This is a genomic window from Arthrobacter sp. MYb224 (genome assembly GCF_002975455.1).
Lineage (GTDB): Bacteria > Actinomycetota > Actinomycetes > Actinomycetales > Micrococcaceae > Glutamicibacter.
Genome location: NZ_PCPU01000011.1, coordinates 1 through 57,671, shown reverse-complemented (window position 1 = coordinate 57,671; position 57,671 = coordinate 1). Strand labels below are relative to the sequence as shown.

At 55.6% G+C, this 57,671-nt stretch carries 45 protein-coding genes and 2 tRNA genes (1 of these 47 running past the window's edge); 10 read left to right on the top strand and 37 right to left on the bottom strand.

What is annotated here, in order from left to right:
• The 4 genes in view from mutM to CQ017_RS16345 are tightly spaced (at most 9 nt apart) and all read right to left on the bottom strand, a layout consistent with a single transcriptional unit that may run on beyond the window.
• Positions 1-380, bottom strand: partial view of a bifunctional DNA-formamidopyrimidine glycosylase/DNA-(apurinic or apyrimidinic site) lyase gene (gene mutM, locus CQ017_RS16360; protein ID WP_105554592.1) — the 5' portion only. The gene continues 547 nt to the left of window position 1, outside the view; only the first 380 of its 927 coding nucleotides appear in the window; its start codon is at positions 378-380; its stop codon lies off the left edge, out of view.
• A gap of 9 nt (positions 381-389) precedes the next feature.
• Positions 390-1,088, bottom strand: a complete 699-nt coding sequence (gene rnc, locus CQ017_RS16355; protein ID WP_105554591.1) for a ribonuclease III — start codon at positions 1,086-1,088, stop codon at positions 390-392.
• A 3-nt stretch (positions 1,089-1,091) separates the two neighbouring features.
• The gene (rpmF, locus tag CQ017_RS16350; RefSeq protein WP_060701450.1) at positions 1,092-1,295 is read right to left on the bottom strand and encodes a 50S ribosomal protein L32; all 204 of its coding nucleotides are present in this window, start codon (positions 1,293-1,295) and stop codon (positions 1,092-1,094) included.
• A 2-nt stretch (positions 1,296-1,297) separates the two neighbouring features.
• Positions 1,298-1,861, bottom strand: a complete 564-nt coding sequence (locus tag CQ017_RS16345; RefSeq protein WP_374954785.1) for a DUF177 domain-containing protein — start codon at positions 1,859-1,861, stop codon at positions 1,298-1,300.
• A 350-nt stretch (positions 1,862-2,211) separates the two neighbouring features.
• Here CQ017_RS16345 and CQ017_RS16340 point away from each other — a divergent pair, with 350 nt between their 5' ends.
• Positions 2,212-3,408 carry a CDP-glycerol glycerophosphotransferase family protein gene (locus CQ017_RS16340; protein ID WP_105554590.1) on the top strand — a complete coding sequence of 399 codons (1,197 nt, stop codon included), beginning with the start codon at positions 2,212-2,214 and terminating at the stop codon, positions 3,406-3,408.
• Here CQ017_RS16340 and CQ017_RS16335 read toward each other — a convergent pair.
• The 12 genes from CQ017_RS16335 to coaD all read right to left on the bottom strand — a co-directional run bounded on the left by CQ017_RS16335 (position 3,405) and on the right by coaD (position 20,825).
• On the bottom strand, positions 3,405-7,238 hold the full coding sequence (locus CQ017_RS16335; protein ID WP_105554589.1) for a CDP-glycerol glycerophosphotransferase family protein: 3,834 nt from the start codon (positions 7,236-7,238) through the stop codon (positions 3,405-3,407). The two genes, CQ017_RS16340 and CQ017_RS16335, sit on opposite strands and share 4 nt — an antisense overlap.
• A 177-nt stretch (positions 7,239-7,415) precedes the next feature.
• Positions 7,416-10,925 (bottom strand): CDP-glycerol glycerophosphotransferase family protein, encoded by a 3,510-nt coding sequence (locus CQ017_RS16330; protein WP_105554588.1) that lies wholly within the window; start codon positions 10,923-10,925, stop codon positions 7,416-7,418.
• Between the two features lie 773 nt (positions 10,926-11,698).
• Positions 11,699-12,625, bottom strand: a complete 927-nt coding sequence (locus CQ017_RS16325) for a CDP-glycerol glycerophosphotransferase family protein (protein ID WP_181148277.1) — start codon at positions 12,623-12,625, stop codon at positions 11,699-11,701.
• Between the two features lie 390 nt (positions 12,626-13,015).
• On the bottom strand, positions 13,016-13,477 hold the full coding sequence (locus CQ017_RS16320) for an adenylyltransferase/cytidyltransferase family protein (protein ID WP_105554586.1): 462 nt from the start codon (positions 13,475-13,477) through the stop codon (positions 13,016-13,018).
• 66 nt (positions 13,478-13,543) lie between these two features.
• Positions 13,544-14,434 carry a glycosyltransferase family 2 protein gene (locus tag CQ017_RS16315; RefSeq protein WP_105554585.1) on the bottom strand — a complete coding sequence of 297 codons (891 nt, stop codon included), beginning with the start codon at positions 14,432-14,434 and terminating at the stop codon, positions 13,544-13,546.
• An 18-nt stretch (positions 14,435-14,452) separates the two neighbouring features.
• Positions 14,453-15,277, bottom strand: a complete 825-nt coding sequence (locus CQ017_RS16310) for a CDP-alcohol phosphatidyltransferase family protein (protein ID WP_105554584.1) — start codon at positions 15,275-15,277, stop codon at positions 14,453-14,455.
• On the bottom strand, positions 15,274-16,311 hold the full coding sequence (locus tag CQ017_RS16305; protein ID WP_105554583.1) for a glycosyltransferase family 2 protein: 1,038 nt from the start codon (positions 16,309-16,311) through the stop codon (positions 15,274-15,276). The genes CQ017_RS16310 and CQ017_RS16305 overlap by 4 nt, the downstream gene beginning before the upstream one ends.
• Before the next feature lie 8 nt (positions 16,312-16,319).
• Complete coding sequence (locus CQ017_RS16300; protein ID WP_105554637.1) at positions 16,320-17,048, bottom strand: ABC transporter ATP-binding protein; 729 nt, start codon at positions 17,046-17,048, stop codon at positions 16,320-16,322.
• 148 nt (positions 17,049-17,196) lie between these two features.
• Positions 17,197-18,045 carry an ABC transporter permease gene (locus CQ017_RS16295; protein WP_105554582.1) on the bottom strand — a complete coding sequence of 283 codons (849 nt, stop codon included), beginning with the start codon at positions 18,043-18,045 and terminating at the stop codon, positions 17,197-17,199.
• A gap of 144 nt (positions 18,046-18,189) precedes the next feature.
• Positions 18,190-19,251, bottom strand: a complete 1,062-nt coding sequence (locus tag CQ017_RS16290) for an LCP family protein (RefSeq protein ID WP_105554581.1) — start codon at positions 19,249-19,251, stop codon at positions 18,190-18,192.
• A gap of 120 nt (positions 19,252-19,371) precedes the next feature.
• The gene (gene galU / locus CQ017_RS16285; RefSeq protein WP_105554580.1) at positions 19,372-20,274 is read right to left on the bottom strand and encodes a UTP--glucose-1-phosphate uridylyltransferase GalU; all 903 of its coding nucleotides are present in this window, start codon (positions 20,272-20,274) and stop codon (positions 19,372-19,374) included.
• A 77-nt stretch (positions 20,275-20,351) separates the two neighbouring features.
• Positions 20,352-20,825 carry a pantetheine-phosphate adenylyltransferase gene (gene coaD, locus CQ017_RS16280; RefSeq protein WP_105554579.1) on the bottom strand — a complete coding sequence of 158 codons (474 nt, stop codon included), beginning with the start codon at positions 20,823-20,825 and terminating at the stop codon, positions 20,352-20,354.
• A 113-nt stretch (positions 20,826-20,938) separates the two neighbouring features.
• Here coaD and CQ017_RS16275 point away from each other — a divergent pair, with 113 nt between their 5' ends.
• Both CQ017_RS16275 and CQ017_RS16270 read left to right on the top strand, forming a co-directional pair.
• Positions 20,939-22,150: an aminotransferase class I/II-fold pyridoxal phosphate-dependent enzyme gene (locus CQ017_RS16275; protein ID WP_105554578.1), complete on the top strand. Its 1,212-nt coding sequence runs from the start codon at positions 20,939-20,941 to the stop codon at positions 22,148-22,150.
• Complete coding sequence (locus tag CQ017_RS16270; protein WP_105554577.1) at positions 22,147-22,929, top strand: spermidine synthase; 783 nt, start codon at positions 22,147-22,149, stop codon at positions 22,927-22,929. The genes CQ017_RS16275 and CQ017_RS16270 overlap by 4 nt, the downstream gene beginning before the upstream one ends.
• On the opposite strand, the gene rsmD is transcribed toward CQ017_RS16270, so the two are convergent.
• From rsmD to CQ017_RS16250, 4 genes are read right to left on the bottom strand one after another with little or no spacing between them, the layout of a single operon-like run.
• Positions 22,900-23,490 (bottom strand): 16S rRNA (guanine(966)-N(2))-methyltransferase RsmD, encoded by a 591-nt coding sequence (rsmD, locus tag CQ017_RS16265; RefSeq protein WP_105554576.1) that lies wholly within the window; start codon positions 23,488-23,490, stop codon positions 22,900-22,902. The genes CQ017_RS16270 and rsmD overlap by 30 nt on opposite strands.
• Positions 23,491-23,519: 29 nt before the next feature.
• Entirely contained in the window at positions 23,520-25,691 is a 2,172-nt protein-coding gene (recG, locus tag CQ017_RS16260; RefSeq protein WP_258133770.1) for an ATP-dependent DNA helicase RecG, read from the bottom strand.
• A 7-nt stretch (positions 25,692-25,698) separates the two neighbouring features.
• Positions 25,699-26,664: a DAK2 domain-containing protein gene (locus CQ017_RS16255; RefSeq protein WP_105554575.1), complete on the bottom strand. Its 966-nt coding sequence runs from the start codon at positions 26,662-26,664 to the stop codon at positions 25,699-25,701.
• Positions 26,665-26,686: 22 nt separating this feature from the next.
• Positions 26,687-27,733 (bottom strand): LCP family protein, encoded by a 1,047-nt coding sequence (locus tag CQ017_RS16250; protein WP_105554574.1) that lies wholly within the window; start codon positions 27,731-27,733, stop codon positions 26,687-26,689.
• Positions 27,734-27,880: 147 nt separating this feature from the next.
• On the opposite strand from CQ017_RS16250, the gene CQ017_RS16245 reads away from it, so the two are divergent.
• Positions 27,881-28,321 carry a DUF3515 family protein gene (locus CQ017_RS16245; protein WP_374954999.1) on the top strand — a complete coding sequence of 147 codons (441 nt, stop codon included), beginning with the start codon at positions 27,881-27,883 and terminating at the stop codon, positions 28,319-28,321.
• A 65-nt stretch (positions 28,322-28,386) separates the two neighbouring features.
• Here the strand turns inward: CQ017_RS16245 and CQ017_RS16240 are convergent, their stop codons facing one another.
• The 6 genes from CQ017_RS16240 to leuC all read right to left on the bottom strand — a co-directional run bounded on the left by CQ017_RS16240 (position 28,387) and on the right by leuC (position 34,975).
• On the bottom strand, positions 28,387-29,499 hold the full coding sequence (locus tag CQ017_RS16240) for a D-alanine--D-alanine ligase family protein (RefSeq protein ID WP_105554573.1): 1,113 nt from the start codon (positions 29,497-29,499) through the stop codon (positions 28,387-28,389).
• On the bottom strand, positions 29,499-30,533 hold the full coding sequence (locus tag CQ017_RS16235) for an NAD(P)H-dependent glycerol-3-phosphate dehydrogenase (RefSeq protein ID WP_258133769.1): 1,035 nt from the start codon (positions 30,531-30,533) through the stop codon (positions 29,499-29,501). The genes CQ017_RS16240 and CQ017_RS16235 overlap by 1 nt, the downstream gene beginning before the upstream one ends.
• Before the next feature lie 27 nt (positions 30,534-30,560).
• On the bottom strand, positions 30,561-31,334 hold the full coding sequence (locus CQ017_RS16230) for a 1-acyl-sn-glycerol-3-phosphate acyltransferase (protein ID WP_258133768.1): 774 nt from the start codon (positions 31,332-31,334) through the stop codon (positions 30,561-30,563).
• A 14-nt stretch (positions 31,335-31,348) separates the two neighbouring features.
• Positions 31,349-32,668: a UDP-N-acetylglucosamine 1-carboxyvinyltransferase gene (murA, locus tag CQ017_RS16225; protein ID WP_096287100.1), complete on the bottom strand. Its 1,320-nt coding sequence runs from the start codon at positions 32,666-32,668 to the stop codon at positions 31,349-31,351.
• 247 nt (positions 32,669-32,915) lie between these two features.
• Positions 32,916-33,521, bottom strand: a complete 606-nt coding sequence (gene leuD / locus CQ017_RS16220) for a 3-isopropylmalate dehydratase small subunit (RefSeq protein ID WP_105554571.1) — start codon at positions 33,519-33,521, stop codon at positions 32,916-32,918.
• Positions 33,522-33,535: 14 nt separating this feature from the next.
• Positions 33,536-34,975 (bottom strand): 3-isopropylmalate dehydratase large subunit, encoded by a 1,440-nt coding sequence (leuC, locus tag CQ017_RS16215; RefSeq protein WP_105554633.1) that lies wholly within the window; start codon positions 34,973-34,975, stop codon positions 33,536-33,538.
• 122 nt (positions 34,976-35,097) lie between these two features.
• Here leuC and CQ017_RS16210 point away from each other — a divergent pair, with 122 nt between their 5' ends.
• The gene (locus CQ017_RS16210; RefSeq protein WP_096287226.1) at positions 35,098-35,820 is read left to right on the top strand and encodes an IclR family transcriptional regulator; all 723 of its coding nucleotides are present in this window, start codon (positions 35,098-35,100) and stop codon (positions 35,818-35,820) included.
• 12 nt (positions 35,821-35,832) lie between these two features.
• Here CQ017_RS16210 and thiL read toward each other — a convergent pair whose 3' ends face one another.
• The 10 genes from thiL to CQ017_RS16165 form a co-directional block, all read right to left on the bottom strand.
• Positions 35,833-36,849: a thiamine-phosphate kinase gene (thiL, locus tag CQ017_RS16205; protein WP_105554570.1), complete on the bottom strand. Its 1,017-nt coding sequence runs from the start codon at positions 36,847-36,849 to the stop codon at positions 35,833-35,835.
• A 6-nt stretch (positions 36,850-36,855) separates the two neighbouring features.
• A complete protein-coding gene (locus tag CQ017_RS16200) occupies positions 36,856-38,499 on the bottom strand; it encodes a GTPase (RefSeq protein WP_105554569.1) in 1,644 nt (547 codons plus the stop codon).
• The gene (locus tag CQ017_RS16195) at positions 38,496-40,265 is read right to left on the bottom strand and encodes a dynamin family protein (protein ID WP_105554568.1); all 1,770 of its coding nucleotides are present in this window, start codon (positions 40,263-40,265) and stop codon (positions 38,496-38,498) included. Before CQ017_RS16195 ends, CQ017_RS16200 begins: the two co-directional genes overlap by 4 nt.
• 95 nt (positions 40,266-40,360) lie before the next feature.
• Positions 40,361-40,433, bottom strand: a tRNA-Glu gene (locus tag CQ017_RS16190).
• Between the two features lie 48 nt (positions 40,434-40,481).
• Positions 40,482-40,553, bottom strand: a tRNA-Gln gene (locus CQ017_RS16185).
• A 578-nt stretch (positions 40,554-41,131) separates the two neighbouring features.
• Complete coding sequence (locus CQ017_RS17950; RefSeq protein ID WP_146112517.1) at positions 41,132-41,359, bottom strand: hypothetical protein; 228 nt, start codon at positions 41,357-41,359, stop codon at positions 41,132-41,134.
• Positions 41,346-42,851, bottom strand: coding sequence for a glutamate--tRNA ligase (gltX, locus tag CQ017_RS16180; protein ID WP_105554567.1), 1,506 nt, complete (start codon positions 42,849-42,851; stop codon positions 41,346-41,348). The genes CQ017_RS17950 and gltX overlap by 14 nt, the downstream gene beginning before the upstream one ends.
• A 122-nt stretch (positions 42,852-42,973) precedes the next feature.
• Positions 42,974-43,738 (bottom strand): fumarylacetoacetate hydrolase family protein, encoded by a 765-nt coding sequence (locus CQ017_RS16175; protein WP_105554566.1) that lies wholly within the window; start codon positions 43,736-43,738, stop codon positions 42,974-42,976.
• Between the two features lie 648 nt (positions 43,739-44,386).
• Positions 44,387-45,481, bottom strand: a complete 1,095-nt coding sequence (locus tag CQ017_RS16170; RefSeq protein ID WP_105554565.1) for a branched-chain amino acid aminotransferase — start codon at positions 45,479-45,481, stop codon at positions 44,387-44,389.
• Between the two features lie 118 nt (positions 45,482-45,599).
• A complete protein-coding gene (locus CQ017_RS16165; protein WP_105554632.1) occupies positions 45,600-46,658 on the bottom strand; it encodes a 3-isopropylmalate dehydrogenase in 1,059 nt (352 codons plus the stop codon).
• A gap of 161 nt (positions 46,659-46,819) precedes the next feature.
• Between CQ017_RS16165 and CQ017_RS16160 the strand changes: the two genes are divergently transcribed.
• Positions 46,820-48,031: a sensor histidine kinase gene (locus CQ017_RS16160; RefSeq protein ID WP_258133767.1), complete on the top strand. Its 1,212-nt coding sequence runs from the start codon at positions 46,820-46,822 to the stop codon at positions 48,029-48,031.
• A 5-nt stretch (positions 48,032-48,036) separates the two neighbouring features.
• On the top strand, positions 48,037-48,726 hold the full coding sequence (locus CQ017_RS16155) for a response regulator transcription factor (protein ID WP_105554564.1): 690 nt from the start codon (positions 48,037-48,039) through the stop codon (positions 48,724-48,726).
• A gap of 69 nt (positions 48,727-48,795) precedes the next feature.
• Here the strand turns inward: CQ017_RS16155 and metG are convergent, their stop codons facing one another.
• Positions 48,796-50,346 carry a methionine--tRNA ligase gene (gene metG / locus CQ017_RS16150; RefSeq protein ID WP_181150576.1) on the bottom strand — a complete coding sequence of 517 codons (1,551 nt, stop codon included), beginning with the start codon at positions 50,344-50,346 and terminating at the stop codon, positions 48,796-48,798.
• 354 nt (positions 50,347-50,700) lie between these two features.
• Here metG and CQ017_RS16145 point away from each other — a divergent pair, with 354 nt between their 5' ends.
• The 3 genes from CQ017_RS16145 to CQ017_RS16135 all read left to right on the top strand — a co-directional run bounded on the left by CQ017_RS16145 (position 50,701) and on the right by CQ017_RS16135 (position 57,569).
• A complete protein-coding gene (locus CQ017_RS16145) occupies positions 50,701-52,725 on the top strand; it encodes a CDP-glycerol glycerophosphotransferase family protein (protein WP_105554562.1) in 2,025 nt (674 codons plus the stop codon).
• Positions 52,725-54,605: a hypothetical protein gene (locus CQ017_RS16140; protein WP_146112516.1), complete on the top strand. Its 1,881-nt coding sequence runs from the start codon at positions 52,725-52,727 to the stop codon at positions 54,603-54,605. Before CQ017_RS16145 ends, CQ017_RS16140 begins: the two co-directional genes overlap by 1 nt.
• Before the next feature lie 672 nt (positions 54,606-55,277).
• Positions 55,278-57,569: a putative transposase gene (locus CQ017_RS16135; RefSeq protein ID WP_146112515.1), complete on the top strand. Its 2,292-nt coding sequence runs from the start codon at positions 55,278-55,280 to the stop codon at positions 57,567-57,569.
• The last annotated feature ends 102 nt before the right edge of the window (positions 57,570-57,671 follow it).

Genomic DNA, 57,671 nt, shown 5'->3' with positions numbered 1-57,671 from the left:
AACATTCCGCCAAAAATTCGCTGGTCCACGAAGCGCAGCTCGGATGGTGCGTCGCTGCGTTCGCTGAGCGACAACCGGACCTTCAGGTGCTTTTCATCCGGCGCATCTGGCTCTTCGACCAGGAGCTGACCGCTCATTCCAAGGTGCGCCACTAAGGCTGCCGGCGCAGAAAGGCCTTCGAGGTCCATCCAGAGAAACTTGCCCCGACGTACCACCGAAGCCAGGGTGCATCCGGCCAGGGTTTCTTCAAAATCATGCATGCCGTCGGCATGCCGCCGAACGGACCGTGGATCCAGGACCTGGGCAGATTCGATCAATCGCCCGCGAACCCATTCATCTAGTCCTTCACGGACAACTTCTACCTCTGGCAGCTCAGGCATATCCGTGCCCTAGTGTTTCGGGAGGTCTTCACCGGGGTGAAGCATCTTCCAGGTGTTCCGCGCGGCTTCTTGCTCGGCTTCCTTTTTCGACGGACCGGTGCCTTTGCCGTGCAGCTTATCGCCAATGAGCAGTTCCGCTACGTATGAGCGAGCATGGTCAGGGCCGGATCCGGTGACCGCGTAGCGCATTTCACCGTTTTTGGCGGCGGCGACTTCTTCTTGGATAACGGTCTTCCAGTCGGTGGCGGCACCGAGCAGTTGCGGGTCGGAGAGCAGCGGGCCGACGAGGCGCATCACCATGTCACGCGCTTCATCCATGCCGTGCACCAGATAGACGGCGCCGATAAGGGCCTCTACGGTGTCTGCGAGGATGGAAGACTTGTTAGCACCGTTGGACTGGCTTTCACCGCGGCCCAGGAGAATGTGCTGTCCAAGTTCGAGGCCTCGGGCAATATCTGCCAAGGCGCGGGTACTGACTACTGCGGCACGGAGCTTTGCTAGATCCCCTTCAGGGAGATCGGGGCACGTCTTATAGAGGTGCTCTGCAACGCTAAAGCCCAAGATGGAGTCGCCAAGAAACTCTAGGCGCTCATTAGTGGGTATGCCACCGTTTTCGTATGAGTACGAACGGTGGGTCAACGAAAGATGAAGCGTCTCGGAATCGATGTCGATTCCGAGACGCTTCAAAAGTTCTTCTTTAGAAGACATGTCTTAGACGTCTGCGACCTTGCGACCCTTGTATTCAAGGAACAACTCGGTACCTGCTGAGTCAGTGACAACCTTTGCCTGGTGAGGCAGGCTGTAGGTTACGCGGCCGTTTTCAACGGTCTTCACCAAGCTCGGTGCGGTAGCCTTCCACTGTGAACGGCGGGCACGAGTATTCGCACGGGACATCTTCCGCTTTGGAACAGCCACGACTACTTCTCTTCTCTCTCGTCTGACGTTTTATCTGTTGCCACATCTTCTGTGGCGGCCTCGGACAGCTGCGCAAGCGCTGCCCAACGAGGATCTACTACCTCGTGGTGGTGCTCAGGTTCATCGTTGAGGCTGACTCCGCATTCATTGCAGAGGCCCAAACAATTATCCCGGCATACCGGCTGGAACGGTAGGGCTGTGCCCACTGCGTTCCGCAATACCGGATCGATGTCAATATAGTCACCGACAACCCAATACTGATCTACATCATCATCTTCTTCGAATTCATCGCTCTCTTCATAGTAGAAGAGTTCCTGAATATCAGCCCCGTAGTTGAACCCGATAGGCGCAAGGCACCGTCCACATTCGCCAGCGATTTCCACCGTGGCAATGCCGGATACCAAAATTCCCTCGTGCACAGCTTCGAGGCGAAGATCTAAGGAAATCTCAGATCCTCCACGAATACCAATGAGTGCGTTACCCACATCAGCGGGTGCCGGAACTTGTTCGTTAAGAGCCTTCATGGAACCTGGCGCTCGGCCAAGGTCCATGGCTGATATAACCAATGGCGAGTTGCGATCGAGTGCGCCATGTGACGATCGATCAGAACGCTTATCGCTAATGATGACTCCTATAAAAACATAGTCCGACATTTCATCTTAGCTTGATTGAAGCTCACTTCCCAAACCGGGAACGCTTCAAACGGCATAGAATCAATGTTGCACTAAACACACAATATCGCACCTTCCTCTTGCATCAAGACAAGAAGGCGCCCATTTCCGCGATTTTTGCTCGCATGAGCCCATGATCATCACACGATTTGAAATTTTTCGTCCATTTGGCCTGTCTACCAATTACCGAAATAATCTCTTGCATAGAATGATTCATGAGTTTCTGAGGTTCATGAGAGGGATAAATGCGCGCGATTCCAGTTTTGGCCGGTGCAGCTAAATTTGCCAAGATGCGCTTGGACGCCCGCCAGCATCGCGCTTACGTCCAGCGGCACGCTCGGCACCTATTCCATCAGCCCACCGGTGAGTTACGGTATCGGGTGGCACTCTACTTTGCCGATGCGATGGTCAATGCGTATCAGATCCGCCAGTGGTATGAGCCGTTAAAGCACCTGGCCGAGTCCGCTCCGGTGGTGGTGATTACCCGCAACGCCGGTACCGCGCTGGCCTTGTCTGAAGAATGCCCGCTTCCCGTGTATCTTGCCCCCACAATTGGCGATATCGAAGAATTAGTTGATTCCCAGAATCTCAACGTGGTGTTCTATATCAATCAGAACATCCGCAACTTCCAGATGCTCCGCTTCAACGAACCCAACCACGTGTTCATCTGCCATGGGGAGAGCGAAAAGGCCTATATGTGGTCTAACCAGCTCAAAGCCTATGACTATGTATTCAGTGCAGGCCAGGCCGCTCGTGACCGGTTAGCGCTGAACTTGCGTAGCTATGACGTCGAGCAGCGCACCCGTTTGGTTGGCCGGCCGCAGATTGATGCGGAATATCTGGCTCCCTATGCGCTGAATAGCGCGCTGCCCACGGTGCTCTATGCGCCCACCTGGGAGGGGGACCGTCCGTCAATGAACTACGGATCGGTATCGAGCCACGGCGTGCAGGTCATCGATTCGTTGATCAATGACGGAGGCTTCAACGTCATTTTCCGCCCGCATCCTCGGTCCGGGGTCAACGTTGAACAATACGGCGCGGACGTTGCCAAGATCCGGGAAAAACTCAATTCGGCGAATTCGAAATCAACTGGACGGTTGCTCTTTGACGACACCGCGCATTGGGGATGGCAATGGCATAAAGCGGACGCCTGCATCACGGACATCTCGGCTGTAGCCTACGATTTCTTTGCTACCGGGAAACCCATATTCATCACCACGCCTGTGTCCTCGGAGGCTGTCGTGGCCGACTCCCCCGCATTGGAACAGCTACCGGGCCTAAGCTCAGTTCAAGCCACGCACACTGCAGGTCTAGTCCGTGAAGCGCTGGAAACCAAGGATGCCGAACGTGATGCCCTCATTGAGAAGTACTTCGGGGACATCACGCCCGGCGCGAGCATGACGCGGTTCCTGACGGAGTCGCTCGCCCTGCTCGACTCCTAGCCCAGGCGCGAACCGGTAGGCACTGGCGATTTCACCAGAGTTTCGAATTGTTCTAGGGCCTGCAATTGGTAGCGTTCGGCATTAAACTCAAGCTCGGCCTTGTACCCGTTGAGATGATGTTCCATGCCTTCGGCCAATCCCTCGACGGAATTTTCGACAAGCAGTCCGAATCCTCCGGTCAAGACGCTGCGCGACCCGACGACGTCGGTGGAGATTGCCGGCAGGCCCAGCATCATCGCTTCGATCATTGCGAGTCCTTGCCCTTCATAGTCCGAGGAGAAGACGAAGCAGTCGGCAGATTTCAAGGTCGGGAACGGGTTGGCTAGCAGACCGGTGATAACTACTTGGCCGGATAAGCCAAGTTCGGTTATCTGCTCTTCGAGGCTCAGACGCAACGGCCCGTCGCCGATGAGCAACAGTCGGGTATTTGCATGAGCGGCGTGCACCCGAGCGAATGCGTGCAGCAGCTTTGCCTGCCCCTTTTCGGGGGAAAGTCGTGCCATATTCGCGAAGACCGTCAACCCCTCTCCGCTGAACTCGTGCACCGGTTCGGACAGTTCTGCCCAATCCGAAGGCTTGTTCAGATCCAGCAGGTTTTCCGAGACGGTGAATTTTGATTCGTCGATACCGAATCGTTCACCTAGTTGCCGTTGATTGATCTCCCCCACGCTGTCGGTCACCGAAACGAGGGCGTCATAGTGCCCGTAGGTGGCGAACAAGCCTGGCATGGTGCCGAAGCGCAGCAGCCATTCGCCCACCATATCGTTGTGAAGGTAGATGCTCGTGCTAGCTGCGTGGCTGTGGGCCGCGGCGAAAAGCGCGGCCCAGAACCGTGAATATCCTTCAAAATTGATGGCCATGTCAAAGCGAGCGGAGCCGAAGCTGCGGTTCATTTCCCGCGCCATGGTGCCCAGATGAATATTCTCTGCCTCCGCCGAGCTGAAACCGCGCTGGGCATGGAAAGAATCCGATACCCAGCGTTCCTCGGCGGACATCGCCGTGGCTCCTGCGCGCGGCAGCACCTTCACATGGCTGGGCAGCGAATTGAGGATTTCCATGGCCGCCGGGTCGGAACCCGTCGCGTTCATGTCCACTGCCACCGCGACGAGATACTTGTCGGGATCCAAGGAGCCAATCAGGTTCACGAAGGCCGTTGCGATTCCGTTGGGCTTGAATGGGCCCTGGTAGAAGAGGAGTTTGGTCCGAGTGTCGGCCTCTGGGGCGAGTACGTGCGCCTGATCGCCGAAGAAGAAGAATTCGATGACCCGTGCGCTCGCGTTTCCATCCTCCATCGGAGCGAACTCTGCAAGATTCTCCTCAAAATTTGGGTGCGTGGTGCCTGCTGGGGCTTGCAGCGTCTGGCACAGGCTGCTGACCAAATCGTCAATGTTGTCGCTGACTTCTCCGGGCCAGCTTTCGCGCTCGAAATACAGCCCGCGTTCGGCATCATAAGCTTCGAAGTCCGGGGTGTAGAAGAGTACGGGCTTTCGCGCCGGGAGAAAATCATAAAAAATCGATGAATAGTCTGTGATCAGCACGTCGACAACTGCTAGAAGTTCGTTGGTATCAATCGATGCCGGAACCACTGTGGCGTCCAATTGCGCGTCGCCAATGAGCTGTTCAGCGAAGCGGTGCGCGCGGAACAGCATCTGGTGGTCGCCGCGCGCCATTTTGGCTACGTCCGTCACCAACGAATCCACGTTATAGCTTCGGTCGTTGAGCTGTCCGCGCCAGGTGGGGGCAAAGAGCACGACCGGTTCTTGGTTCTGCGGATCAATCCCCAGCTCGGTGAGTATTTCTGCACGGCGCTGCGCGCTGAGGTTCACCATCGAGTCAACACGTGGGCTACCGGTCAGTGCCACCGTAGCCGGGAACATCCCGTCCAGGTCGTGATCCTGCGACAGCGTCTTCAGCGTGTGCCGGTTCGGCACCATCAGGTGTGTGGTGTGCAGGAAGTTGCGCTGCACATTTCTATGTTCTCCAACGGCGCCCTTGACGAGCTTTCCCATGAATTTAAGCGGGGTGCCATGCCAGGTATTCAGTACCTGCTGCCCCTCGCGCCTTGAGTAATATGCCGGGAAGGTAGCGTTATTCACCAGGAATTTAGCGGTTCCCAGCACCCGGATATAAGCATCCGAGTGTTGCTTGATAATCGCTACATCCAGATCTTCCGAAAGCTGCGCAGGGACCTCATTGTGATCGTTGTAGACCCACGCGTAGCGGAACCCTTCGAAGCGTTCGTCTTGGCGCATGGCCTGGTAAATGGCCAGAGGGTGGCAATGCACGTTTTTTCCGTGAGAAGACTCAAAAAGCACCAGCTTCTCATCCAGCGGAAGCTGTTCGCTCGCGTGAATGTATAAGGCGCCCCGGTGCCGCCCCACGCCCTTGAGTGCGGTTCCTAGACCTGCCACCGAAATCTCGGTGAAGAGCAGCATATTCTCAAAATAGCCGCAGGCAACTTGCGGCTCACCAATCTTGGTTAGCGCTTGTCCTGCCCGTGCCTGCCACGTCCGCTGGGTCGTAGAGGCGTGCCAAAGCGCATCTCGAAATGCTCCCGCGGCGTCATCCCACTGCCCGCGTTCTTCGGCCGCCTGAGCTAGGCCGATATGGTGGGCGGCGCGTGGCCCGGCTGCGGCCGGGACCTTCAGCGTTCCGTCGAGGTAGCCCCACGCGCTAGCCGCCCGAAGGTACACTCTTGCGGCTTGTTCATAATCGTTCATTCGGTGCAGCGCATGGGCATAACGGTAGAGCGCTACAGGTTCTTCCACACGGCTTTGCTCCGGCAACAATTCGACAAAGCTCGAGTAGGTATCCGCGGCACCGGCGAAATTGCCGGCGCGGGCGTAGACCCGGGCTTGGGCGTAGGCCGATAGCACCTGCTCTTCGACCGTAGTGGCGGCTTCGCGAGCGTCGCCGAAGTGCTTGGCTGCCGCTTCCAGATTGAACAGCTTGCTGTTCACTTCGCCTGCGCGATAGTTCAGTCCTTGCCTCGTCCCCGGGCTGTTGGAGGCGGCCAACGCATCCCGGTAGGATTCCGCGGCTCGTATCCAGTCGTTTGCTCGTTCATGCAACCGTCCGACACCCAGCGTCATAATTTGTTCGTCATTGCTGGTGAGCACGGCTTGGGCGTCGGCTCGTTGTGCGTTCTCGTATTCGCCTAGTTCCTCGTAGGCACGAGCCAGGCCATACCAGGCTTTGGAATACTCCGGATCCAGGGCCGTGGCCTGCTGGAAATAGTCTCGGGATATTTCGAACCGAGCCATGAATTGTGCCGCCTGGCCGGTGAGCAGCATCCACTTGGCTTCAAGCTCGTGCACCGGGGCGTACGCCTGGCGTACTTCGAGCTCACGCCACCGCTGCCCGGTTTGAAGCAGATGATCTGCGAGGGACGAGGAGCTCGAAGGCTCGGAGGGGAACCTGACGACGAGATTCTCTAATATTGACCCGGCAAGATCCTTCTTGCGGGCAGCAACCGCGCACTTGGCGTAACGGGTGTGCCACCGAATATTTTGCGGTTGTCCAGCGCAAGCCGCCGCGAACAGTTCCAGGGCGCGGTCGAACTTTTTCATCCGCTGCATGTTCATGGCAAGGGCTTGGATCCAGCCGAAGCGGTGCGGTTGGTGCGCAATGGCGGATTCCATATTAACCATGGCCAAGGAATATTTCTTCATCTTGAACTGGCAGAAACCGAGCCGGAAGCGAATTTCGTCGGATTTCAGGAGTTTCGTCGCCAGCGCCCGTTCATAGAATATTGCGGCAAGGCGGAATTTGCCGCGATGTTCGATACGTCGTCCAATTCCTAGGATGACGCGGGTACTAAATCTATTCACAATGTTCCTTTAACCATCGGCCCGTGCTGGATCACGCAGGCTGTCCATCGGTGGCTCGCGAGCTACCTGATGATTCTTCCCTATTTACCGGGACAATCAGCTATATTTCAGCCGTGTTGGCTGCCATCCGAAGTAAGGCCCGGCATCGATAGATCGATGCCGGGCCTTACTGGCCAGCTATGAACTGCGTGGGAAGAAGCGTTCAACGACGCGCCGTGAGGCTGATCCGTCGTCGTGTGGCGCGAAACGGGCAATGAAGCTCTCACGGTCCACTCCCCCAATGTCCTCGCCATCCAGAGCTCGCTGCACCGTATCCCACAGCTCCGTTTCGGTCTCGACAATCGGACCAGGCATTTCCTTCTGGTAGTCCAGATAGAACCCGCGGAGGTTATCCCGATAATTTTCCAAGTCATAGGCGTAGAAAACGATCGGTCGACGCAACAGGGAATAGTCGAAGAACACGGAAGAATAGTCCGTGATCAGAACGTCTGCCGCCAGGTATAGCTCCTGGATGTCCGCGTAGCTCGAGACATCCATGATCCGCGTTTGGAGCTCTTCCGGAATGCTGATCGCGTTGGAGACGAGCACGTGCATGCGCAGCAGCAGCACGGTGTCCGCACCAAAGCGCCGGTCAAATTCCTCCAGATCCATGGGAAGTTCGAAGCGGAATCGTCCGCGGCCCGTTCCTGCGTCATCCCGGAAGGTAGGCGCATAGAGGATGGTTTTCACTCCCGGTGCAAGACCGAGCCCTTCTCGAATCTTTGCCTCCCGGGCTGGTGCGTCGCTGGACATGAGAATGTCGTTGCGCGGATAGCCAAGTTCGGCGGCAATCCCTGAGAAAGAATACGCCGATTTCATGATCTCGGTGGTGTACTGCGACGGCGAGATGAGGTGGGACCACTGCTTGGTTGCATTGAGCACACGCTGGACATATCCCTCATCGCGGCCATGGATCTCCTCGATGTCCAGGGCCATATGCTTCAGCGGCGTTCCGTGCCAGGTCTGCAAGAAGATGCCATCCTTGCGACGGCGCAGGTAGTGCGGGAAGCTCTGGTTGCTCACCCAGTATTTTGCCCTCGCCAAGTACCAGAAGTACTCGGGAGAGAGCCGTTTGATGGTGATCGTGTTGGCGTCTGTGAAGCGATGCGCACCCGAATAGATCCAGACCTTTTTACGGGTATCGCCGCTGCGCACCAGTTCCTCATAGATGTACCGCGGAGAGTCGCCGTATTGCTTGCCCAGTCCCGACTCGAAAACAATCAGGTTATCGTCGGCCGGTGTGCGGGACACCGCCTTGAACAGGGCGCGCATGACCGAGAAGTAGCGCTTGTCCTTCCGGAATCGGCGCATGAGCTTCTCGGGCAGTTCAGCCTTCCATCCGTCCTGTGCACGGCGGCGCAACGCGGCCTGCTCGATCTCAGCGGTAACTCGCTGGCTGTTGTGTTGGTCCCGGTGGGTCATGAAGGCATCTGCTCGCAGGACGTATTCGGCCTCCATGGCCTTGTCGCGGTCCATCGTCTGCGCAAGATCCTGCAGGAGGGTCGCGCTGTCAAACGCGATACGCCCCGGCAGCTCGGCATCCAGGTCAAGATGCGAGCCTTGCTTGCCCAGGAAGCGCGCACGGTCGAATTGGAAGTAGTGCACCGGTTTGTGCAGGAAGCTGAAGTCGAAAGCCACCGAGGAGTAATCGGTAACCATCACCGCAGCGGTTTTGATCAGTTCCTGGACATCGACTTCGCCCTGAACGATCAGTCGCGCGGGAGTATCCTTGAAATGCTCGCGGAAGTGCTGCATATTCGGGTGCAAGCTGAAGACAACCTCCAGCGAATGCTCGGCAGCCAATGCCGCGAGTTCCGGAGACGAGAGCAGATCCTTCCACTGCTGCAAGTACTCTGATTCGAGGAATGCTTCCTCGTTCTGCAGCCAGTCCCGCCAGGTGGGAATGATCAGCAGCATGTTCTGGTTGGTTGGGATATCTTCGGCAAGCAGGGGGTCGAACCTCGACAGGCCCGTGACTTTGACATCTTCGGCGGAATACAGGAAGTCCGAGACGATGTACTGCTTTTCGCGTTCGGAGGACACCATGAATAAGTCCGTGGTGAAGCCCGGGGAGTTCTTTCCGTAGTTGGGCACCATCCATTTGGTGCCCATGACACCGTGCTGGAGGAAGACTCGGGTTGCGCGGGTCCGGGAGGAAAAGCTTTGATGACGGGTGGGGTACAGATAGTCCGCATGATGGGTGCCGACAAATCGGGATGCCCTAATGGCCAACTCGAAGTGCTCTTTGCTGCCATGGAAAACAACATGGTCCGTCGAGTCGAAATTGCGCAGATCCGGGGCATTCTCGTCAATGACATAGTAGGCATCGATGTCCTTGCGCTCGGCACGCAAATAGCGGAACAGGTGCAGCCCATTGTCCTGAGCTTTGTAGGACAGCTCTCCGACAATCCAGATGGGCTTGCGCCCCGCCTCAAGAATCGGGAAATGCCGCGCCTTTGAATCGGCCAGGACCGCGAAGGCCTCCTTGTCGAAGACTTCCAGAGTCAACGACGTGGATTTGGCCTTAAAGGTGAAGTACGGCGAGATTGCCAGCGTCTGGTTCCCCACCTGTACCGCACCGGCACGGGTGGTTGAACGGACCACGAATGGAGTTCTGGTGACACGGATGCGACGTGGTTCATCGCTTCCGTGGGCGGTGACCATCAAGTAGACATCATAGTTATCTCCCCGGTCGATTAATGACCAGTCTTCATTGGAGAAGTCCAAGGAAGTCTTCCAAGAGTACGTAGCCTTGCCAAACCGGCGGTCCGCAAGAGCATCGTCCAAGGCCAGGTCCACGGGCGACTCGAAAACCAGTTGGGAACGGCGCCCGACAATGCTCAAGTGCGCGCCGGTCAGCCGATCGGTTTGTGTGTCAAGAATCCCGGCGAGGCTGAAGACTCCCTCTTGGACTTGCGTCTTGTCGGTTCGAATGCGGTAGGAGTGCGAAACATCGCGGTTCAGCCCAATGGACACCTCGGCGCGTTTGTTCACGTAGACACCGGCGCTGCGTTCGCCGGCATGGAAGTGGGCAGCACTGCGCAGTTCGGTCTTTTCGAACCTGCCCATAATGCGGTGAGCGATCACCGGACCTTCGAGGACCAGAGCCTCGTCGGCGATGAGAGCCTTGACTTCCTTGCGGCGCATCAGCTCGCCATTGGGTTCTAGCTGTACCCAGGCGATCCCGGTGGGCAAGTCCTCAAAGGGGCAGTTGAAGCTGAATGCCAAGCGTACGGTGCCGGCGGGAAGACCCTCGTCCTCCACTGCAGCCTCTTCGGATACCGCAATCTCGTCATCATCCGGGACGGCATTCTCCGCATCTGCAGCTTTCTGGGCGCGGTAGTCTTCCCACGCTTCGAGCAGTGCTGCTAGCTCGATCTTTGCTTTGGCAGTGAACCGCCCGGTGTCCGCCCGCTCCACATTATCCGTGTCCGCGCTGAGCACGAGGGTCCGGCCGTGCAGCACCGAGACGCCGGAGGGAGCGTAATTCAGCTCCGCGTCCACGAGCAGGGCACCGTCGTGTGATTCCAGGCCTAGCGTGTGATGACCAGCGTAGTAGCGGAATGACTTCCTTTTCAGCCGCTGGCCGCGGACATCGCTGACGAGCGACTGGACCAGCGATTGTGCGGAAAGCTTCTTAAGAACCACTGACGATATTCCTTAAAATTGTGCGTCACTAACTTTCAGATTCTGGCGTTGCAGCCGCAATCTACTTTTCGAACGAATGACGAGAGCGGAAAACGACTGCGCTTGGCATTTTCACCACGCGCGTTCTTTGGCGAATGTCCGTTGGCTGCCGAATCTCGTTCAAGCGGAACATTCGCGGCAGGCTACGCCGGGCGAGCTGAAGCGACCGCGCTGAAAGACTTCGACAACCTATATCTGAATGAGCGTAGTCGAGTACCATGGGATATCCCTGACCGGTCCGTAAAGCTAATCGGTACGGAAGTGAACACCTAAGCGGAATATCTCCGGAATTGCGAATCCATTTGCGAGAGCCCCCGTCCCCAGTTGTGCAGGTTGCGTTCGAGCCAGGCTCAGCTGTTGGGAAGGAGGACATCCCTGGTAATTGAAACGCCGTCTCCAACGGGTGCCCTGACTCTTGATTCGTGGCATAGCGTGCGAAATTCCCATCCCAGAAATAGCCACGTCCATTCCGGTCGCCAACAGCATTTTCGTTTTCCAGGCTTTTTGGAGCTTTGGACGACGCTCCCGGCAAGGGACCGGCAAGTTCGGACGCAAGAGTCTCTTGGAACAGTGGCCTCGGCAGCATCCCATTTGGTGCGCCACGCCATCGAGCGAGATCCACGAATTTTCCCATTTCTTAGTCAGCATAGAGGTTCGTAACTAGTCTATGGACTGAGGAAACCAGAGAAGCGCGAATTGACGTGCGTCGATCCCTAGAATTCGCTGGCAATCTCCTAGCGATGCCACTGCCGAATGCCGCTAAGCTTCTGCGCCCGTTCCATAATCAGCTGCTCGATGACCTGCTCAAAGCGTAGCGTTGATTCACCACGGTCCAGTTCCCCGAAGTAGAAACGACGCATATCCTCTCGTGCTTCTTGAAGCTGGTTGTTGATTAACGCAGTTTCAAGAAGCTCAGCAGCATTCCCGATCGTGCTCGCGTCTACGACTTGACATGCCTGGGAGACCGGAGCGTCCCGCTGGAGGTTCACCTGGTTGGTCCTCCGATCCGAAAGCACCAACGGTTTCGCAGGGTGCAGGTACAGGAAATCCAATGCCACGCTAGACACATCGGTAATCAACGCATCCGTGGCACCAAACATTGAAAGGATATTCCCTTCCAAACACACCAAGTGCTTGGCCCCGAGGGCATTCGCCGTTTCCAGTTTGGCCACGATGTTCTCGTGCGCCCTTGCCACGGCCCGATCGATACTTCCTTGTACGCGCGGATGCGGCTTATAGATGACTCGCAAATTTGGGTTCGCTAAGAGAGCGTCAACAATTTCTTCACCGTAAAGATCTATTGAGGTGTAGTTATTGTCGTCGTTCTCGCCCTCCCAAGTTGGCGCGTACATTACATCCATCTGCAAACTTGGTTCTAGCTCGGGCTCAAACTCGATGTCCAACTGCGGGCGGCCAGTAATGACAAGTTTGTCGAAATCGAAATCAACAAGCATTGATTCATGACGTTTAATCGCGGCGGGGCCAGCCACAAAGACCTTGTCGTAGGCCTTCGCCCGATTGGAAACCATAGACAGCTTGTCGCTCTCGCCGTGGTTTACGTGCACGTGAACCAAGCGCGGATGTTCGATTGACTGGAAGTTCATGTACGAGTTATTGACGTAAATAATGAGCTTTAGATCATTGTCGTCGTAGAAATCCATGAGATCTGAGTATCGCCGGATGTACACCTTCGGCAAAGACGTACGCTTGGACGCTGCCCGAAATGCACTTAGCGTTCGAAAGATCAGAAGCACCTCTTGCTTCTGGTGGAGTTTCTCTAACACAGGTAGCCATTGAGCCACTTGATAGATCTTGCTCGAGGCATCCCCGAAATACATTGCGACTCGACCGGGAACAGGTACATCAGCTATGCCAACGCGGGGACCGCCTTGGGCCACTGGGTTGAGCAGCTTCGTCGCGGTTCGCACGGCTGGCTGACGCCCGATAGCCCTCAGAGCGTTTTTTACGACGGACTTTGCAATTTCAGGAAAGTGATCTGTAGGCAAGGTTAACTTTCTGAGGGTAGGGAACGAGGCGCGTACTCAAGATTGCTAACTAAGCTCTTTGACAATCTGGCTCAAGGAATCAAGCGTATTCTTCAACGACTCGACGTGCCTTTCATCGAATTCGCTCAATACGCGTTTCATCTCGGTAGTCGAGATGCCGGCGGTGCGCGGCAAGTAGACTACTTCAACTTCGTCGCCCAGGTCATCAAATTTGCCCTTCCAATCTTCGCCGATGCCAAAGACCTTCGCGTCATATTTTTTGATGTCCAAGCGCTTCTGCTCCCAGTTCTCTTCCGGGATCGCCAAGTCTACATACTTGATGGCTTGGACGATTTCTAGACGCTGCGCAAACGGAACAACAGGCTTCTTGCCCTTGATCGCATTGAACTCGTCTGTTGATACGCCGACTACGAGCCGGTCACCCTTTTCCTTCAGGCGCTTGAGAATATTCAGGTGTCCAATATGGAACAAGTCGAAGGTTCCGTAAGTAAGAACTGTTTTAGCCATGTTTACCTCCGCGCCATTTAGCTGGTGCATAGTTAGAGTGGCGAGCTCTGTCGCTCGCCATAAGTCTTAAAGTACTGGTGGTCTTCCTGCCATAGTCATTCTAAGCACGGTTGACCATCTAAGCTTAGGCCGGGGTTCTCGATGCCATGGGCTTCCACGCCAGCCAGCGCGCCAACCAGCGACATATTGACTGACAGCAGAACGATTTTTCCGCATCCTGAGGCACTCTACCAAGAGCCATGAAGTTGGATAGATCCAGCACAAGGGAGCCGGCAGATTACGACGTGCCAGCCAAACCCTGTTCCGTGCGTTTAGCCGGTAGAACTCATCATGGCGACGCGGGTCCACGACCGGATGGCCGATCCTCATGTCTCCGGCATACCAAACATAATGTCCGGTGTCCCAGATACGCCAAGCAAGTTCAATTCCCTCATGCGCATACCAAAAACCTGCGGCCCAGCCGCCTGTTTGGTCAAACAAGGCACGTGGGCTGACCAAACAGGTCTCCCCCACGTGGAAAACCTTGCTCGGTTCTTCTGCCGTGCGCTTATTCAGGCGAGGTATCCAACGGGTGGGATCATTCTCGAAAGATTTCGGATCGGTAATGCGCGGCTGCAGCAAGCCCATCTTCGGATAGCTCTTGAAACGCTCGACTGAGGTAATCAAGAAATCATCGTCAAGGAACCAAGAGTCATCATCTAGAAAGCAGAGGAACTCGCCTTCTACTAGACCCACACCAGCATTGCGGCCCGCAGGAATTCCTAGATTCTCCTGAAGGAAATGCGTCTTTATGGAGGCAGGGATATCAACAGGATCCCAACCATTGCCAACGACCACGGCATCAATCTGTACAGACTCCTGCGCGAGCAGGGAGTCCAAAGCGCGCCGCAACTCTGCGGGGCGGTTTCCCATGGTCAGCACTACGACACCGACGCGAGGCAATTCCTTTTCAGACATCTTCCTCCTCCCTTCGAACTAACTGGCTTTAAGCCGTGTCGAAGCCATGTTCGCAATGAAATGACCAACGTTAACCAGGACGGTTGCAGGCAAGAGAATCCAAATCATCCATTTCTCGGCAACTCCAGGAATACCTACCAGAGCAGAGATGATTGAGCAGGCCAAAATTACCAAGCTGAGCTCCACCGCGTGAAGCATCCGGTGGAAGGGCAAGAAGCGGGCCAGCGAACGCAAGCGGCCCACGAGGGATGTCACCGGAATTGAACGCGCATCTGCGGTATCTGGAAGTTTAGCCAGTCCAGCCATGCTCCGGGCGGCATGCACCATCAGTGACTGGGACCTGTTCAATACCAGCAACACAGCCAGGCACCCGGCCATGAACAACGTTGGCCAGGCTTGAGCTGCATTCGCTCCGGCTGCCGAGAGTTCTAGGAAAACGCGATATCCCAGGGCAATAGGTATCAGGGCTTCGGTCGTATGGTGACCGACCATGTCGATAAAAATGCCACGTGGTGACTGCGTACCACGCCACCGAGCCACTTCTCCGTCCGAGCAATCAAAGTAGAGCTGGACTTGCGATAGAACCACAGCGAGAATCGGGCCCCAGATCCCCGGGATCAGCAGTGCCAGGGACATGCACCAACCGGCAAGAATCATCAACCCGGTAACGCCGTTGGCCGAGATTCGGGTGCGGACCAACACCGCGGTCAGATAGATCGAGATATGGCGCAGGTACAGCTCAGCCGTCCAGTGCTCCGCGTTCTTGCGCGCGCGGACTTCAGGGGGTTGGCAAACGGCCCGCAGCTCTTCTAGCGTGGGCCGAGCCGGGCGTTCGGCGATCATTTGATTCGCCCTTTGTCGAGAGTGCTTCCTGCTCCCATTGCGCGGCCCTTGATATAGCCGGCGGCCCATGGAAGGTGGATGGCCGGGAAGGTGGCTGCGGTAAGCAGCTTTTCTTTCAGGCCTTCTCCCTTGGCCCGGAAGCCGGCGAGCAAAGTGCACGCGCCGTAGAGAACCGGAATCGATTTACTGAGCGTCAGCAGGATATTGACTGACTTCGGAAGTCTTTCACCGGCCAACGGCTGAATTACTGCTGAAGCTATCCCCGCGCTAATCCCGGCAAGGAGCAATGGTGGAAGGTCATGGCGCAACGACTTGCCTTCTGGGAAACGACGCGCAATTTCCCCGCGCCAAGTTCCGGAGGCAAATGACTGTTTAATCAGGGACGGGAAGTTGTCTCTCGGGTAATAGCCGACCTTGAGTTCCGGATCAAACCAAACCTTATGCCCAGCTTGCCGGATCCGCAGGCATAGCTCCCAGTCTTGAGCACGCCACATGTTTTCGTCGAAATAGCCCACTTCTTCAAAAACTTCGCGACGGAAGATACCTAGGTACGCCGACTCCGCTTCGCCCTCGGGTGCACCGGAATGATATGCAGGTCCGCCAAAACCGAACTTGGAGTGATACGCCGCGGCAATCGCCCTCTGGAGGGCCGTGCGCCCACGGGCGTCCATCAGGCCACCCACGTCGTGTGCGCCAACACGATTCAACGTTTCAATGCCCTGCTTCGTGTAGGAAGCGGGCAGCTCGCTATGCGCATCGACGCGAATAACAATCGGATTAGTCGAGTTGCGGATGGCGAGATTCAACGCAATCGGGGTTCGTCCTTGCGGGTTATCAACCAAAGTGATGCGAGAGTCTTGAGCCGCTAGGCGCTGTGCGACAAGATTCGTTTCGTCCGTGCTTGGACCTAGTGCAAGAACAAGCTCCTTGTCGCCTTCGTAGTCCTGCGCCAAGATAGAAGCGACGGCCTCGTCGAGGTAATCTGCTTCGTTCAGCACAGGCATTACGTAGGCAACGCCAGGATATTCAGTCATCCGTCCCTTTATTTCTTCTTCTTCAAGTGTGCTTGGTACGCCTTGATAACGGCATCGGGATCGCCGTCCATTTTCTGGACGCCCTTTTCAATCCAGATGCAGCGATTGCAGGTTTCCTTGATCGAGTTCATCGAATGCGAAACGTTGAAGATCGTTCCCGCGTTCTCACGAATTTCGCGGATTTTCGCTTCACTGCGTTTTTTGAACTTCGCGTCACCGACCGCCAAGGCTTCATCAATAATCAAAATGTCGTGCTGCTTCGACGCCGCGATCGCAAATTTAAGTCGCGCGCTCATGCCGGAAGAGTAGGTGCGCATTGGCAAATCGATAAATTCTTCAAGTTCGGCAAACTTGATGATGTCTTCGCGCATCTTCTCGACTTCTTGACGGTTGTAGCCGAGGGCGAGTCCACCAAGAGTAATGTTCTTATCTCCCGAGAGTCCGGGGATAAGAGCAGCGCCGACGCCCAAAAGGCTGGGACGCGATCTTGCAAACACACTTCCGGAAGCAGGAGGAGTCAAGCCCGTAATGGCCTTAAGCAACGTCGACTTACCTGAACCATTTGATCCGATCACGCCAATTGACTCATTCTCATAAGCCACGAAGGAGATCCCCTTCAATGCATGAACCGTTCTAACGCCTCGCATATTCGACTGGAGCAACCGGCGAGCACCTGAAGCTCCCACAGCTTTGCCGCTCGAATACACCTGGTACTTGACGTGGAGATTGTCCACCATGACTACCGGTTGGCGGCTCGAATCGATATTTAGGTTCGGACTCTTAACGTCATCTGCGGACACCACATCGATAAATGAGGTGTCATCTGAAAAAATCCGTTCTGGTTCATAGTCTGGATGCAATTCAGGATTTATTAGGTCATCAAAACTAATCCGCACGGCCGTAACGCTCCTCAGCTTTCCAGAAGTAAATAAGCCCGACCACCAGAGTAGCGATGGCCCAGATGCCCACGACAAGCCACGCGTGTGGATCGTAAGGGCTATTGTCCATAATCATTGCTCTTGCGATCGTCAGAGTTTGGTAAAGCGGGTGATAGTCAAATATGGCAAGCATCCAAGGCCATTGATTGAGGATACGATCGACGCTGAATAGCACGCCTGAGGTATAGAAGAGAACACGTCCGATCAACGGCAATATGTTCGTAAAATCTCGGATGTGAACCGTTATTCGTGCACATATTAGCGCAATACCCATATTGAAAACGCTAAATAGGAGCACCAGTGGAATGATCACAAACCACGTCCATTTTGGAGAGGTTCCTAGGATGAGGGCATAAATGAACATCACACCAAGCATTGGAACAAGAGTCAAGAAATTCTGGGTGACTTGAGCTACAGGAAGTGACAGTCTTGGGAAAGCCAATGATTGTACAAGCGCGGTATTTCCGGTGATCGATTTTGCCCCGCCATTCATCGACGTAGTGAAGAACTCGAAGAGGAACACTCCGATAACCACGAATACAGGGAAATCAGCAGGACGGTTCCCGCCCTGCAAGATGCCAAAGATGAATCCATACATTAGGGCATTGAACGTAGGTTTCAGGACGACCCAAACCATGCCCAGACGGTTACGTTCGTTCTGAGACTGAAGTCGGGCCTTGGCAAGTTCATAAATGAACTCGCGACGACTCCACGTCTGCTTCAGGTAATCGACCAATGACGGTCTTGCCCCTACTCGGTGCAAGCCGTACTTCTCGGCTTCCTCCGCAACTGTCATGTGCAAAATGTCCTCTTGTCGAATGCTAACTACTACTTGAATTCGTAAGCACAGATGATCAAAGTCTAGTTTACGAGTGGTGGTAACACGTGATTTCGCGCTTCGTACGCGAGTGCAATTGCTCCCACTGACGCTTGAGCACGTCTATTCTGGCGGGTACTCAGCCAAATATTCGGCCATCGTATCGGTTTGCAGCGCCTCTGAAATTTGAGCGACTGCTAGTTCGCTGGCAAGTTCGATTGACTGACCATCGGCACTAGTTGAGCTTCCCGCAGTCGGCATCGTGAACATCTCCAGGTTTTCGGTGTCCACATTTTTAAGCTGCATTCCTAAACCAACCATGGTCGCAGCGTCGAATTGCGAGTCGAAAGTGAGGTAGGGCGAAACCTTGTCGACAATATCGTAGAGTTTCACCGGATTGGTGAGCGTATCGTTGGACAGCATCTGATTCACGGCCGCAACGAGGAATGTCCGTTGGTTCTTGACTCGCTGGTAATCACCGTCGCTGAAAGACTTTCGTTCGCGTACGAAACGCAAGGCGCGATCCCCTTCAAGAGTGATCTCTCCTGCTGGGTAGAAGTAGTCGGTGTCATTCGCAGTGAAGGGTATCTCATTGGAAACCGTAACGCCGCCCAAGGCCGTGGAAAGCTCTCGGAAGCCCTCAAAATCAATCATCGCCACGTGATCAACTTTCGTGTCGAATAGACCTTCCACGGTTTGCATCAGCAGCGGTACCCCTCCAAGCGACACCGCAGCGTTGAGCTTGTTCTGGCCATATCCTGGGATATCTACCCACATATCTCTGACCAAAGACATGATGTAAATTTGCTCTCGGTTTTCTGGAATATGCACCAGCATCATGGAGTCACTGCGCTGATTCACCGCGCCGTCTAGCGCCGCTGCGTCCGATTGCTCATCATCAGCATGATCTACACCTAGCATCAAGATATTCATGGAGCCATCGTCTGGATCTTTGACGGGTCGCGAACTCTGCTGCTCATCGGTGTAGTCGATGGACAAGGTATTGGTTTTCGAATTGAACTGATGTTGAAGACTAAAGAGGTAGAACCCTGCACCTAAGGCTGCAACGACTGCAACCGCAACTACGGATAACAGTACGCCGCGCAGGCGGCGCTTCCGCCGTCGCTCCACACCGTAGCGAGCGCTACGAGACGTAAAGCTTTCACTTGTGTTTTGGGTATTCATTCCTGCAGCTTCTCAAAGAAAATCTAGGGTATGCCCATGTGGCAAGTTCTATGTTCGCTACAGGGGCAAAGAAAAAGACTACTCAAGATAAATGTGATTATCCTGAGTAGCCCCTTACGATTAGTCTTCGAGGTTTGCGACGAACGTCCTTAGCCAAGTCTTCATGCCCGCGCCTAGTTCTTCGTTTTCAACGGCCAAGGTCACGTTTGCCTGGAGATAGCTCAGCTTGTCACCGGTGTCATAACGTCTGCCGCGGAAGACTACGGCATGCACTCCGGATCCTTCATCGCTGCCCACAGCAAGCTCCTGAAGAGCATCCGTCAGCTGAATTTCACCGCCGCGTCCCGGAGCGGTGTGCTCAAGCACCTCGAAAACCCTGGGGTGAAGCAGGTAACGGCCGATGATTGCCAGATTGCTTGGGGCTTCCTCCAAGCTTGGCTTCTCAACCAGGGCGTTAACTTTCACATAGTCCTCGTCCTCGACAGTAGAAACGTCCGCACACCCGTAGGCACTAATCTGTTCAGGCTCGACCTCCATAAGCGCGATCACCGACCCACCGGTCTTCTGCTGGGTTTCCACCATGAGCGACAGCAGTTCATCGCGTGAATCAATTAAGTCGTCGCCCAGCAAAACCGCGAATGGTTCCTGCCCTACGTGCTGCTTTGCGCATAGGACCGCATGCCCAAGGCCTCGCGGATCGCGCTGGCGCACGTAGTGAATATCGCCAAGTTCCGTTGCTTCCTGAACCGAGCGCAACTTCTTCACGTCCCCCTTGGCTTCCAAGGATGCTTCCAAGGATGGGACCCGATCGAAGTGATCTTCGAGAGCGCGCTTGCTGCGCCCAGTAATCATCAGCACGTCGTTCAGCCCAGCATTCACGGCTTCGGCAACGACATACTGGATTGCAGGCTTATCGACTACGGGAAGCATCTCTTTTGGCATTGCCTTCGTTGCTGGCAAAAATCGAGTTCCCAGCCCAGCAGCTGGAATGACTGCCTTCGTAATTTTCGGAGTCAACGCCATTTTGATAATCCCTACTGTTCTCAAAAGGTAATTTAAATCTGATGAAGCAAGCAGTCTTCATCATTCGTGCAAGGTTTCTAGCTCTTTTTTGACAATCGCTTGATCACTGCGCGTGGAAAGTATTCAGCGACATCGCCACCGAGTGCCTGCACTTCTTTGAGCAGTGACGAAGACAAATGAGTAAATCTAGTGTCCGCCTGTAAGAAGACGGTTTCCACGCCGGTGAGGTGGCGGTTCATGGTGGCCATGGGGATCTCATACGCATAATCCACGGTGCTGCGCAGTCCCTTGACGATAGCTTCGGCGCCTTGCTCCTTGCAGAAATCCGCGAGGAGCCCTTGGCCCATGGGCATTGCGGAAACTCCGCGAAGACCTCCTACGGTCTCTTCAACGATGGCGACTCGTTCGTCTTCGCTAAAGCGATACTTCTTGGAGTAGTTCGTCGACACAGCAACGATTACCTCATCAAAGAGGCTCGCCGCACGGGCAATGATCTCGACATGGCCATTGTGAATGGGATCGAAGGATCCTGGGCATACAGCTCTGCGCATATATTGAATCTATCAACAAACCGCTAATAGCGCGTGATTTTGAACGGGCTGTCACGTAACGATTCATGCGTGTTACCTAACGCCAAATTCCTGATACGAAGCATAATTGACCTATGACCTATGAATCCAAGCCATGGCGGCGTACCGCACGCAGTGCAAACCTGCTGGGACCAACGGGAGAACCCGGGGTCACAATCTTCGAGGAGATTACCGGCCTGGCAAATAAACACCAAGCAATAAACTTGGGTCAAGGATTCCCCGACACCGAAGGCCCGCAAGAAATTCGCGAATTGGCAGTCAAGGCCATCCATGACGGAGCCAATCAGTACGCTCCAGGCAGCGGTATTCCCGCGTTGCGGCAGGCTATCTCGGAGCACCAGAGACGTTTTTATGATTTGATAATTGATCCGGATACACAGGTAGTCGTCTCCACCGGTGCCACGGAAGCTATCGCGGCGACAATTCTGGCATTTGTCGAGGCTGGCGACGAGGTAGTCACTTTCGAGCCTTACTATGACTCCTACGCAGCCATGATTGGGTTGGCAAATGCTGCCCACAAGGTAGTGAAATTGCGAGCACCATCATTCGCGCCGAATCTGGAAGAACTCCGGGCTGCCGTTACCGACAAGACCCGACTAATCATTGTCAATAATCCGCATAACCCCACGGGCACCGTTTTCGACGAGAGCGTCCTGAACGAAATCATTGCCCTCGCGCATAAGCATGACTGCATCATCATGGCGGATGAAGTCTATGAACATCTCACCTTCGACTCTCCCCATATCCCCATCGCGACTCTCGCCGGCGGTTTTGAACGCACCGTCACGATTTCCTCTGCCGGCAAATCGTTTTCCTTCACCGGCTGGAAAGTCGGTTGGGCATCTGGGCCTCAGGAACTCATTACCGCGGTACGAACAGTCAAGCAGTTCCTTTCGTATTCCTCTGGGCCGGCTTTCCAGCCAGCCGTCGCTGAAGCTCTGGCACTTCCGGATTCATTCTTCAGCAAATTTTCCGCCGATCTCGGTGCGCGAGGTGGACAACTTGCCGACGGCCTGGAAAAAGCGGGAATCCCGGTGATGCGCCCCAAAGGCACCTATTTCTTGGTCGCCGACCTCAAAGGACAAGGGATAGCAAGCGCTGTGGACGTGGCGAAACTAATGCCCGCACGAATCGGCGTGGCCGCAATACCGCTATCGGTTTTTGCGCACCAAGAAAATCAGTCGGAATATGCCTCCCTGCTGCGTTTTGCCTTTTGCAAAAAACCCGAAGTCATTACACGCGCCGTAGAGCTGCTGCAAAACCTACCCGGAGAGCTCGCTAAATGAGCAATAAACCCGTCAAACGCTGGCTCGGTGGTGTCCAGGCCCATGCAACCATTTATGACGATGACCTAGTTCCCGGTGCCAAGATTCTCGCCATTGGTGGCGCCGAACAGTCACATGTAAATCTGGCTGATCCGGAACAGATTTTCTATGAATACCTGGCTCGGATAGCCAATCATTTGAGCGTATTGCGCCCCGAGCCCGAACCGTTAAAGTTCCTCCATTTAGGTGCCGGAGCGCTGACCTTAGCCCGTTGGGGTGCTCTGCGCTATCCAGATAGCACGCATGTTGCCGTTGACATCGAACGCGAACTGCTCGACTTCGTTCAGACGCACCTTCCCTTGCCAAAAGAATGCGATTTGCGGGCGGTTGTGGCCGACGCCCGTGCGGTGCTTTACGAAGAACTGGCAGGTGAGCTCTATGACGTTATTGTCGTCGACATTTTTAGCGGACCAGAGGCTCCGGAGCATCTGACCACCGCAGAGTATTATGCAGAACTTGCAGACTCGCTGGCTGTGGATGGCCTGCTCTTCGTGAATATCGGAGATGACCCGCCGTTGGCCTTCACCGATCGCCAGGTGGCAGCCGCACAAACCGCCTTCGGCCACGTACTGCTCAGCTCGACTCCAGAAATGTTCACCCGGCGATTCCCCGGAAACCTCATCCTTACCGCGTCAAATGCCGGGATCGACGAGCCGGCTATCGAAGCTTGCCAAGCCGCAGGCCCCTATCCGTCGGAGATCAAGCACTCTCTAGCCTTGGACCGGTTCGGCAAACCATAGGTGCGTCTCTCCGTATTTCTTATCCGCAATCTTCTCAAGGCCCGACGGCCATTGCGGTTCAGGAGAACGGCTGGAACGTTCAACGATAAGGGTCGAGTCCTCAGCGAGCACTCTGGAGACTTTCTCCAAGGTCGCCGAGAGCTCCTGCTCTGTCAGGGGGTACGGCGGATCCATGAAGACCAGGTCAAAAGTCTTTCGGGGCAAGGATGTTTCTTCGTCAAAGAAACCTGCGAGTACAGAATCCACCTTGCCTCGTTGGACCGAAGCAATCTGGCTCTTCAAGGCCTCGTTGATTTTTGCTGCGTTCTGCTGGCACACGCTTACAGCTTTTGGCGCCAGCTCCACCAGCAGGACCTGACGCGCGCCACGGCTAGCGGTTTCCAGCCCGAGGGCTCCGGAGCCGGCAAAAAGGTCCAGCACCCGTGCCGAAGAAATGACGTTCCAGCTATCCAGCCGGGAGAACAGAGCCTCTTTGACCCTGTCGGTGGTGGGCCTCGTGGCATCTCCAGGAACCGACTTCAAGGTAGTGCCACCGGCTATGCCGGAGATAATACGGCTCATGTGATGCTGCCACTTTCGAAATGTAGATATTAGTTTTTATTCAAGAATTCGCTGGTGGACTGATCGATCCACGACCCTACAACCGAGGCGAGCTGCGAGTTCTCGGTGGCCCAATTCCCGGATTGCATGAGCAGCTGAACGTCGTCACGGGCCGATTCGATCAAGCCACGATCTTTGATAATACTCAATTCACGCAGTGTTGACCGGCTACCGGACTGTTGAACGCCAAGGATATTTCCTTCCTTGCGTTCGGCAAGGTCCGCTTCGGCCAATTCGAATCCGTCCAGAGTCGATTCAATGGTGCGCAGCCTATTGACCGACTGGTGATCGGCGTCTAACCAGGTGGTCAGCAGGCAGGTACCCGGCAATCCGCCACGGCCGACACGACCGCGCAACTGGTGAAGTTGTGAGATCCCAAATCTTTCGGCGTCCATGATCACCATCAAGGTTGCGTTGTGCACGTCCACACCGACTTCGATCACCGTGGTGGAAACCAGGACATCTATCTGCCCGGTTGCAAATTCATCCATGATGTCCTGCTTGTCAGAGGAGTCAAGCTGCGAATGCAAAGCTTCCAGACGTACGTCGGTGAACGACGGCATTGTGGAAAGAAGCTCAAACATTGCTTCAACGCTCATGGTTTGGTTGGCCCCGTCTTCGGCGGTGGCTACCAAGATTCCTTGCTCCGCTGCCGTTTCCGAAATTCTCGGGCAGACCACATACACCTGATGCCCTTTGCTGACTTCTTCTCGTATCCGTGAGAAAAGCCGGTCCCGGTATCCGGTGAGCTGCATGGGAACGATATGCGTGGAGATGGGGGCGCGTCCGGCCGGCAGCTTCCTGATGGTGGAGATATCCAAGTCGCCAAAGACAGTCATTGCCACCGTACGTGGAATCGGCGTGGCGGTCATGACAAGCGTGTGAGGCACCGCAACTTCTCCTTTGGCCCGCAACGCATCACGCTGTTCGACACCGAATCGATGCTGCTCATCGATGACGACGAGGCCGAGCTCGGCAAATCGCACGTGTTCGCCGAGCAGTGCGTGCGTGCCGATGATCAGGCCGGTCTCCCCGCTGGCTATGCCTAACAGGGCTTCCCGGCGTTGAGCCGTTTTGGCTGAACCGGTCAGCAGCGCGACCCCAGTTCCCTCGCCTTCGCCGAAGAGGCCTGGGTCGGCTAGGTTCCCCAGCATCTTCTTTATAGAGGAATAATGCTGCGCGGCGAGGACCTCTGTCGGTGCCAACAATGCCGCTTGTCCCCCTGCGTCAATGACTTGCAAGATCGCACGGAGGGCAACGACGGTTTTACCCGAACCGACTTCGCCTTGCAGCAAGCGGTGCATGGGATGCGCTCTAGCCAGGTCAGCGGTGATAGCCGTCCCGACCGCTAGCTGATCGTCAGTGAGCTCGAAGGGCAGTCTTGATTCGAATTTATCGGCGAGTCCATTTTTGACTTGCGTTCGGGCGATGGCTGGCTGATTTCCCAGCTTCCGATTTCGTTCGGCAAGCGAGAGTTGCAGCAGAAAGGCTTCTTCGAAGGCGAAGCGCTGCCGGGCAATATACGCCTGTTTGATTTCGCGCGGGCTGTGCCTATCCAGGTAGGCCTTCGCCCGACGCGGATAATGATGCTGCTCGAGGATTGTCTCTGGCAGGAACTCCGGAAGCTGCTCTTCGGTGAACAGTTCCGTGAGCAGGGCCATCAGATCACGAATTTTCTTATTCGGCATTTTTGCCGAGGCCGGATAGATCGGTATTGGCCGCGGGTCTGCCTGCTCGGCCGTGTCCAGAATTGCGTAATCCGGTTGGCTCAGCTGCAAATGGTCTTGGTACCAGCCCACCTTGCCGCTGAACATCGCGATGGTTCCGATGTGCAGATCATTGCGCGCTTGGTAGCCGTTGAAGAAGGTCATCCGCAGTTCTTGCCCATTGTTGGCAAGTTCGTCGCTCACCGTCACTTCAAAGATGAATCCACGCCGTGAGTGCATCTGCCGCTGGCTGACGTTGACCACCTGGGCCACTACGGTGACGTGTTCGTCAAAAGGCAGCTCGGCAATGGGGGTCAGCTCCCCCACGTCCACATAGCGGCGGGGAAAATGCCGGAGAAACTCTCCAACGGTGGTGTACCCGAAGGCCTTCTCTATCGCTCCAGCATTTTTGGCGCCCAATGCCTTGGAGAGCTCGGCTAGTTCAATATTCTTCAATCGGATGTCATCCATCATGGGTACACAGATCGGTGACGCTGACGTTCACCGGCTCGCCCTGTTGACGGATGAGTTCCAGCGCAGCCTCTGCTTGGGCAACATGAACGTGCACTCGCCAACGGTAGAATTCTTCGCTGGTCGAATTGACCGGCGACATGATGACCGAATCTCCGATTCGATCCAGCTGACCACGCAAGGTCGCTGCTCCCAAGGCGTCCAAGGTGATGGTGCACATGACCTCGACACCCTGAGCGTCATTCTGGATCAGATGCACATGAGGATCTTGGATATGGTACCCATGGAATCCTTCATAATATTCGAAGTCCGTCTCGGTGCCGCGGACGGCAGCGCAAAGCTCATCAAGAATTACCAGCATCCCAACTGCGCCGGCATCTACCACTCCAGCCCTTTCAAGGCTGGGCAATTCGTTCTCGGTGCCGTGCACTGCCATACGTGCGGCTTGAGATACCTGGCTTAGCACCGAATCCAGCGCGGCGCGGCTTTCGGCATCGATTTTCAGGTGGGCCAACGTGGATCCGGCTGCCAGTGCGGCGGCACTGATCACCGAGAGCATGGTGCCCTCAACGGGCTCGCTTAGCGCCGACCATGAGCGGACCTTGGCGCGTTCCAGCCCCTTGGCCAAAATGCTGGCGTTCAACCGGTCATGACCCAGCCAAGGTTCGGCCAGGCCGCTGAGAAAGACTGCAAGTAACGTTCCCGAATTGCCGCGCGCCGACTCCATGGCGGCGCGAGCGGCAACTTCCAAAAAGGCACCGATATCGTCGCTTTCCAACTTGCTGACCGCATCTTGCCCCGCCCGGGCAGTGAGATACAGGTTGCTACCTGTATCTCCATCCGCCACGGGGAAGACATTAATGGCATTCAGCCGATCGGAATGATTCCCGAGACTCTTCACGCTCCGCTGCAACCATTCACCAATGGCGCGCACGGAGGTATCGAGTTTTTGTGTCATGGGAAATCGGGTCTTTCAGTTCTTAGCGGGAAAGGTCCGTGGTATTCACGAATTCTTCCATCTTGTCTTCCTGCAACGCGGTGCCAAACTTGTCGATGGTTGCCATATCCGGAATGACAATCGACTGCCCATCCGCCGAACGGCTAGGGCCGTTGTTCGGGAGCGTAAAGAATGACATGTCGTTTGGACGCACATTCATCATCGAAGTGGCATAGCCAGCCACGGTAGATGCATCCAATGATTCATCAACCGCGATAAAGGGAGCCATCTCACTGACGACGCTATTAAGCTTAGCCGGATTGGTCAGTGTTTCCTTAGACATAATCTGTCCAAGCATTGCTTTGACAAACAGCTGTTGGTTCTTGACGCGTCCATAGTCGCTGCCCGGGAACGACTTGCGTTCACGAACAAAGGCCAGGGCTTGTTCTCCATCTAGGGTCTGGACACCAGCCGGGAAATACATGCCATTGGTAATTGACTGGCGGAAAGCCTGGGGATTATTAACGGTTACGCCACCAAGCGCGTCCGTCAACCCCTTGAATCCTTCAAAGTCGATTGAGGCTACGTGGTTGATGCGCACCCCGAATAGGCCCTCTAAGGTCTCAACTGCCTTTGGAACACCGCCGCTGGCAAAAGCACGGTTGATCTTCGCAGTACCGACTCCTGGAATGTCCAGCCAGGTATCACGCATGACCGAGGTGACATAAACCCCATCGCGATCAGCCGGAATATGCACCAACATCATGGTGTCCGAACGACCACCATTAGGCAGGGTGCCAAAGTCATCTTCCGAATCATCGACATCGCGAGTGGCGCGTGTATCACTGCCAAGGAGCAGAATATTTACGGCATCCTTTGATTCTTCCTTAACTTCTGGACGAGTTTCCTCGGCCGGGAAAGCCTCGGCGATCTTGTCGCTCTTCTCATCGAAGGTGCGACCGAGATTCCATACGTACCCGCCGGCTACCAAACCGGCAATAACGACCAGCGCGAGAATACCGATAAGGATTCCACGCCCAGTACGTTTCTTCTTCGCACGGGGGCGTGCAGGCTGTTCTTCAAAGGACATATGCTACCTTTCACAGTTTCAACTCTTTACATCCTATCTTTCAGAAACGAACGGTAGGCTGATAAAGTGCCAGTTTTCAGTAATAAGAGTCAAGAGTCATCAAAACTTAATCTAAGGATTAGGCGTACAAGTGCGCTATTCGTTGGAATTGCGGTGCTTGCACCCACGCTCTCCGCGTGCGCCTCCATTGCCGCCGTCGAGCCTGCCGCAGATGCAGGAAATCCACTGTGCGCCGAGATGATGGTCATCCTTCCCGAATTCGTCGGGGATGCCGAGCGTCGAAGCACGAATTCACAGGCAACGTCCGTATGGGGCGACCCTTCGAAGGTGGTCCTGCGATGCGGAGTCGAGGTGCCCGGACCAACTACGGATCCGTGCGTGTCAGTCAATGATGTTGACTGGATTGCCCACGAGGGTGACGACGGGATTTGGACGCTGACCACCTACGGCCGCACACCAGCTACAGAAGTCGTGTTGGATCCGCAAGTCATTCCATCCAGCACGGTTCTGGCGTCGCTTTCCCAAGCAGCGTCGCGCATTCCGGCCGAGGGTGCTTGCCTGAGCGTCGATAAGAGCGTGGATCTCTGATTAACGCAAAAGAAGCGTTTGGCCGCGATCCTGGATCTTGTGCGGCCAAACACTTCTTGAGCGGTTTAGCGTAAACCGATCTTCCGCTCGCAGGCCAAGGCAATCAATTCATCAATCAGTGCGCTGTAGCCAATCCCGGTCTTGTCCCACATCTGCGGGTACATGCTGGAAGGCGTGAAGCCAGGCATGGTATTGATCTCGTTGATGATCCATTGGCCATCTGGTGTGTAGAAAAAGTCCACCCGGGACAGTCCCTCGGCATCGATGGCATCGAACGCCTTGACTGCCAGCTCGCGGATGCTCGCCGTAGCCTCTTCGCTGAGTATCGCCGGGCAGCTGAGTTTCGCGGCAGTGCCATCAACGTATTTCGCTTCAAAATCATAAAAGGTATGACCATTATCAGCAACGGCAATTTCGCCCGGCATTGAGGCACGGGCAGGCTCTGAGCGACGGCCTTCAAGTACCCCGCACTCAATTTCACGGCCGCTGATTCCTTGCTCAACAATGACTTTCGGATCTTCAAGGCGAGCCGCTTCGATAGCTGCCCGAAGGCTTGAAGACTCATCCACCTTGGTGATTCCCACCGACGAACCGGCACGTGCAGGCTTGACGAACAAGGGGTACTGCAAGTTTTCGCAACGGGCCAGCGCCGCTTCGCTGTCGCGCAGCCATTGCTTATTGGTTATCACTTCGTAGGGACCTACGTTGAATCCGGCACTTTCGAATACGACTTTCATGAAATGCTTGTCCATGCCCATGGCGCTGGCAGCAATGCCCGAACCGACGTAGCCGACGCCAGACATTTCAAGCATGCCCTGGATGGATCCATCCTCGCCGAATGGGCCGTGGAGCAGCGGGAACACCACATCGATCTGGCCCAGATCCGTAATCTGCGAGTCCGCGTAATGCAACAGCGTTGTACGTTCAGAATCGTTTGAAAGGTGGACCGGCTTATCGGCCACGGCGATTTCGGGAAGCTTCCCGGAGCTCAGCGTCCACCCCGATGAATCTTCATCGACTAACGTCCAAGCACCATCACGGGTAATCCCGACAGGGATCACGTCAAAACGATCCTTGTCGATTTCTTGCATCACGCCGGCTGCGGTGACGCAAGAGACCGAATGTTCAGAGGAACGGCCGCCAAAGAGCAATAGCACCCGTGGTTTACGCTGACTCATTACTGCTGTTCCCCTTCAGATTTCAGTTCTCGTGCCAGAAGCCGCTCAGCCATGTTCTCCACGCTTAAGTTTCCTTCCAAGACCATCACCACTGCTTCGGTGATTGGCATTTCCACCCCGTGGCTGCGTGAGAGATCAAAGACCGCACGGGCCGATTTGATCCCTTCAGCCGTTTGCGACATCCGGTCATTGACTTCTTCGATGAAAAGTCCCTGACCCAGCAGACGCCCGGCGGTGTTGTTTCGCGAAAGCGAGGACGAGCAGGTTGCGACTAAGTCACCCAGACCAGACAGGCCAGCCAAGGTGTCCAACCGTCCGTCTAGGGAAATAACCAGGCGAGTGGTCTCCGCCAACCCACGCGTAATAACCGTGGACTTGGTGTTGTCCCCCATCCCCATGCCGTCGCACATGCCAACGGCCAGGGCAATGATGTTCTTGACAATGCCCCCAAGCTCTACGCCGAGCACGTCATCATTGGTATACGGGCGGAAATAAGGAGCGGAGCACAACTGTGCGATCCAATGGGCAGTTTCATTGCTGGTGCAGGCAACCACCGAAGCGGTCGGTTGCTCGCGGGCAATTTCCATGGCCAGATTCGGACCGGAAAGCACGGCAATGCGGTCGGCTGGAATTCCAGTGACCTCTGCCATGACCTCGCTCATGCGCAAATCCGTACCGCGCTCCAAGCCCTTCATCAGGGAAAGCAAAACAACGTCTTGCTCAAAGTGCGCGGTGAACTTCGCTAATTCCTCACGAAGCGACTGCGCCGGAATTGCCAAGACCACCAGGTCCGCGTTGGCCAGCACTTCTTCAACATTGGAAGAGGCAGTCACATTTGCGGGAAGCTTCGTGTCGCGCAGATAGCGCGAGTTCGTGTGCCGTTCGTTGATTTCCTGTGCGGCTTCGTCCCGACGAGCCCAGATTTGCACCGGAATGCTTTGTTCAGGCACCGCGTCCGCAAGCACCTTCGCAAAGGTTGTTCCCCAGCTTCCGGCACCCATGACGGCGATTTTACGTGGTAGCGGCTTACTCAAGGCAGTTCCTTCGCTAGGTATTGAGGCTTAGTCGTTCGGAGGTTTTGGGGCATCAAATTCCCGACCAGTGGATGTTTGTCCATGTTCGGACGGATTCCAGAGCTTCTCGGGCGGAACCTGCTGACGCAGCTCGGACTGCAGCTCGGTGATCGAAGCCATGATCCGCTCGGTGGCTGCTTGCAAGACCGAACGCGTTCGCGGGCCGCTGCGCAGATCGTCAAGTTGCACCTGCTCCCCCACGCTCAAGGTAACGTGCTTTCGTGGGAACGGGTACATCTTCTTGGCATAGCGAGGAAACAGCTCTTGATCCCCCCAGTGCGCCATGGGAACTACTGGGGCACCCGTTTGCAGCGCTAGTCGCGCAGCCCCGGTGCGACCGACCATGGGCCACAATTCCGGATCACGCGTCAAGGTCCCCTCGGGGTAAATGACGATGACGCCGCCTGCTTCAAGCACCCTTTTCGCGGCACTTAGCGAATCCGCCGCGTTGGATCCACTACGTGAGACAGGGATCTGACCGGTGGCACGCAAGGCAGCGCCGAGGACCGGAACCTTGAACAAGGATTCCTTGGCTAGCCAGCGAGGCAGACGGCCGCTGCTGTAGATCGCGTGACCGACAACCAGTGGGTCAATTTCGGTGAGGTGATTTGGGCAAAGGATAAATCCTCCGGAGGGAAGCTTGTCAAAGTCCTTCCAGGTCTTGCCCATCAGCACGTTCATTGCCGGACGCACAACCCCGGCCAAGATGGCAAAGACTGTCTTGGTTTTAGCTGTTTCCCGGTGCACTAGATTATCTGTCACGATCCAGTGTTCCCCTAGTTGCTCAGTTCAACATTTGCGCCCAAGGCAGTGAGCTTATCCATGAAGTGCTCGTAGCCGCGGTTGATGATTTCAATTCCGGTGACCTTGCTGGTGCCTTCGGAAGCCAGCGCCGCAATCATATGGGAGAAACCGCCACGGAGGTCCGGGACGTCTATATTTGCACCTTTGAGCTGCGCTGGGCCGAGTACGACCGCAGAGTGCTTGAAGTTCCGCTGGCCAAAGCGGCATGGAGTGGAGCCCAAGCAGTCCGTATGGACCTGAACCGTAGCGCCCATGCGCACCAATGCATCAGTGAAGCCGAAGCGGTTTTCGTACACGGTTTCGTGGATCACCGACACGCCATTGGCCTGCGTCAACGCGACAACCAACGGCTGCTGCCAGTCCGTCATGAAGCCTGGATGCACGTCGGTCTCCAGGATCAACGGATTCAACTCGCCACCCGGGTGGAAGAAACGAATACCGTTGTGGGCAACCTCGAACTCGCCACCGATCTGGCGGTAGACGTGAAGGAAGGCAGTCAGATCCCGCTGCTGGGCGTCTTCTACGAAAATATCACCCTTGGTGACCAGCGCTGCCGAAGCCCACGAGGCGGCCTCATTGCGGTCAGGCAATGCGTAGTGGTCATAGCCGCGCAGTTCGTCAACGCCCTGGATGCGGATGACGCGGTCACGGTGAACCGAAATGATGGCACCCATTTTTTGCAGCAAGGAAATGAGGTCCAAGATTTCTGGCTCGATAGCAGCGTTGCTGACTTCGGTCACACCCTTGGCGCGGACCGCGGAGAGCAGTACCTGCTCGGTGGTTCCAACACTTGGGTACTGAAGTTCAAGCTTGGCACCGGTCAGCCCCAGGGGCGCAGAAATACGGATACCTGCCGCTTCCTTGTCCACGACCGCACCGAATTCGCGCAATACCTCTAAGTGGAAATCGATGGGGCGGTCACCGATACGGCAGCCACCCAGATCGGGGATGAACGCTTCCCCCAGGGAATGGATCAGCGGGCCGCAGAAAAGAATCGGGATACGCGAGTCGCCCGCGTGGGCGTCAATCGCCTGATTCGAAGCGCTCTTCGCCGCGACCGGATCCATGGTCAGGTCGCCTGTTTCAGGATCCTGGGAAACCTTGACGCCATGGATCTCCAAAAGGCTACGCACTACCGCGACGTCTTTAATTTCCGGTACGTTGCGTAGTACCGAGGGAGAGCTTCCAAGCAGGGCTGCAACCATAGCCTTGGGGACCAGGTTCTTAGCGCCGCCTACTCGAACGGTGCCTTTCAAGGGGACACCGCCATGGACCGTTAGAATCTTACCCATGTATGAATAAACCTCATCGCGTAGTCGTTTTTCCTGCCCGGACCGGTGGGCCAACAAAACAGGCAGGACTTAGCAAGCATACCGCCATCGTGGGAGCAGTTCTGGGCAGTTTAGCCCGTGGCGCACACATTGTGAGCATGCTTTCAGGGTTGGACTATTGATGGGTCGGCTCGCAATTGCGGCAAAACGAGAAAAGCCTCGCCCGCAGACACCTACTGGTGGGTACGGACGAGGCCTAGATTCGTTATCAGTCAGCAGTTCTTGCAGGCAAGGTCTGCGGCTTGAATGCTGGGCGGGTAGCTTCAAAGGATGTGACGTCTTCCTCATGCTGCAAGGTCAGCCCGATGTCATCAAGGCCTTCCATTAAACGCCACCGCGTGTAGTCGTCAATCTGGAATGGGGCCAGGATCGAACCGCACTGCACGGTACGTGCTTCCAAATTTACGCTGATCTCGGTACCCGGATTGTTCTCCAGCTCCTTCCAGATCAGTTCGATATCGCTCTGTGCGACCTCGGCTGCTACCAGACCCTGCTTACCCGAGTTGCCCCGGAAGATATCGGCAAAACGTGAGGAGATCACCGCTTTGAAGCCATAGTCCTTCAACGCCCAGACGGCGTGTTCACGGGATGAACCGGTGCCGAAGTCCGGACCGGCAACCAGCACCGAACCATTGGTGTACGGCTCGGTATTCAGGATGAAATTCTCATCCCGGCGCCAGCCGGCAAACAATGCGTCTTCAAAGCCCGTGCGAGTGATTCGCTTCAGGTAGACGGCCGGGATGATCTGGTCGGTGTCGATGTTGCTCTGGCGCAGCGGGACACCAATCCCGGTGTGGGTAATGACTTTTTCCATGATGGTGTTCCTTCCTAGACCGATGCCGGAGCGTTAATGAGATCCGCAGGCGAAGCCAGCGTGCCACGGACAGCGGTAGCCGCGGCGACCAGCGGGGATACCAGGTGGGTGCGTCCGCCCTTGCCCTGGCGCCCCTCGAAGTTTCGGTTTGAAGTCGAGGCGCAGCGCTCCTGTTCGGCCAACTGATCCGGGTTCATACCCAAGCACATGGAGCAGCCGGCGAAACGCCATTCGGCACCGAAGTCCTTGAACACCTGGTCGAGGCCTTCCGCTTCGGCTTCGAGACGAACTCGTGCCGAACCGGGAACCACGATCATGCGGATCTGCGGGTCCTTTTCACGGCCCTTGATGATCTCGGCCGCGGCTCGCAGGTCTTCCATCCGCGAGTTGGTGCAGGAACCCAGGAATACGGTGTCAACACGGATTTCCTTCATCGGTGTTCCACCGATGAGTCCCATGTATTCGAGCGCGCGTTCGCAGGCCTTGCGGTCATTTTCGTCTTCAAAATCTTCAGGTGCCGGAACCCTGGAGGAAAGCGAAACGCCTTGACCCGGGTTGGTGCCCCATGTGACGAATGGTTCCAGTTCATCAGCGTTTAGGAACACCTCATTGTCGAAGCGTGCACCTTCATCGCTTTGCAGGGTCTGCCAGTATTCAACGGCAGCATCCCACTCGGCACCTTGCGGCGCATGCGGGCGTCCCTTGACATATTCGAAGGTTGTTTCGTCCGGCGCAATCATTCCTGCGCGCGCACCGGCCTCAATGGACATGTTGCAGATGGTCATGCGTGCGTCCATGGACAATGCGCGGATCGCGGAGCCACGGTATTCCAACACGTAGCCCTGCCCGCCGCCGGTGCCGATCTTGGCGATGACAGCCAAGATAATGTCCTTTGCGGTCACTCCGGGCTTGAGCGTGCCTTCAACATTGATAGACATGGTCTTGAACGGCTTCAGGCTCAACGACTGGGTTGCCATCACATGCTCAACCTCGGATGTACCGATGCCGAAGGCCAATGCGCCGAAGGCGCCGTGGGTCGAGGTGTGGGAGTCACCGCACACCACGGTCATGCCCGGCTGCGTCAGACCCAGCTGCGGGCCAACCACGTGCACGATCCCCTGTTCCTTGTCACCCAACGAGTGCAGGCGAACACCAAATTCCTTGCAGTTATCGCGCAAGGTGAAGATCTGTGTCCGGCTGGTCAAATCCGCAATGGGCTTGTCAATGTCGAGGGTCGGGGTGTTGTGATCCTCGGTGGCGATAGTGAGATCTGGGCGGCGCAGCTTGCGCCCGGCCAACCGCAGGCCTTCGAAGGCTTGCGGCGAGGTGACCTCATGTAGCAGGTGAAGGTCAATGTAGATCAAATCGGGCTGTCGGGCTTCGCCCTGCCCTTCTCCCTGACGCACTACGTGCGCATTCCAGACCTTTTCTGCCAAGGTCTGGGGCGACTGCATGGTGGACATGCGACACACTCCTCAAGCTACGAACTATCAACACCTTTACTTTGACACTTCACAGAACCCCATTTCCAGTATCTGGACTTGAATCTCAAATGCTGAGACGTGATAATGATGTCATGACTACAGGTAGCGGTGTTGGTGTTCTGGATAAGGCAGCAGCCATTCTCAATGCATTGGAAAATGGGCCAACGTCCCTCTCGCAGCTGGTCGAAATCACTAGAATTTCCCGGCCAACGGTGCACCGCATCGCCCAATCATTGGTTCACCATGGCCTGGTGGGCCGCGACTTGCACGGCCGATTCGAGCTCGGTGGTCGACTCGTCGAGCTAGCCAGCGCGGCCGGTGAAGACCGCTTGGTCAGCACTGCAGGGCCGGTATTGACGAAACTGCGCGATCTGACCGGCGAGAGCACACAGGTATTCCGCAAGCAGGGTGAATTCCGTGTGTGTATTGCCAGCGCGGAACGTCCTGTGGGATTGCGTGACACCATTCCGGTGGGGACGCAGCTGTCTATGAAGGCAGGTTCTGCTGCGCAGGTTCTTTTAGCCTGGGAAGACAATGAACGCATGATCGGCGGCCTGCAACATGCTCGTTTTACCCCGACCATTTTGGCCGGGGTACGTCGCCGCGGGTGGGCCCAGTCGCTAGGCGAACGCGAACCAGGCGTCGCCTCGGTGTCGGCTCCCGTGCGCGGTCAATCGGGGCGGGTCATTGCGGCATTGTCGATGTCTGGCCCGATTGAACGACTAACCCGTCAGCCGGGAAAGATCCACCACGATTCCATAGTCAATGCCGCGCGCGAGCTTTCGGACTTGCTGCGGATCCAGTCAGAAGGATAAATCGGCGGGCGCTTAGCCGAAGTGGTCGAAACCGCTTCGGTAGTCCAGCTGCTTTCCATTGAGGAAAACATTGGAACGCCGGCCGGTCAGCGGCACCACTTCGCCCACCACCGAGAATTCCTCTGGAATCTCTACGCCTGCCGGGAAGCAAGCGAGCAATCCGAAGTCCTCGCCGCCGTGCAGTACCCATTGCATAGGATCTATGTCCAAGAGTTTTGCCGCTGGTTCCAGCCGATGCGCGAATACTTCAAGTGCGGACTTATCCAACTTGATACTGACATGGCTCGCCTTGGCCAGCCGTCCAGCATCTCGGACGAGTCCGTCGGAAATGTCCATCATGGCATGAGCGCCGGATTGAGCGGCTCTCGGGCCAGACTCCAAAGGCGGAGTTGGCTTGCACTGGGCATCGGCAAGACGTAGCACCGCGCGGCTCCAGGTCGTTGCTTCATGCTTTCCCTCTAGCAGGGCTAGCCCTGCCCCGGCTGCACCTAGTCGGCCAGCTACGGCGAGCCGGTCTCCGGGTTTAGCCCCCGTGCGAAGGATTTTTCCATATTCGCACTCGCCCAATACGGTGGTAGTCACCGAGATCTCTGATGAGCGACTGAGGTCACCGCCTAAGATGGCCAAGCGATCGGCCCCGAGCGAAGAAATCGCGGCAGCAATTCCACGCGCGAATTCCTTGACCCAGGCCAGCGAGACCTCCGCTGGCATTGAAAGTGAAATGACGGCACCTGTAGGGACGCCACCCATGGCGTTGATGTCAGAGACATTTTGCGCGATCGATTTCCAGCCGATGTCATATGCGGCATGTTCGTGTCCGCTGGGCCAAACCAAACGAAAATCCTGGTCTTGGACAATGGTATCCACGGAAACGACTACTTCTCCCCCGGCAACGCGTAGCGCTCCGGCATCATCTCCTGGGCCGAGTCCCGCGTCCTTGGCATCCAAGAGCGGGAGGATCTCGTTCAAGATTCCTTGTTCACCAATGTCGCCCACGGTCGGGCTATTGTCAGTCTGTTGATTAGTCACAGGTTGCTATTCGGCTTTCTTCGCCGCGTTGGAAATCAACGCTGCATAACTGTTGTATTGCTCTAAGTGGTGTGCAGTGGGATCCACGATATATCGACGGACGACCCCCGACACTGAATTTTGGAGGTTTTTAAGCGCTTTCCTACGCTTCAGTCTAGCGACCATTCGATTGACGAATGATCCAAGAATTCCGAGGACTATGCCCAGAAGTATCCCGGTGAAAACCATCAGCGTGGGAATCGCGATCCCTTCGACTCGTGGCGTCTGCGGCAGGTCGAATTGGAAGTACGCGGCCAACGCTATTCCGCCCAGCCATAACGCGCCGGCCAGGGCCACGATGATGCCAAGCCATTGGACAAACTTGGTGACCGGCCACCACCAGGACTTCTTTTCAACGCCCAAGGTGCTGCTGGCAATGGCTATATCAATATCGTTGGCTAGTTCTTCCTTCTGCTCATGCACGCCGTCCTTCAATGATTGGGACCAGCGTGGCGACAGATCTTCGGTGGCTTCGCCAAGATAGCGCCCTACCGATTGGTCAACCGCCGCATTTTCGGCCACAGAAAGATCCGGGCGAGACGTCAACGTGATTTCTGGCTTTTCGATTCCACGCCCAAGGTTCATGCGCTTGAGCGGATCGTTGCGCAGTCGAGTGAGCCAGCTGGTGATTGGCCAGCCCGTATTGGTTGAGGCGCGTAACTTATATGACGTCTGCACGGCATCGGCAATGCGGTGCGTTCCATGAGCTTTGGCGATATTGCGTTCTAGTTCGGATTGCTCCATCACTCCTGGCATTCTGACCTTGGGCACGGCGAGTTCACCTTCAAGCGTGCGCAGCAGTTCGTCAACATCGGCGCGTAAGCGCCGGGTGGCCTGCACCTTGGTTTTCAGTGCAGAAGCAAACTTTCCACGAATGCCCTCTAGTCCTTCGCCGGTACGCGCTGAGGCCAGAATAACGGGAACCTGTCCAACCCCTTCGCTTTCAAGCAACGCGGCCAAGGAACCGCTCACAGGTGCCCGGTCGTTAGGCGCAATGGTGTCTATCTGGTTGAGCACCACTAAGAGGTTTCCGCGCTGTCCTGAAAGTTCGCTGAGGTATCCATGATGGATCGAGGCGTCGGCATATTTCTGGGGATCTAATACCCATACCAGGTAATCAACTTGCCCCGCTAGACGCGACGCGATCTGATGGTGCTCGGTGGAGGTTGAATCCATATCCGGCAGGTCAAGCAGGATCAGTCCTCCGGCTTGGTCCTGTGATTTTTTCGCTTCCGCACCGAGCACCTGGGAATCAAGGACATGACGCTCGCTTACTTCGAGCCAATCGAGCAGCTCACCGGCGCCTTCCGGCTGCCAGATGGCGGCCACCGTCTTGGTAGTGGTGGGCCGAATGACGCCAGTTTGCGCAATATCGGAACCGACAAGGGCGTTGAAAAGCGATGATTTGCCGCTGCCTGTCGCACCGAACAGCCCGAAGACCACGTGGTCTGCCGACAGCTGGCGGCGGGCTTCCGCTCGTTCGATGACCACCGCAGCGTGATCAACTACTTCAGGTTCAAGATAGGGCTCGGCAATTTGCATTGCCGAAACCACCGCGTCAATTTGCTCGCTAAGTCCCGAATGAGCACGATTCACCTTGCGCTCGCTCATGCCTTGAATCCTCCCCTGCGCAGTCCGTTGACTTGTTCGCGTAGTTCTTGCACGATTACCGGCTGAAGATTAGCTTCAATCTCTCCCTGATAGACAGCCAGATTCTCGTCCATGAGTTCGCGTGTTCTGGCTTCCAACATGGTACGTGCGCGCGTGGCCATACGCCGAACTGCTTCTTCACCGAATATAGCTTCCAATAATTTCTGCCCGACAACGGCAGAGCCACCGGCGATGCCTAGTTCCAGCCCGGTCATGCCGGCGGTAGAAGCGAAGACGACAACCATGAGCGCTACCGCCACCCCATTGACGCCGAAGGCGGCAATCCTCGCGGTTTTTCGTTTGCCAGCCCCCTCGCTCCGGATCATTGCCAAGACATCTTTCTGCCACGCGCGGATGCTATCCGCGGCCCGGACCTCAAGGTCTTTGCCGGGGCGTTCCGCCGGGAGCGATGCTAAAAGGTGTGTCCCGATGGGTGTATTGCGCCAGTTCCGATCAATGTCTTGGAAGGCATTGGTGATTTCGCTGACCAATACGGTGTGAAGCCCAGATTCTATTGCTTCTTCCACTCGATGGGTCGCCACCGGTTTCCCGCTGAAAAAGGAACCGACTCGATCTCGAATTCTGCCTATGACGCCTTCAATGCCGCGCAGCAGTTCGCCGGCTCCCACAAAATCTTGCCATCTGGCGAGGATCTCGCCGCGAAGGAGCGAACCGTCGTTCAACGCCTCTGTAGTTTTGCCCACGGCGAAAGCGAACCGTTCGGTGGCGACCTTCCCCAGGGCGTTGAGCTGCGAGTCCTGGTCTTCGGCTTCTTCGCTGAGCGCGTGGAGGTCTTCGTGCAATCTCCTGATAGCGCCTTCGAGCGTTTGCTCAGCGATGCGTTGGCGTTCGGTGGCGTCAGCAGCCAGGGAATTCAGCCAAGCCGAAAAAGGTTCGATTCGTTCCCCAGGAATCATTGCTCGTTCATCCAGCTGAACTTCATTGATTACATGGAGTAGTTTGGGGTCCAGGTTTTTTGCGGCAAGCAACCGTTCGAGATCTGGAACGATATCCGTTTCGGCGCCGGCCGGGACACGGTTGAGAATCACGCATACGGTGATTTCGCGGATACCTGCTTCGCTTAGTACTTCCCACGGAATAGCGTCGGCATAACGGTTCGCCGTGGTGACGAAGATCCAGAGGTCTGCGGCATTCAAGAGTTGTCCGGCTAGGGCGCGATTGTCGTCGGAAACCGAATCGATGTCTGGTGCATCGAGGATTGCCAGCCCGCGTGGAACGTTCGGATGCGGCACGACAAGCAGCGCGTCATGGCGGTCCATCCCGTGCCCTGTGCTGAAGCCTGCCCCACTCAGCCGGGTCAATTCAGGAAGTACCCGCTCGTTTGCGAACCAAGGTTCGTCTGCGGGGTTCACCGCAAGCACGGGCGTTCGCGTGGTGGGCCGCACGGCACCGGAGCGGCTTATCTGGTCGCCGAGCAGGGAGTTCACCAAGGTAGATTTACCGGCACCGGTTGATCCGCCAACCACAGCCAGCAGCGGGGCGTTCAGGTTGTTGAGACGAGGTTCCAGATAATCATTGATCTGGTGCAAAGCCTTCACTCTCAGCTGTTCGCCACCGGGAGCTGAATGCGAGGTGGAGAGGATAAAGTTCAGATCATTCAACGACGATTCGAGCTTGGCAAAGCGATCCAGTAGTTGAACGGCACCGGCGTCAGGTAGCTGGTTCGCCGGTTCGGTCGGCTCCTGCGGCAATGATGTGGACTCCATAAGCTCCATCATGCCTTATGGAAAGCGCTCTGCCATCAGCACACGAATGCTTTGGCCGGTTAAAGGAAAAAACCACGACCGTGTCGTGGTTTTCGTGACCCCAACGGGATTCGAACCCGTGTTGCCGCCGTGAGAGGGCGGAGTACTAGGCCGCTATACGATGGGGCCGTACGCTGAAGATTTCTCTTCAACTCACCAAATTACTCTGGTGAAGCGCTGGGATACCAGGACTCGAACCTAGAATGACGGAACCAGAAACCGTTGTGTTGCCAATTACACCATATCCCAATGTGACTTGGACTTTTGATCAAAAAACCTCGAAGGGATTCGGATCGCACGCCGCAGCACGAGAATTAACTATACCCACGTAGCCGAGCCATGACAAATTGATCATGCGCCCTTAGAGTCCATCGTGAGTCATGCGGTTTTTCGCAGCAGAGAGGTGGGCTCTGCTAAGTCCGGCCTCCGCGCCTCCGGAGTGGGGCTCACGCTCCAATGCACGGTCGGCCAAAACCGCGGCGAGTCCTGCGTTCTTCGCGCCGAGCGCATCATTAACGCGATTATCTCCGGTGTACAGCGTCCTAGCGGGCTAGGTTGCCGATGCAGAGCAACCTGTCATATATGCTGCCAAGTCTGGTTTCGGAGCTCCCGCGGTATCCGAACCAATCACCACCGATAATCCTGAAAGACACGCCGCTTTCAACTTCAATCGTTGCTACGGCTCGTACCCCTCGGTCCAGAAGCGAAACTCGTCATCGCGGGGTATATTTCGCCCGGCGAGTTCCAAGGATCAAGTCAAACACTGTTGGCGCTGTCCTAAGACTGCGAGTTCTCCGGACATGCATCTCGCGTATGCGCCCGCTTGATCAACGGCAAAGCCCTCCGCTAAGAGAGCAAAGTACGGCGGGCGTGACGTCTTTCAGTTTTTCGGCGGACAACGCGATGAATGCCTCGATGGCAGCCGTACGCAAATCCACTAAAGCATCTTCAATATCAAAGAGAACGCCTTCGATACGTCCATCCGAAAGGACAGAGATATCGAAGGCGTTCTTTATTTCACTCTTTTCAGGTTTTACCCTGCTAGCGGGATTCACCGAACACGCGAAGACGGTTCAGGCTGGATTCCCGGCCCAGAATTTCCATTGACTCGAACAGCGGTGGCGAGACTCGCTTTCCGGAGACAGCGACACGTGCTGGCCCGAAAGCCTGACGTGGCTTCAATCCGAGCTCGTCAATCAGTTTCGCGCGCAGCGCTTCCTGAATGGTTTCGGCGTTCCAAGCCTGGACACCTTCCAATGCCTGAATGCTCGCTTCAACGACTTCGACAAGGTTCGTTGGCATTCCCTTCAGAGCCTTGTCGTCAATCTCGATCTGGTCATCCGTTTTGAAGAGGAATTCCATCATCTCTGCAGCTTCGCCCAGTAGCCCAATGCGTTCCTGGACCAACGGCGCGGCCGCGTCAATTACTTCGTTTTCACGCGCGGTCAGTTCGGATCCAACTAGCTCGGCAGCCTGCAGGTACGGAACTAGCCGGTCGCGGAAGTCCTGTGCCGCGAGCAGGCGTACGTGGGTGCCGTTAATGGCTTCTGCCTTTTTCAGGTCAAAACGTGCGGGGTTCGACAGCACGTCCTTGACATCAAAGGCTTCGATTAGCTGGTCACGAGTGAAGATGTCTTCATCTGCGCTCAGCGACCAGCCCAAGAGCGAGAGGTAGTTCAGCAATCCTTCGGGGATGAAGCCGCGGTCGCGGTGCAAGAACAGGCTCGACTCGGGGTCGCGCTTGGAGAGCTTCTTATTGCCCTGGCCCATCACGTAGGGAAGGTGGCCGAACAGTGGCATGTACTGAGCAACCTTGATGTCGATCAAGGCGCGGTAGAGCACGATCTGGCGAGGAGTGGAAGAGAGCAGGTCTTCACCACGTAGCACGTGAGTAATGCCCATCAAGGCATCGTCCACGGGATTCACCAGGGTGTACAGCGGCTGGCCGTTTGCCCGAACCACCACGAAGTCTGGAATGGTGCCCGGCTTGAACGTGATTTCGCCACGGACCAAGTCGGTGAAGGTGAGGTCTTCTTCTGGCATGCGAATACGCAGCACAGGTTCGCGGCCCTCGGCCTTGAACGCGGCAATTTGCTCGTCGCTCAGGTCGCGGTCGAAGTTGTCATAACCCAGCTTTGGGTCGCGGTCTGCCGCCTTGTGGCGAGCCTCGACTTCTTCCGGGGTGGAGTAGGACTCATAGACGTGTCCGGCAGCGCGAAGCTTTGCAATGACGTCCTGGTAGATGTCGCCGCGCTGGGACTGGCGGTAAGGCTCATGCGGGCCACCGACATTGACGCCTTCATCCCAATCGATGCCCAGCCACGCCAAGGCGTCCAGCAGCTGGTTGTAGCTTTCTTCGGAGTCGCGCTTCGCATCCGTATCTTCGATACGGAAAATCATCTTGCCCCCGGTGTGGCGTGCGTATGCCCAGTTGAACAAGGCGGTACGGATCAGGCCAACATGTGGGGTGCCCGTAGGCGATGGGCAGAAACGAACGCGAACCGGGGTTTCGTCGGTCACGGTAGGAATCAGCGATAGATCAGTCATGGTGTTTTCATTCTAGTCTCGTTGCAAGGCAAGAAGCACAATAGCGCGTTGGTCTTCGCATCACATAAGGATGCGAAGACCAACACGCTATGGTCGAACGGGCCTTGGCCAGTCCTTTTTGCCTAGCGGCGGAAGACGCTACGCAGCGTTCCGATACCTTCAACTTCAATCTCGACGTTGTCGCCTTCAGCGACCAGCCCGACACCTGCTGGTGTGCCAGTGAGGATCACGTCTCCGGGAAGCAACGTGAAAGCTTCGGAAGCCCGAGCCACCAGATCATTCACCGACCAGATCATCTCGCTGGTCGATCCGTCTTGGCGGACTTCACCATTAACTCGGCTGACGATTCCCACGTCATCCGGGTTCTCCAGCTGCGTTTCAATCCAGGGTCCCAGCGGGCAGGCGCCGTCAAAGCCCTTTGCGCGCGCCCATTGCGGGTCGGTGCGCTGGGCATCGCGAGCGGTGAGGTCATTGGCCACGGTATATCCGAAGATCACGTCCGCTGCCTTTTCGGCGGGGACATCCTTGCAGATACGACCAATGACCACGGCCAGCTCGCCTTCGAAGGAAACTTCCTCGGAGAACGAAGGAAGCGTCACCGGGTCGCCGTGCCCAACCACCGAGGTGTTTGGCTTCAAGAACATCAGCGGTTCGCTAGGAACCTCATTGCCGAGCTCTTTGGCATGCTCGCCGTAGGTCCGGCCAAATCCAATGACTTTTGACCGTGGAATGATCGGTGCAACAAGTCGTACATCGTCTAATTGGTGCGTGGCACCCGTGGTCTTGATGCCCTGGAAGAAAGGGTCACCAGCCAAAACATGGACATCGTTTCCGTCAACGACTCCGTACATTGGGTCGCTATCAACTACAAATCTGGCAATGCGCATAGTAATAAGCCTAGGGCATGTTCTGGCCTGAAACGCATGCTGCCGATAAGCCAATCCGAAGGTTGGCGTGTGATTTGCTACATCAGGCAAAAGCTATGCGCACAGCCTGTAGCGTTCCAGGTTCCGGGAGGCCGATTATCTGCTGCTACGGAGCCGTGGAACTGGTGGCCGCCGGCCGCTTTGGTGTCGGCGTACCTGTGGATTTCGTCTTTGCAGCAATTGGTTGCAAGTCCAATTCGGAAATTGAAGTTTTCGCAACGTTCGCGAAGACTCGGCCATTATTCGATGCGGTAAGTCGACTTCCAAATTGACGGGTGAGCTGCGGGCTGCCAATGGTTGCACGAGTCCCTGCCGGGAAAATTATGACTGTTGTTGCCCCAGCCGCACTGTGAACCGCCTTGCCCTGCTGCTCTAGGACAACCAGGTCCGCGTTTTCCATCCAGGCCGGTAGCTTGTGTTCTTTGCATTGGTCAGACCAATGCTTCCTGAGCAATCTCCCCCCTCCTGCGCTATTGAATTCGACCATTCCAGATTCTCCAGCAGAGAAGCACAAAAGTCGGGCAGCAACGAAATCATAATTGCCGCTGGCGAGTACAGAAAAGGCAGCCCACGCTCAGGAGGCGTGGACTGCCTAAAGTAGTTACTGATTTAGGCCAAGCGCTCCAGCCAACCGTGACGGTCCTCTACGGTTCCACGCTGGATGCCGAGAAGCTCTTCACGGATCGACATGGTGACTTCACCTGCCGGCGCATTTTCATCACCGATTAGTTCGTCACCATTCTTCAGGACGCCAATTGGAGTGATGACTGCAGCGGTGCCGCAGGCAAAGACCTCAGTGATTTCTCCATTAGCGATGCCGTCACGCCACTCATCCAGGGTGATCTTTCGCTCATCAACTTCCATGCCGCGATCCTTGGCAAGCTGGATGATCGAGGAACGAGTGACACCTTCGAGGATGGTGCCGGTTAACGCCGGAGTGACCAGCTTTTTGTCCTTGGTCACGAAGAACACGTTCATTCCGCCGAGCTCTTCCACTGCATTGTCGTTGAAAGAGTCAAGGAAGAGTACTTGCTTGCAGCCGTTCTCTTCTGCCTCGAGCTGAGCCACCAAAGATGCCGCGTAATTGCCACCGCATTTGGCCGATCCGGTGCCGCCGCGGCCTGCGCGTGCGTAGTTCTTCGATACCCAAATGCCCACTGGCTTCAGCTCTCCACCGAAGTAGTTTCCGGCCGGTGAAGCAATCACACGGTAGGACACTTCGCGTGCCGCACGGACGCCCAGAAACGCCTCGGTAGCGATCATGAATGGGCGCAGGTACAGAGCTTCCCCATCACCGGTTGGAACCCACTCAATGTCGGTAGCAACGATTTTGCGCAGGGACTCAACGAAGACTTCATCATCAAGCTGCGGCAGGGCGAGACGAGCTGCAGACTTATTCAGGCGAGCAGCGTTTGCGTGGGGGCGGAAGGTCCATACCGAACCGTCTTCGTGACGGTAGGCCTTCAGGCCCTCAAAGATCTCCTGGCCATAGTGCAGTACCGAAGCGGCTGGATCCATGGCGATCGGCCCGTACGGCTCAACTCGCGCGTCATGCCACTGGCCCGAGCCGGGTTCGGAGGTGGCGGTCCAGTCAATGACCACGGTGTGGTCGGTGAAGAAGTCTCCGAACCCCGGGTTGGCCAGAACGGCGGCGCGTTCTTCTGCGCTCTTGCGATTCGATGAAAGATTTTCGTTGAATTCCATCTGCCTCAGGACTTCCTTGCTCAATTAACGAATAACGGGTGCCCCACGCCATTGGCGGAACACCCGTCCGTGGATTTGCTTCTCGATTAGCGGCTAATCGAGATACATCGCTTTTAGCTTATGCCAGTAGCGACACGATTGCATCGCCAATTTCACTTGTGGTGCGGTGATCGGTCAATTCTTGGCGTGAAGTGATCTCTTTTTCGACAGCTTGCTCAACGGTAGCCGCTTCGGCAGACATGCCGAGGTGATCCAGCATCAGCGCCACCGACAGAATTGCGGCGGTAGGATCAGCCTTCTGCTGGCCGGCGATGTCGGGAGCAGAACCGTGGACCGGCTCGAACATGGATGGATAGGTACGGTCCATATTGATGTTGCCGCTGGCCGCCAGTCCAATGCCACCGGTGATGGCGCCGGCCTGGTCGGTGAGGATGTCACCAAATAGGTTATCGGTCACAATGACGTCGAATCGGGATGGATCGGTAGTCAAGAAGATGGTCGCTGCATCTACGTGCAGGTAGTCGTGGGTCACCTCGGGGAATTCCGGTGCCACCATCTCGACCGTGCGCCGCCACAGGTGTCCGGCATAAACCAACACGTTGTGCTTGTGGACCAAGGTCACATGCTTGCGCTCCCGGGCGGCTGCACGGGTAAAGGCATCACGAACTACACGCTCAACACCGTAGGCGGTATTCACTGAGACTTCGGTCGCGATTTCATGCGGGGTGCCGGTACGCACGGAGCCGCCGTTTCCAACGTACGGGCCCTCCGTGCCTTCGCGGACGACTACGAAATCGATGTCGCCCGGGTTAGCCAGCGGGCTTTCGATTCCAGCGTAGAGCTTGGCAGGGCGCAGGTTCACGAAATGATCCAACGAGAAGCGCAGCTTCAGCAGCAGTTCACGCTCAATGATTCCCGAGGGGATTCTTGTGTCGCCAGGGGCCGCGCCGACCGCGCCAAACAGGATGGCATCATGCTGCTTGATAGCTTCGAGCGTCTCATCCGTCAGGGTCTCCCCTGTCTTGAGCCAGTGTTCCGCACCCAACGTGTATTCGGTGAGATCAACTTGTTGGCCTCCACCGTTGGTCACGAACTTCAGGACCTTCACGGCTTCGGCTACCACTTCTGGGCCGATACCGTCGCCTGGAATGACAGCAATATTAATAACGTTTCCCATGTTTTCATCATAACGAAGCAAATCCACCATTTGAGAACCTATCTCAAATACTGAGAATCATTTCAATGTAAGTCATGAGAACATCAAACCGTGGCATGAGGACGGAACTCCGAGCGCTGACTAAACTCGAGACATAGCAGTCTTTAGGCACGAGGGAACAGTTGATCTTTAATAACCCGCACCGGCGCATCGACCGGTGGATTCGTTCAAACCCCGGCCGGATCGATTTGTTCACCGGCGCTCTCTACACATTGATGTGCACGGGATTCGCGCTTGCCATGGGTGCCGGGGGCGGCATGGGTTTCGCCCTTAGTTTATTGGCCATCACCATTTTGCAATCGGCACCCTTGATGGTTCGCCGCCGCTATCCATGGGGCGTCACGATTGTCGTGGTCTTCGCTCACCTCATGCAGTTGTTCTTTCAGGGCACCTTTCTCCCCTCGCAGCTATCGGTGCCCTTGCTGATTTACACCATGGCTGTCTACGGGAAACGTTGGCAATCATTCGCTACCCTAGGCGTGGGGTTGCTCGGTGCGATTCTTGCAACATTTAACATCTTTGGTCCGGGAGCCTACGGCCAGTCCACATTGTCCTTTGACATGATCATCTCCTTTGTGGGCTTATCGCTGGTTGTGATGCTGGCCTGGACCTTTGGTGACCTCGCCCGGAGCCGGCGGCAAACCCTCAATGCCCTGCGCGCCCATGCGCAACGCCTGGAAAACGAACGGCTGATTGAACGTGAACTGGCTGCCTCGGATGAACGCAACCATATCGCCAGAGAAATGCATGACATCGTGGCCCACTCGCTCTCGGTGATTATCACTCAGGCAGATGGTGCACGATACGCGGCCGCCAAGGACCCAAACATCGCGGTTGAAACCTTGAAGACGGTCTCTGACGCGGGGCGTTCCTCACTGCGCGAAATGCGACGCCTGTTGGGCGTGCTGCGCACAGATGAAGATGTAGATCACCGCCCGTTGCCAACATTGGAAAACATTCCGGAGTTGGTTGAAACTGCCATGCAGTCCGGACTAGAAGTTTATTTCCAAGTCAAAGGGTCGCCTCGTCGCCAGCTGCCTACCGGAGCGGAACTGACCGCGTACCGATGCGTGCAGGAAGCCCTGACTAATGTCATGAAGCACGCAGGCCCGAGGTCAACCACGAACGTGACTCTGAGCTGGACCAATCGGGGCGTTGAAATTAGCGTCATTGATGACGGCCGGGGCGCAGGGAGCCTAGGCATCGCTGGCACCGGTCAAGGTCTGCGCGGATTACACGAACGAGTCTCCCTATACGATGGAACAAGCACCGCTGCTCCGCATCCAGGCGGAGGATTTGCCGTCTCTGTGTTCATCCCCTACTCCGAGGACTAAAAAGAATGACCCCCAGTGAGCCAATTACAGTTGCCTTGGTCGATGACCAGCTTCTGGTTCGTAGCGGTTTCCGCATGCTCATCAATTCCCAACCGGATATGAATGTTGTCGCGGAGGCTTCCAATGGACGCGAGGCGTTGGCCTCACCTTCGTTGGCCACTGCAGATGTCATCTTGATGGATGTCCGCATGCCGGAAATGGATGGAATCGAAACGACCGAACGGCTACTGACTTCTAAGGATCGTTCCAAGCAGGCGCCACGTATCATCGTGCTGACCACTTTTGATATGGACGAGTACGCGTTCAGCGCCATTCAGGCTGGAGCGAGCGGGTTCCTGCTCAAGGATGCTCCTCCCGAAGAGCTGCTGGAATCGGTGCGTACGGTAAACCGCGGGGACGCCGTGATTGCGCCTTCGACAACAAGAAGGCTTCTGGAACATATGGCCCCGCTGCTTAAGCGCTCCTCGCAAACCGACGATACGTTGATGTCCGCCGTAGAGTCCTTGACGCCTCGTGAACGTGAAGTCTTCGGACACATCGCCTTGGGGCGTTCGAATCCAGAAATCGCCAGAGATCTGTTTCTCTCCGAAGCCACGGTCAAAACTCACGTGGGACACATTCTTGCCAAGCTTGGGGCCCGTGATCGGGTTCAGGCCGTGGTGATTGCCTACCAAACCGGTGTGGTCAGCGCCTAGCACTTGCCGATTAAACATAGAGCTCCAAGCTGGTGTTGAAACCAAGCTTGGAGCTCTAAGTTTTCAGGCTTACTTTTCTTCTTCGTAACGCGGGAAAACCGGAGCCGGCGCTGGCAATTCGGTTCCCGGCACCAGGACGGTGTCAAAGTTCTCGAAATTGCGTGCCGTCCCCTGGTCAACAGCCAGCAGGTCAAGCATGCCGGTCATAGTCTGCGGCAGGACCGGCTGCAGGAGCATTGCGACCTTGCGAACGATTTCAATAGTCACGTAGAGTACCGTTTCCATGCGTGCTGGGTCGGTTTTCTTCAACTTCCATGGTTCCTGCTCGGCGAAGTACGCGTTGGTATCGCCTAAGACGTGCCAGACGGCTTCCAAAGCCCGGCTGAAGTCTTGGCGGTCATATGCTTCCTGATTGATTTCCAGAAGCTTTGAGGCGGCAGCCAGTATCTGCTCGTCGGCTTCCACCAGCTGTCCCGGGGTCGGCACGGCTCCCCCGCAGTTCTTGGCCACCATGGAAAGCGATCGCTGAGCCAGGTTTCCAAAGTTATTCGCGAGATCGCCATTAATGCGCGCAACGATGGTGTCATGGTTGTAGCTGCCATCCGCGCCAAAGGTCACTTCACGAAGGAAGAAGTAGCGCACCTGGTCGAGTCCATACCGCGCCACAAAATCATCTGGTGACACGGTATTGCCCAAGGACTTGGACATCTTCACACCGTTATTGTGCAAGAAGCCATGGATCATCACACGCTTGGGCACCGGCAGCTTTGCCGACATGAGGAAGGCCGGCCAGTAGATGGCGTGGAACCGGGAAATGTCCTTGCCGATGACGTGAACGTCTGCGGGCCAGTACTTCTGGAAGGACGCCGAATCCACGTCGGGGAAACCGGCACCGGTCAAGTAGTTCGTCAGGGCATCGACCCAAACGTACATGACGTGCTTCTCATTGCCGGGAACCGGGATTCCCCAGTCGAAGGTTGTGCGCGAAATCGAAAGATCCGTCAGACCGCCTTCAACGAAACGAACAACCTCGTTGAACCGCGATCGGGGTGCGCCGAAATCAGCATTCTCTTCGTAGTGAGCCAGCAGCTTGTCCTGGTACTTGGACAGCCGGAAGAAATAAGATTCTTCCTCGGTCCAAGTTACCTCGGTGTCGGTTTCGGTTGTGTAACGGATACCGTCTTCGCGAACCTCGGTCTGCTCTTCGGTGTAGAAGGCTTCGTCGCGGACCGAGTACCAGCCGGCGTACTTGTCCAGGTAAATATCGTCGTTGGCTTCCATCCGGCGCCACAGCTCCTGCGCCGCGGCATGGTGGTCCGCGTCTGTGGTCCTGATGAAGCGGTCGTAGCTCGTGCCCAATTCATCATTCATCGACTGGAACGCATCCGAGTTGCGCTGCGCCAGCTGCGCTGGGGTGATGCCCTCATTCTCCGCAGTCTGCATCATCTTCTGACCATGTTCGTCCGTACCGGTCAGAAAGAAGACGTCATGCCCGTCAAGCCGCTTGAAACGCGCCATGGCATCCGTTGCGACGACCTCGTAGGCATGCCCAATATGTGGGGTGCCATTCGGGTAGGAGATAGCTGTGGTGATGTAAAAGGGTTTCTGCTGAGAAGTCACGATACAAATTTACCTTAGTCCCGCGAGATCCTCACTTTCACAGAAATCTACAGGGTTGGCCATGACGAAAAGAATGGCGCGGGTGAGACTGTGATTATTTTTACAACGTTGGATTGAACCTCTGCACCGAAGAATGATCGAACCGCGCTGACTTATGGCACGTCATATACCCGTTAATCCAAACGCATGGCCGCCTGCGAACAAACGCCAAACCAAGCACTAGGCGTACGATTGCATATTTGTAGCGTCCAAATAATGAACTTAAAATGAATTAATGGTTAACCTAGTAGTTGTGCCATAACGCCAAATGGCACCAGCATCATTTTCGGACCTACGTTCAGGAAACTTATTTCAATGACGGAAGTACACAAGCTGCTCACGATTGTGTTTGAAACCTCGGCCAAGCTTGACCGCGAATCTGAAGTTTATCGACGGCTGATCTCCGCTCGGCTTAAGTACGAGCCTTTCTTCGATCTTCAAATTACTTCCGAAAATTTGACGACATCGGCACTGCGAAACATCGTAGACGCACTTGAGACTAAATATGTACTCTTCGTTCGGGATACTCACAAGATTCCCACTAATTACGTAGCCACGATGATCGACTATCTGCGTTCTCGTACCGTTTATATGGCCGAACCACACATGTACACGGCTGGCATCCCAAAGGACGTCACCATTACTAAGGTAGAACAGGCTTATTTCTACGCGAGAGATGCAGACATCTACGGTGTGGCTTTCAATACCGGTCGTCTACGCGATGCAATGGATGCAGTTGGCGACGTTGACCGCTCTGCTCTTTATATTAGCTTTAGACTCTACTGGTCAATTGGCACCGTCAAACCATTACCGGTTGGATATTCGGTAGCCACTAATACCAAGGCCGCCATCGGAAACCTGCTGGATCCAGCGACAACTCGCCTGTTCCCGATGGTCAGCACAAATTCAATTGAGGTTCGAACCTATATGGTTCGATACCTCGCCATTTATCTTCGCGGACTCCGCGGGGTAAAAAAGACAGCTGTTTCCACGACACATCTGCGCGATCTAATCAAATCTTTCAAGCTGGACAAACTTGTCTCGTTAGTTCAGCCTCTGCAGCCATTCGAAGCGTCCTGGATTTCTTGGCTCGCAGGATCCGATAAGTCCACTTTCCTGTACAAACAGCTCACGGCGGCAGATTTCTATTTACAGTTCAGCGATGCTGCAAACCCAGTCGCTGGCGACGTAGACCTATACGATATTGAATTCTCCGATATGAACGTTGCTATCAACAAGGCCTATCTACCGCATGAGCAAAGGGATTCATACGCGAACCCAGCTGTCTATGATTTTTACAGCCGTCCGATGTCGCCATCCTCGTTGATGATCTTCTTTGACCGTCCGATGCAGGCAGATGACAACGCGGAGTACCTGTACGAATATTTCACCAGCCACCATCCCGAATACACCCATGCCTACTTCGCGTTGAATCCTAAATCAACAGACTGGCCTCGACTAGAGGCTAAAGGCTTCAACCTAATTCCAATATTCACACGAGATTTCTACGAAAAATTCCTTGAATCCGATCTTGTAGTTTCCTCACAGATCTACAATCTCCGGTACAAGGGCAAATCACTAGAGAACTCACGCTTCGTTTACCTTCAGCACGGAATACAGCTCAATGACATGTCGGATTGGATCATTTCCAAGTACTTCGACGTCTTTGTTGCCACTGGAAAGCTGGAAGCCGATTATCTGGAGAAATACGCTCCGGTCGAAACGTTGAATTCTGGACTCCCCCGGTTGGAATCCTTGGAGAAGACGACGCAAGAAGGCCAGCACCTACTATTCATGCCGACCTGGCGTTTTAACCTTAATCAGGTATCCAACGAGCATTTCACTAGCACGGAATACTTCCGCGCTATCGACGGGCTAATTACTGATCGCCGGGTACTCGCTTATTTGGACAAACACGATGTCACGCTGCATGTGAAACTGCACCCGAACGTCGAATCGCGTGCTTCTCTTTTCCATTTCTCGCAGCGTGTAGTCAAGTCTGATGATAGCTACCGGGAAGCAATCTCCTCAGCTGACTTTGTTTTCACCGATTACAGTTCCGCCGTCTTGGATGCCTCGTTCATCGGTATACCAATCGCTTATTACCAATGGGATTCCAAAGACTTTTTCCAAGACCAGCCCTACGAAAGTCGGCTGGACTACCGCTCCGAAGGGCTCGGACCAGTCTTTGATACTTCAGATTCCTTGATTGAATACATGACCGGTGAAAAGTACCTCGACGACTCATCGGAATATGCTCAGCGTAACGAACGCTTCTTTGAAGGCGTTGATCCGAAGCGCATCAACGCCAAGATTGTAGACAGGATGCTTAGCCTCTAATGAACCCCGCAAAAATAATCAAAAATCGTGTTTCTATGGCAGGTAAAGCGGCGGCCTACTCAACAACCGGACGTCTGTTGGCCCGGAAAGTTATGGGCTTGCCCGAGAAAAGCAAGGTCCGCAGCGCGCTAACCAAACGAAACCTAGATGACAGTGTTCGGCGCATGACTAGTGAGGGCCTGCCTAAAGGCACTTACTATGCAAAGCTAACCATAAACAACTGGAAGCCACACAACGGTAAACCGTTCAGTATTCTTCAAAATGGCGAGCTTGTTTATGGTAACCAGATCGAGCCACCAGCTCGCGGATTCCCACTTGAATACCGAAATATCATCGTGAGTTCAGATAACCCACGTGATTTTGAGTTGGACATTGACGCTAGCTTCAGCATCAAGATCGGCCGTGGATCCTACACAACGCCGCAACAGCTTAAATACGACAAGCAATACGACGTTGAACAGCACGGTGACGTTTACTACTCGTTGCGCGGAAACACCACGAATCCTAAAAAAATCCTATTAACATTTCCAGGGTTCGGACCATCAACTTCACGCATCTCGTACGCCGTGAGCTACCTCAAAGCACTCACGGACACGGATCTAAAAGACACCTTGATGGTCTGCTTCCAAGACCGTTATCTTGCTGCGGGTTCATACATGATGGTGGACAACGCTGGGCGACCGCTTTACTCCCGAGTTCGCGACGTCATTTCAGGATTCGCTTCCCGCTTTAAAGTTGCTAATGAAGATATTTTGTTCTTCGGTGCTTCCAAGGGCGGGAGCATCGCAATTCATTACGCGCAAGAGTTCGAAGAAGCCCAACTGCTACTGGCAGTTCCACAAATGAGCCTGCCATACTACTTCAATAAGCCTTTCTTCAGGAACAACTTGTTCCAAAATCAGGCTATTAGTTCCCTCGAGCAGCCTCAAGAACTACTTCGTCGCTATTTTTCCGAGGGACGTAAAATTGACTACTTTTACACAAACAATGATGAACTGAGCAATCATTCGCTTATCGAGTTCGCGCACGACGTTCCAAATCTAACGAAGTACCGCGTTAACGGTGTCCACGGTGCGGTGGCACGCGCTGCGCTTCCTTCAATGCTTGGGCTGATGCGACAGTTCCTGAAGCCAACAAGCGAAAAGTCCTTTACCTGCGAACAAGTTCGCGAATTCCCTGGTGACGGAACACTCCAGATACAAGTACGCGTTGATCTAGAATCGTCAAAAATCGGAAATGCGAATTGGTTCCTCGAAGGTACCCTTGGCCGCACGATTTTCCGTCAGATCATGAGTAACAGCCAGCATCCGTTCGTGAAATACACTGCCGATAATCAGAAGCTTTTTGGCGCCTACGACTCTATTGATGAGCTGGCGAGTTTAACTGTTCTGGAAGACAACGGTGCGGTTTCCAAAGCAACTCTAAATCACAGCTTCAAAGCGCTCGAAGGATCAGCCTCGAGGCTGGAAGTCGCTGCTTCTCCTCTGCTTCTCGAATCAGCAGCACCGGCAACCTACAACATGGTCAATGATGAGATCTTTGACCAGTATCGGTACGTTTCCCAGTCGGTCAATGGCAACGGAGATACCGTCGAGGTACGCTTCACCAGTGATTTGAATGCTTCAGATTTAACCACCAACGTAGATCAAGATGTTGCCTACTTAGTTGCAGTTGAAATCTCAGACGATAATCCGCTGATCGACCTGATCGGATTGAGGCTTCAAATTCTCTCCGGTTGCGAGAAGCTGCGCTTGGTGGACGCCGACGATTCCCTCAATGAGACTGACTGGGCCGCGCTTGAAAACACGGACTGGGCGACTTTAGAGATGCGGAAATACAGTTTTGCCTCATATACAGAATCTAATTCGCTAACGCTCTGAAGCACCGTAAGGATTGGGGAATTTTCAATTCCCCAATCCTTACTCTCTTCTTCCCACACCGGTAGAACCGAGCTTGACATGACAAGTGCGGTCTAATCAATTACGACGTTTGAGTACGTGTACAAGATTCATGACAACGCTGTACACCTTGATCGTCACTGGGTTCCATTTTTCGTGACTCTTCAGTTCACTCCCATGGAAATGGAAACGTCCTATACAGCGAAGACGGTGCGAAGCTACGCAATTGCCGTTTACGCTATGTGGGTGATAGCGGGGTAATTCATATCCGCAAGTCTGCTCGTTTTATCGAGGTAATTAGCGCCGTTTTCCATGACTCCACTTTTACCATGGAGAAGGTGCGTCTTTTACCTCACCCGCCCGTCTGCTTCCTAGCCCGGGTATTTCATGACGACGGCAGTCATTAACTGACTTAAAAGATGAAAAGGTGATCTGAACTGGGAAAATGGGAGTGTCTAAGCTTCCAAAATACCCGTTCGAAGGATCACCTTTTCTGTGAACCCAGGGCTCTGGACATCGGCTCCCCATGAATAGTTAGAGTTCCCCGGAATGCTGGGGAAGAATCCACCTCCGGCACTATTAATCCAGTCATTCCTGAGATATAATTAACTAGACGAATGATGCGGGTTCAGATGAGGTGGGAAGATGGTTCTGATGACAACACAACCACTACTTGCCTTCGCGCCCACTGGCAGCGGAACCACCATTGGCGCCGCTGTGGAACTCGTGGAAAACAATGACGGTGGACAGGTATTCATCCATGGACTACTCACTCATGTTTGGGCTGCCGGCGATGAAGAATCCCGCCGCTATGCCGCGGTGAACCTGCTATCCCTGCGCGCCGCGCCCGCACCGGTCATCGCCACCGGGTTCGGCATCTCCACCGCAACTCTGTGGCGCTGGAAAAGCGCAGCAGACACCGCTGGGATCACCGGGCTGCTCAGTGAAAAACGTGGTCCGCAAGGAAACTCAAAACTTGATGGTGAACTGATCACCCAGATCCACCAGCTCAAAGCCTCCGGCCTCTCAAACCGCGCAGCAGCCAGCGAAGCCGGGGTCTCCGAGTTCAGCGTACGCCGCGCCATGACTTTGAACCCCGCAACAGGCCAAGCCGCCACTGCCAGCGCGAAGAGCCAAACAAGCCCTGAGAGGCAACCCGGCACCCCCGCGCCATCCGTGCCAGAACAGCTTGCCCTGCCGATCCTGGTTGATCCTGAACCACGCACCACCGAACGCGTAGCCGCATCCACTGGGAACTTGGACGAAGCGTCCCCGGTGTTCACCGCCAGCTCCCGCATCCCTTATGCCGGGCTGCTCCTGGCCTTGCCCGCGGTGGAAGCTACCGCACTGGCCGACTGCGTCCAGCAGAGTTATGGTTCGCTCAAGCCTGGGTTCTACGGGCTGAACACGATGATCTTGGAAACCGTGCTGCGTACCCTGGCCGGTGAACCGCGTGCTGAAGGCGCTACCCGGTTGGACCCGGCAGGGTTCGGCCGGATCCTGGGCATGGACCGGGCCCAGGAAGTGAAGACCGTGCGCCGCAAGCACCAGGAACTCGCCGCCATGGGCAAGGCTGCCGACTTGCTCACTGCCTTGGGCCGCCACCATCTGGCCAGCACACAACCCACCACCCAGGACAAGCTTGGGCTGCTGCTTTACGTGGACGGCCACGTACGTTCCTACCAGGGGAAGAAAAAGACCGGGAAGCAGTATTCCACGAGGCTGAAGTTCCCGGTCCCGGCGTCGATGGAATCCTGGGTCGCTGACGCGAAGGGCGCACCGGTGTTCATGGTCATGGCTAAACCTTCCACTTCCTTGGTGGGCGAGCTGCGCCGGCTGACCCCGAAACTGCGGGACATGATCGGTGATGAGCGGCGCGTGCTGATCGGCTTTGACCGCGAAGGGTGGTCCCCGCAGCTATTCCATGACCTCTCCCGGGCTGGTTTTGATCCGCTCACCTGGCGCAAGGGCACCACCGAAGACGTTAGCCCGGACCTGTTCAGCAAGGTTGAGTACGTTGATCAGTTCGGCACCAAGCATGAGTACGGGAAGGTCGCCGATACGACTGTCACTTTGGCCTACGGGTCAGCGGGTCAGGAAACCTGTTTCCAGATGCGGCAGATCAGCCGGATCGTGGCCGCTGGGAAGCAGGTCCGCGAAGCCACCGGCCAAGAGCATCGCCAGATTCATATCCTCACCACCAACACGGACCTGCCAGCAGCCGAGATCGTGTTTCGTATGAGTGCACGGTGGCGGCATGAAAACTACTTCCGGTACGCGCGCCAGCATTTCGCGTTGGATGCCCATGACAGCTACCAAGCGTTCACTGATGATAGTGAACGTCGGGTGCCGAATCCTTTGAAGGACAAGGCGAAGCAGAAACGCGACGCGCTGGCCGCGAAAGTGCGGGCGTTGGCCGCTGCCGCGGACGTTCAGGAGCTTGCCCTGTGTTCCCCGGAACCAGGGGAGACGGTAACGATCACTAATAAGATGCTCAACGAATTGAACGCTCCGGTATTGGCAGCTGAGAAGCAGCTGGCCGAGGCGTCCAAGGCCTATCAGGCGATTTCAACGAAACTCCCTTTGGGTGAAGTGAACCCTGGGCAGCAGGTGCTGGAATCCGAGTTGAAGCAGGTGTTGCACGCGTTTCGGATGGCCGCGTATAACGTCACGATGATGCTGGTCACCCAGGTGCGTACGCAGACCGGTTATAAGGCAGCGTCGAGCCAGGCTCATGTGTTTGTGCGGCAGGCGTTAAAGCTGAGCGGGGATTTGGACCCACGCCAGGACGGGGTGCTGGAGGTGCTGTTGGATCCTTTGCCGACGCGTCGTGCCACGGTGGCGTTGGGTGAATTGTGTGAGTTGCTCAGCGGTACGCGGACCGTGTATCCGGGGACGGATCGGGTGTTGCGGTATCGGGTGAAGGGCTTAGCGGCGACTCATTAATTTTCTACCGATGTCCAGAGCCCTGGGGCCCCGGAATCCAGCCCGGCTGGCTACGGCAACCAATCCGCTGATTATCGACCTCGACGCATCGTTGGTTCATGT

Bases quoted from the DNA above. Each gene is read 5' to 3' on its own strand.
- rnc (WP_105554591.1), bottom strand. From the start codon at position 1,088: ATGTCTTCTAAAGAAGAACTTTTGAAGCGTCTCGGAATCGACATCGAT.
- CQ017_RS16340 (WP_105554590.1), top strand. From the start codon at position 2,212: ATGCGCGCGATTCCAGTTTTGGCCGGTGCAGCTAAATTTGCCAAGATG.
- CQ017_RS16325 (WP_181148277.1), bottom strand. From the start codon at position 12,625: ATGGATTTCTACGACGACAATGATCTAAAGCTCATTATTTACGTCAAT.
- CQ017_RS16320 (WP_105554586.1), bottom strand. From the start codon at position 13,477: ATGGCTAAAACAGTTCTTACTTACGGAACCTTCGACTTGTTCCATATT.
- CQ017_RS16315 (WP_105554585.1), bottom strand. From the start codon at position 14,434: ATGTCTGAAAAGGAATTGCCTCGCGTCGGTGTCGTAGTGCTGACCATG.
- CQ017_RS16310 (WP_105554584.1), bottom strand. From the start codon at position 15,277: ATGATCGCCGAACGCCCGGCTCGGCCCACGCTAGAAGAGCTGCGGGCC.
- CQ017_RS16305 (WP_105554583.1), bottom strand. From the start codon at position 16,311: ATGACTGAATATCCTGGCGTTGCCTACGTAATGCCTGTGCTGAACGAA.
- CQ017_RS16300 (WP_105554637.1), bottom strand. From the start codon at position 17,048: ATGGTGGACAATCTCCACGTCAAGTACCAGGTGTATTCGAGCGGCAAA.
- CQ017_RS16295 (WP_105554582.1), bottom strand. From the start codon at position 18,045: ATGACAGTTGCGGAGGAAGCCGAGAAGTACGGCTTGCACCGAGTAGGG.
- CQ017_RS16290 (WP_105554581.1), bottom strand. From the start codon at position 19,251: ATGAATACCCAAAACACAAGTGAAAGCTTTACGTCTCGTAGCGCTCGC.
- galU (WP_105554580.1), bottom strand. From the start codon at position 20,274: ATGGCGTTGACTCCGAAAATTACGAAGGCAGTCATTCCAGCTGCTGGG.
- coaD (WP_105554579.1), bottom strand. From the start codon at position 20,825: ATGCGCAGAGCTGTATGCCCAGGATCCTTCGATCCCATTCACAATGGC.
- CQ017_RS16275 (WP_105554578.1), top strand. From the start codon at position 20,939: ATGACCTATGAATCCAAGCCATGGCGGCGTACCGCACGCAGTGCAAAC.
- CQ017_RS16270 (WP_105554577.1), top strand. From the start codon at position 22,147: ATGAGCAATAAACCCGTCAAACGCTGGCTCGGTGGTGTCCAGGCCCAT.
- rsmD (WP_105554576.1), bottom strand. From the start codon at position 23,490: ATGAGCCGTATTATCTCCGGCATAGCCGGTGGCACTACCTTGAAGTCG.
- CQ017_RS16255 (WP_105554575.1), bottom strand. From the start codon at position 26,664: ATGACACAAAAACTCGATACCTCCGTGCGCGCCATTGGTGAATGGTTG.
- CQ017_RS16250 (WP_105554574.1), bottom strand. From the start codon at position 27,733: ATGTCCTTTGAAGAACAGCCTGCACGCCCCCGTGCGAAGAAGAAACGT.
- CQ017_RS16240 (WP_105554573.1), bottom strand. From the start codon at position 29,499: ATGAGTCAGCGTAAACCACGGGTGCTATTGCTCTTTGGCGGCCGTTCC.
- murA (WP_096287100.1), bottom strand. From the start codon at position 32,668: ATGGGTAAGATTCTAACGGTCCATGGCGGTGTCCCCTTGAAAGGCACC.
- leuD (WP_105554571.1), bottom strand. From the start codon at position 33,521: ATGGAAAAAGTCATTACCCACACCGGGATTGGTGTCCCGCTGCGCCAG.
- leuC (WP_105554633.1), bottom strand. From the start codon at position 34,975: ATGCAGTCGCCCCAGACCTTGGCAGAAAAGGTCTGGAATGCGCACGTA.
- CQ017_RS16210 (WP_096287226.1), top strand. From the start codon at position 35,098: ATGACTACAGGTAGCGGTGTTGGTGTTCTGGATAAGGCAGCAGCCATT.
- CQ017_RS16200 (WP_105554569.1), bottom strand. From the start codon at position 38,499: ATGAGCGAGCGCAAGGTGAATCGTGCTCATTCGGGACTTAGCGAGCAA.
- CQ017_RS16195 (WP_105554568.1), bottom strand. From the start codon at position 40,265: ATGGAGTCCACATCATTGCCGCAGGAGCCGACCGAACCGGCGAACCAG.
- gltX (WP_105554567.1), bottom strand. From the start codon at position 42,851: ATGACTGATCTATCGCTGATTCCTACCGTGACCGACGAAACCCCGGTT.
- CQ017_RS16175 (WP_105554566.1), bottom strand. From the start codon at position 43,738: ATGCGCATTGCCAGATTTGTAGTTGATAGCGACCCAATGTACGGAGTC.
- CQ017_RS16170 (WP_105554565.1), bottom strand. From the start codon at position 45,481: ATGGAATTCAACGAAAATCTTTCATCGAATCGCAAGAGCGCAGAAGAA.
- CQ017_RS16165 (WP_105554632.1), bottom strand. From the start codon at position 46,658: ATGGGAAACGTTATTAATATTGCTGTCATTCCAGGCGACGGTATCGGC.
- CQ017_RS16155 (WP_105554564.1), top strand. From the start codon at position 48,037: ATGACCCCCAGTGAGCCAATTACAGTTGCCTTGGTCGATGACCAGCTT.
- CQ017_RS16145 (WP_105554562.1), top strand. From the start codon at position 50,701: ATGACGGAAGTACACAAGCTGCTCACGATTGTGTTTGAAACCTCGGCC.
- CQ017_RS16140 (WP_146112516.1), top strand. From the start codon at position 52,725: ATGAACCCCGCAAAAATAATCAAAAATCGTGTTTCTATGGCAGGTAAA.
- CQ017_RS16135 (WP_146112515.1), top strand. From the start codon at position 55,278: ATGACAACACAACCACTACTTGCCTTCGCGCCCACTGGCAGCGGAACC.